The following is a 55,691-nucleotide window of genomic DNA, read 5'->3' as shown; positions in this document are numbered from 1 at the left end:
GCGTCTCGCCGACGACGGCGTATCGCTCACGCTGACGCTGCGTCCGGACGATCGAGGCCTATACGGCGAGGCAGTAGAGCGTCGCCACGCAGCGCTAGCCGCCGCCCTGGGACGCAAACCTTTACTGGCTCTTGCTTAAATCCTCCCCCGCAGGGGGAGGATTTAAGCGAGCGAGTTTAGGCGCAAGTAAAGCGTTCGATCCGGCCCTTGGCGTCCACATAGACGTTCAGGCGATCGGCGCGGAAATCCATCGTCACCGCGGTATTCGGCGCGATCCAGCGGAGCGTGCGCGCACCCGACCGGGTCTGCATGACGTCCGCCCGAGCATCGCTAGCGCGCTTGCCCACGAGATCGCCGAGCGACGCTGGATTGCACGCCGCAGCAACCGGCGAAGCGGAAGGCGTCTCGCCGCGCATCTCGACCGGCGTGCACGCCGCCGAGGCAAGCAGTGCCGCAGCCAGAACGATCCTCATGCGGCATCCTCCGTACGGGTCATCTTCAGCTTCCCGCCGATCACTGCAAACGCCAGTCGCCCCTCGACCAGATCCAGTGCATCGCGGCCGAACTGATCGAACCGCCAGCCTTCGAGCATCGGTAGCCCGGTCCGCACACCCGCCGCCAGCGCTTCGAGTTCATCGGTGCGCGCTAGCAATTTCGACGCGACATCAATGTCTCGCGACCGAATCTTCAGCAGCAGCTTGAGCAGATCCGCCACCAGCGAACCCTCCTTGCCAAGCCCGGGCTTGCGATCGTCGCGCGGCGGCAATTCGTCGTCGCCAAGCGGTTGTGCTCCCTCGATCGCCGCCATCAAGCGACCACCGATGTCGTTACCAGCCCAGGTCGCCGAAAGCCCACGCACCCGCGCCAAGTCCGCCTGCTTCTTCGGCGGATGCCCGGCCATGTCGCCTAGCGTCTCGTCCTTGACGATCCGCCCGCGCGGCAGATCCTTCGCCTGCGCCTCCAGTTCACGCCACCGCGCCAGCGCCTTCAGCCGCCCCAGCACATCAGGCTTACGCCCCGAGATCCGCACCCGCTTCCACGCCAGATCAGGATCGTTCGCATAATTGGCGGTGTCGCCAAGCCGCTCCATCTCCTGATCGAGCCACACGCCGCGCCCGGTCTTGCGCAACCGCTCCAGCATCTTCGGGAAGATCTTCGAAAGATGCGTAACGTCGCCGATCGCATATTCGATCTGCCGCGCATCCAGAGGACGGCGCGCCCAGTCGGTGAACCGCGCACCCTTGTCGACCGCGATCCCGAGCCAGCTGTCGACCAGGTTCGAATAGCCGATCTGCTCGCCCTGGCCGAGCGCCATCGCCGCGACCTGTGTGTCGAACAGCGGGAAGGGGGTCTTGCCGGTGAGGTTGTAGACGATTTCGATGTCCTGCCCGCCGGCATGAACGACCTTCAGCACGTCGTGATTCTCGACCAGCAGGTCGAGCAGGGGCTTGAGGTCGATCCCCGGTGCCATCGGATCGATCGCGGCGGCTTCCTTGTCGTCGGCGATCTGGATCAGGCAAAGCTCAGGATAATAGGTGCTCTCGCGCATGAATTCGGTGTCGACGCACACATAGTCGGCGTCGGCCATGCGCGCGCACAGATTGGCGAGCGTGGCACTGTCGGAGATAAGCGGGTGGATATGCATGAGGTTTCCATAGCGAGGGTCGCCGAGGTTGACAAAGGCGGGTGATGAAGGGAAGCGCGGACCACCTGTTTATCGTCCGAGAAGACCCATCATGCACGCCTATCGCACCCACAACTGCGCCGCCCTCCGCCCCGAACAGGTCGGCGAAGAGGTCCGCGTCTCCGGCTGGGTTCACAAGAAGCGCGATCACGGCGACCTCGTCTTCATCGATCTGCGCGATCACTACGGCATCACGCAGATCGTCACCGACGTCAGCGGCCCGGTCTTCAAGGTCATCGAAGGTCTCAAGAGCGAGAGCGTCGTCACGATCACCGGCAAGGTGACCGCACGTGCGCCGGAGGCCGTGAACCCGAACCTGCCGACCGGCGGGATCGAGATCCGCGCGACCGCCGCGACCGTCCAGTCGATGGCCGGCGAGCTGCCGATGCCGGTCGCGGGCGAGGCCGAGTATCCCGAGGACATCCGCCTGCGCTATCGCTATCTCGACCTGCGTCGCGAGCGGCTGCACGCGAACATCATGCTCCGCAGCCAGGTGATCACGTCGCTGCGCAACCGCATGAACTCGCAGGGGTTCACCGAATTCCAGACGCCGATCCTGACCGCATCGTCGCCCGAAGGCGCGCGCGATTACCTGGTGCCGAGCCGCGTCCATCCGGGCAAGTTCTACGCGCTCCCGCAGGCGCCGCAAATGTTCAAGCAGCTGCTGATGGTCGCGGGCTTCGACCGCTATTTCCAGATCGCACCGTGCTTCCGCGACGAGGACGCACGCGCCGATCGTTCGCCCGGCGAATTCTACCAGCTCGATTTCGAGATGAGTTTCGTCACGCAGGACGACGTGTTCAATGCGATCGAGCCCGTGCTGCACGGCGTGTTCGAGGAGTTCGCCGACTGGCAGGGCAAGGGTCGTCAGGTCTCTGCCTTGCCGTTCAAGCGCATCCCCTACCGCGAATCGATGTTGAAGTACGGCAGTGACAAGCCCGACCTGCGTAACCCGATCCTAATCCACGACGTCGGCCATCATTTCGTCGATTCGGGCTTCGGCCTGTTTGCCGGCATCGTCGCCGGCGGTGACGTGGTTCGCGCGATCCCGGCGCCGAACACCGCCGATAAGAGCCGCAAATTCTTCACCGACATGAACGACTGGGCGCGCGCCGAGGGGCATGCCGGTCTCGGCTACATCACGCAGAAGAACGGTGAGCTCGGCGGCCCGATCGCCAAGAACCACGGCGAGGAAGCCACGCGGAAGCTGATCGCCGAGATGGGCCTTGGCCCGAACGACGGTATCTTCTTCGCCGCCGGCAAGGAGCTGCCCGCGTCGAAGCTCGCTGGCGCAGCGCGGGCGCGGATCGGTGCAGACCTCGGCCTGATCGACGAGAACCGGTTCGAGTTCTGCTGGATCGTCGACTTCCCGATGTTCGAATATGACGAGGACGCGAAGAAGGTCGATTTCAGCCACAACCCGTTCTCGATGCCGCAGGGCGAGATGGACGCGCTCGAGACCAAGGACCCCCTCGATATCCTCGCATATCAGTACGATATCGTCTGCAACGGCGTCGAGCTGTCGTCGGGCGCGATCCGGAACCATCGGCCGGAGATCATGTACAAGGCGTTCGAGATCGCCGGTTATACGCAGGCCGACGTCGACACGAACTTCGCCGGCATGATCAACGCGTTCAAGGTCGGCGCACCGCCGCATGGCGGCTCGGCACCGGGTATCGACCGGATGGTGATGCTGCTCGCGGGCGAGCCGAACATCCGCGAGGTCGTGCTGTTCCCGATGAACCAGAAGGCCGAGGACCTGATGATGGGCGCGCCGAGCCCGGTCAGCGCCAAGCAGCTGAAGGAACTCAACATCCGCCTGACGGTCGATGGTCCGAAGGACGCGACGAAAATGGTCTCGCCGAACGGAGGGTGACTTCTCCCTTTCCCTCGCCCCTACGGGGAGAGGGAAGGAGGAGCCGCTTGGCGACGGGAGGGTGAGGGGAGGTTGGTGCGCGCCAACTTCCCCTCACCCTCCCACCCGCAAACGCGGCCGGGCCCCTCCCTCTCCCCGGAGGGGCGAGGGAAAGACGTTATACACTCTACCGCTTTCCCCACCCAGTTAACCATGCAAATACCCTGCGCGATAAGGGGTTGGCATGCGCGACGATCAGATGACACCGGCGCCAAGCCTCGTCCGCAGCCTCGGCGTCACGGGCGTCCTGTTCCTCACCCTCTCAGTCGCGACCCCGGCATCGTCGGTGTTCGTCATCGTCCCCGGCATGCTCCAGGTCGCCGGCACCGGCGCAGTCTGGGCAACGCTGATCGCCGGTTTCGTCTGCGTCGCGACCGCGTTCGTCTATGCCGAACTCTCCTCCGCCTGGCCGGTCGCAGGCGGTGAGTATGTCGCGGTCGCGCATACGCTCGGGCCGATGGCGGGGTTCGTCATGCTCGGCGTCAACGTCTTCAACAACCTGCTCTTCCCGCCGGTCGCAGGGCTGGGCGTCAGCGCGGTGCTCGGCACGTTCGTCCCCGGCCTGCCGCAGATCCCCATCGCGATCGCCGTGGTCGCAGGGTCGACGTTGGTCGCGATCCTCCAGATCAAGGTGAACGCCTGGCTCACCGGGCTCTTCCTGCTGGTCGAGATGCTGGCGATCGTCGCGGTCGTCTGGCTCGGGTTCGCCGATATCGTCCGCCCGATCGGCGACCTGCTCCTCCACCCGGTAATGCCGCAAGGAGCCAATCTCGTCCCCGCATCCGCCGCCTCGATCGGCCTCGCCACCTCGATCGCGATCTTCGCGCTCAACGGCTACGGTGCCGCGGTCTACTTCGGCGAGGAGATGCTCGACGCCCCCCGGCTGATCGCGCGCGCGATCATGGCGTCGCTCGCGCTGACGCTGCTGTTCGAAGGCATCCCGATCGTCGCCGTCCTCGTCGGCGCACCGGACCTTCACGCCACGCTCACCGCCAACGACCCGTTCGGCCTTCTCGTCACCCTCCGCAGCGGCACCACGACGGCGAACTGGATCTCGATCGGCGTCGTCGTCGCGATCGTCAACGCGGTGATCGCCTGCATCCTCGCCTGCGCGCGCTTCTTCTACGGCACCGCGCGCGACGGGAGCTGGGGGCGTCCGCTCGATCGGTGGATGACGCAGGTCCACCCGAAATTCGGCTCCCCCTGGGTCGGCACGCTGCTGGTCGGCGGCTTCGGGATCGTCGCGTGCTTCCTGCCGCTCCAGTTGCTGCTGGTGCTCAGCGGCACCGGCCTCGTCGCGATCTACGCGGGCATCTGCGTCGCGGCGATGGTCGGCAGGCGCACCGGCAAGACCGCTCACGCACCCTACCAGATGCCGCTCTACCCACTCGCTCCGGTCGTAACACTGCTCGCGCTCGGCTATGTATGCTGGACGAGCTGGCTCGATCTCGAGGAGGGGCGCCCCGGCCTGATCATGACGGCCGCGCAGATCCTGCTGTCGATCGCCTATTATTGGTTCGTCCTGCGTCGTCGCGGCGCCTGGAACGTTCAGATCCCGACCCTTGCGACGGAGCGTGATGCATGACGATACACCTGGCCGACCACGAAGCCGGCGACGAGTACGATGGCAAGTACAAGCATGACCTCGCCGCGCTGCAAAAGCGGCTCGAGCACATCCAGGTCGCGCACATCGTCGCGGGCAAGAGCGCGATCTTGATGTTCGAGGGTTGGGACGCGGCGGGGAAGGGCGGCATCATCCAGCGTCTCTCCGCCGAATGGGACCCGCGCAACTACAAGGTCTGGCCGATCTCGGCGCCGACCACGGACGAGAAGGCGCACCATTTCCTCTGGCGGTTCTGGAACCGACTACCGGCCGATGGCAACATCGCGATCTTCGACCGTAGCTGGTACGGTCGCGTCCTGGTCGAGCGCGTCGAGCAGTTCGCCAGCGAGACCGAATGGCGCCACGGCTATGACGAGATCAACGCGTTCGAGGCGCAGCAGGTCGAGAGCGGTACTACCCTCATCAAGCTGTTCATCCACACCACGCAGAAGGAGCAGGATCGGCGATTGAAGGCGCGGCTCGACGATCCGTGGAAGCACTGGAAGACCGGGCTCGACGATTTCCACAACCGGTCGCGCCGCGAGGAGTATCTGGAGGCGATGGCCGAGATGTTCGCGCGCACTGATACCGCGACCGCGCCCTGGACGGTGATCGACGGAAACGACAAGAAGGCGGCCCGAATCGCCGCGCTGACGCTAATCGCGGACCGCCTCGAAGCGGGGGTTTCGATGGTGCCGCCACCGCTCGACCCGAAGGTCAAGCGCGTGGCGGAGAAGGCGTTAGGCCTTCGCTGACGCGTTAGGCTTTCGCGGATTTGGCCTCTGGTGCATCGGCCTGGATGAACTCGTCGTCCGCGTTGAGCAGCAGCATCTGGCCCTTGTCGATGCCGAAATAGGCACCGCGGAGCGCCAGCGTGCCGGCGGCCTCGGCCCTTCTGACGAACGGGAAGGTGCGCAGATTGGCGATCGAGGTTCGAACGGACTCGAGTTCCATCTCACGGCCCGCCTGGTCGCTGTCGCCATACTTGGCGATGACCTTCTCGCGCGCGCCGTCGAGCAAGCTCACCCAGTCAGACACGAAGCCGCCAGCGCCATGGTCCGCGTCGGCAAAGGCCTGCGTCAGCGCGGCCTTGCAGCCGCCGCACTTCTCATGGCCCATCACGACGATCTCTTCGACCTTCAGCTGCGTAACGGCGAACTCGATGGCCGCCGACACGCCGTGATGGCCGCCACCGGTCTCGTAGGGCGGGACCAGATTGGCGACGTTGCGGACGACGAACACCTCGCCGGGCAGCGTATCGAAAATCTGCGCGGGTTCGACGCGGCTGTCGGAGCAGGCGATGATCATCACCTTGGGGCTCTGGCCGTCCTTCAGTTCCTTCCAGCGCTCGCGCTGCGCTTCCCAGGGGCCGTCCTTGAAGCGGTGATAGCCTTCGATCATTTCCGGAAAGTGAGTTGGCACGGTTAGCCTTCCATATCAGTTTGCGATGCAACATGACAAACCTGTCATGTTGGAACTGGTTCCATGATTTTATCCGGTTCGTCCGATGGTTCCAACCCGCCGACATGGCCCGCCACCATTGTCTCAGCGGCAGGGCGGGGCTATCTGGCGTGCATGAACGACATGACCCCGATGGTTGCACCGGTCCGTGCGCGCAAGCCCGACTGGATCCGCGTCAAGGCGCCGACCTCCGCTGGCTTCGCGAAAACGCGTGAGCTCATGCGGTCCAAAAGCCTCACGACGGTGTGCGAAGAGGCGGCGTGCCCGAATATCGGCGAATGCTGGTCGAAGAAGCATGCGACGGTCATGATCCTCGGCGACACCTGCACGCGGGCGTGCGCGTTCTGCAACGTCAAGACCGGCATGCCGCGCGCAGTGGATCGCATGGAGCCGCAGAACGTCGCCGACGCGGCCGCGCAGATGGGGCTCAACCACATCGTCATCACCTCGGTCGATCGTGATGACCTCCCCGATGGCGGTGCGTCGCAGTTCGTGAAGGTGATCCAGGCGATCCGTGCGTCGAACCCGACGACGACGATCGAGATCCTCACGCCCGATTTCCGCAACAAGGCGCAAGCGGCGATCGAGTCGATCGTCGAGGCGCGTCCCGATGTCTACAATCATAATCTCGAGACGGTGCCGCGGCTGTATCCGACGATCCGCCCGGGTGCGCGCTACTATGCATCGCTGCGGCTGCTGGAAAGCGTGAAGCGCCACGACCCGTCGATCTTCACCAAGTCCGGCGTGATGCTCGGGCTCGGCGAGGAGCGTTTGGAGATCCATCAGGTGATGGACGACATGCGCTGCGCCGACGTCGATTTCCTGACGATGGGCCAGTATCTCCAGCCCACGCCGCGCCATGCTAAGGTCGCCGAGTTCGTGCCGCCTAAGGCGTTCGACGCCTATGCCTCGATCGCCCGCGCGAAGGGCTTCCTGCTGGTCGCATCGTCGCCGCTGACGCGGTCGAGCTATCACGCGGGTGACGACTTCGAGCGGTTGCGCGCGAACCGTGACATCAAGCTGGGCGTCGCGCGCATCTGATGCCGAAGCATTCGGAAACGCGCCATTTGCCCTACACGCCTGAGCAGATGTTCGACTTGGTCGCCGATGTCGGTCGCTATGCCGAATTCCTGCCCTGGGTCAGCGCGATGCGGGTGCGCTCGAACAGCGATACGGAGACGCTCGCCGACATGATCGTCGGCTTCAAAGGCCTGCGCGAGACGTTCACGTCGCGCGTGCAGAAGCTCCGGCCGAGCGAACTCAACGTCGATTATGTCGATGGCCCGCTCAAGTATCTGCGCAACGAGTGGCATTTCCGTCCCGAGCCGCAGGGCTGCGCAGTCGACTTCACCGTCGACTTCGCGTTCAAGAACCGGATGTTCGAGATGATCGCCGGGCAGGTGTTCGGCGCTGCACTGCGGAAGATGATCGGCGCGTTCGAAACGCGTGCTGCTGAACTCTACGGTGCGGAAGCGTCCGGCAACAAGAGTTCGAGTGCGCACAACGCGGCCTGAAGTCGGATACCGCCGCGACCGAGATCGCCAAAGTCCTTGCGGTCGGCGTGAACGTCGGACGGGTCGCGACCCTTCTCGGCGCGACCGAACACGACGGTGCCGACTGGCTTCTTGAGCGATCCGCCACCGGGGCCCGCCACGCCGGTTATCGCCACAGCGATGTCGGCACCGGATTGCTTGAGCGCGGCCTGCGCCATGCTCCAGGCGACCGCGATCGAGACCGCGCCGAACGTTTCGAGCACGTCGGAACTGATCTTCAGCACGCCGAGCTTAGCGGCGTTAGAATAGGTAACGAAGCCGACCTCGAACACGTCTGACGAGCCGGGGATCTCGGTCAGTGCAGCCGCGACCAGCCCGCCGGTGCAGCTCTCGGCGACCGCGACCCTGCGGCCGATCTCGCGGTTCTGCTCGACCACTTTGCGCGCGGCGTCGACCAGTTCGGCGGGAAGGATCGTATCCATCAGCGAGTCTCCACCGGGCAGAGCAGCATCGCCACCGCGGCAATATCACCGCTGCGCGACTTCTGGGATTTGAGGTACCGCAACGTCTCGACGACGATGCCCGCGGTGTTACGCGGTGGCAAGGGCTGGAGCAGCGTCACCATCCGGTCGATCGTCCCGCAATCGCGCGTCGCGATCCGCCCGACGATCTGCGGCACCAGCAACGTCGTCAGCAGCGGGCGTGCAAACTCCGAATCGAGCAGCGCGTCAACGGCGGGATCGCTGAGCTTGACGATCGCCGCGCGCGCCGCGGGCCAAGCCCGGTCGGACTCGACCTGATACCGGTCGATCAGCGCACTCGACTGCGACCGGATCAGACTGGCAGCAGGAAGCTGGGCCGCGCAAACGCGCCCGGTTTCGCGGAGGATGTCAGGCATCGCGACGAGCGTCAGTGATTCGGCCTCGGGCCCGGTGATGCAGCGCTGTTGCGCTACCGCCGGGCTGGCAAGGAGCGCGATCGCGGCAAACGCGGCAGCGATCTTCAAAGCGGTGATCCGGGCAACCGAATGGTCGCAACGGCCTGCGCAGCAATGCCTTCGCCGCGCCCGGTGAAGCCAAGTCGTTCGGTCGTGGTCGCCTTGACGCTGACCCGGTCGAGCGTGAGCCCGAGCAGGTCGGCGATCCGTGCGGTCATCGATGCACGATGCGGGCCGATCTTCGGCGCCTCGCACATGATCGTCAGGTCGACGAAATCGATCCGGCCACGCTTGTCGGCGATCAGCTTGGCGGCGTGCTGGAGGAACTGCGCGGAGTCGGCGCCCTTCCACTGCGGGTCGCTCGGCGGGAAATGCGTGCCGATATCGCCCGCCGCTATCGTCCCGAGCAACGCGTCGGTCAGCGCGTGGAGCGCGACGTCGGCGTCGCTATGCCCCGACAGGCCCTTGTCGTGCGGGATCAGGATGCCACCGAGCCAGAGCTCCTCGCCGGTTTCGAGGCGGTGGACGTCGAACCCCATCGCGGTGCGGGTTTCGTAGGCGACGCGCGCTTCGGCGGCCGCGAAATCTTCTGGGTGCGTGACTTTCTCGAGCATCGCCGAGCCCTGCACCAACGCGACGCCGACGCCAAGCCGTCGCACCATCTGCGCGTCGTCGGTCGCCTCTTCGTCCACCGGCCAAACGGCATGCGCGGCGCGCAGTGCCTCCACGGCGAACGCCTGGGGAGTCTGCACTCGGTTGAGGTCCGCGCGTGGCACGATGTCGCCGAGCAGGACGCTGCCACGGGCAAGCGTATCGGTCACCGGCAGCACCGGAACGGCCGCGTCGCGTGTCTTCAAGGCGGCAACGAGCGAATCGATGACCGCATGCGACAGGAAGGGGCGGGCGGCGTCGTGGATCAATACGTGCGTCGCATCGCCGACCGCCGCTAGGCCGTTGGTAACCGACTCGCGCCGCGTCGCACCGCCAACCACGATCGCCGCGTCCCCCAACGCTGCGATCACGGAGGCCTGCTGGCCCTCGGCGACGACGACAATCGTCTCGGCGATCGCCGGATGCGTCGCGAACGCCCCATAGGAATAGCCGATCATCGGCCGACCGGCGATCGGCGCGAACTGCTTGGGAACCGATCCACCCGCGCGCGCGCCAGTTCCGGCGGCGACGATGATCGCGACGATACGCTGTGCTGATGCCATGCCTGCCACCTAGCGCGTCGTCCGTGCGCTCGCCAGCCTTGCCTGAATTGGCGGGGTAGGGTAGGGGGATGCCTCTTTTTCAGGCACATCCATGCGCAACCTTGCCCCTATCCAGATCGGTCCCGTCCGGATCGAAAGCCCCGTCGTGCTCGCGCCGATGACCGGCGTCACCGACATGCCGTTCCGCACGCTGGTGCGACGCTATGGCTCGGGCCTCAACGTCACCGAGATGGTCGCCAGCCAGGCGGCGATCCGCGAGACGCGCCAGTCGTTGCAGAAGGCGGCATGGGATCGGCTCGAGGAGCCGGTATCGATGCAGCTGATCGGCTGCACACCTTACGAGATGGGCGAGGCCGCCAAGCTCAGCCAGGATCGCGGCGCGGCGATCATTGACATCAACATGGGCTGCCCCGTGCGGAAAGTCGTCAACGGCGATGCGGGCTCGGCGCTGATGCGCGACACCAAGCTCGCCAGCGCGATCATCGAGGCGACGGTCAAGGCCGTCGACGTGCCCGTGACGCTGAAGATGCGGATGGGCTGGTGCCATGACAGCCTCAACGCGCCCGATCTCGCCCGCATCGCGGAAGACCTCGGCATCAAGCTGATCACCGTCCACGGCCGCACGCGCAACCAGATGTACAAGGGCAGCGCCGACTGGGGCTTCGTCCGCAAGGTCAAGGACGCGGTCAGCGTGCCGGTGATCGTCAACGGCGACATCTGCACCATCGAGGACGCCGAAGCGGCGATGGACCAGTCGGGCGCGGACGGCCTGATGATCGGCCGCGGCAGCTACGGTCGCCCGTGGGTGCTCGGCCAGGTGATGGAGTGGTTCGCCACCGGCCGCCGCATCGAAGACCCGTCGATCACCGAGCAATATGACGCGATCGCAGGCCATTACGAGGCGATGCTCGAGCATTACGGGATCGAGACCGGCGTCAACATGGCGCGGAAACATATCGGCTGGTACACCAAGGGGCTGCCCGGTTCGGCCGAGTTCCGCAACAAGGTGAACCAGGTGCCGGACCCGAAACAGGTTAAGGCGATGCTGGCCGAGTTCTACGCTCCCTGGCGCGAACTTGCAGCGGCCTGATACGCAATTGCGGGGGCGGCCAGGCTTTGCGGAGCTGTTCGCCGCGCTCCCGGTCGCGGTCGTCGTCGTCGATCCCGACCACCGTGTCGCGCACGCCAATGCGCTCGCCGAGCAATTGCTGAACCTCTCCGAGCGGTTGATGATCGGCCAACCGCTCGATGCGATCATCCCGCCGCCCGACGATCCGCGTAACCGCGACGGTCACGGCCTGGCGGTCTACGACACCGAGATATCGACCGCACGCGGCGTGAAGATCCGCGTCGATTTCGCCGAGACGCAGATCGCCGACTATCCCGGCTGGCGAGCTATCACGCTCCACGCCGCGGCGACGTCTCGGCGACTGGGGCATTCAGCAGATCGTGCTGCCGGGGCGAGAGCGGCGGTCGGTGCGGCCGCGATGCTCGCCCACGAGATCAAGAACCCGCTATCGGGCATCCGCGGTGCCGCGCAGTTGCTCGGCGCGGGCGAACTCACCACGCTGATCGTCACCGAGGTCGACCGCATCGCCGCGTTGATCGACCGCATGCAGGACTTCAGCGACACGCGACCGCTGCCGCTCGCCAGCGAGAACATCTATCCGCTGCTCGGCCACGCACGCCGGCTCGCGCTAGCAGGGTTTGCGCGCGGCATCGCGATCGAGGAACGCTTCGATCCCTCGCTTCCGCCGGCGCAGATCAACCGCGACGCCCTGCTTCAGATCGTCATAAACCTGCTCAAGAACGCGCGCGAAGCCGTTAGAAACGAACGCGAACCGCGGCTGGTGATGACGACCGCTTACCGTCACGGCATCACCGTCAGCGCCGCGCCGGGCAAGCCGCGCGTGCCGCTGCCAATCGAGATCTGCATCTTCGATAACGGCCCGGGCGCGCCCGCCGACATCGCCGATCACCTGTTCGATCCGTTCGTGTCGGGTCGTCGCGAAGGGCAGGGGCTTGGTCTCGCGCTCGTCGACAAGCTCACCCGAGACATGGGCGGCATCGTCCAATACGCCCGGGAAGGTACGCCGGAAATGACTGTCCTCCGCCTGTTGCTCCCCAGAGCGGCATCATGAGCACCGTCCTGGTCGTCGATGACGACGCCGCGATCCGCACCGTCGTCGCGCAGGCCCTCCGTCGCGCAGGCCACGACGTCACCGTCGCCGACAGCCTGGCGCAACTCGAACGCGCGCTCGCCGCGTCTCTGCCCGATGTCCTCATCACCGACGTCATCCTCCCCGACGGCGACGGCATCGATCACGTCCGCAGCGTCGCCGCGCGCTTCCCGCTGCTGCCGATCATTGTCCTCTCCGCACAGAACACGCTGACCACCGCGGTCCGCGCGGCCGAGGTCGGCGCGTACGAATACCTCCCCAAGCCGTTCGACCTCGACGTCCTGACCAGCGCCGTGACGGGCGCGCTCGCTCGCGGCGGTATGGTGTCGGAGGACGCGCTCCACGACGAGGACCGCGCGCTCCCGCTCATCGGTCGCTCGGCAGCGATGCAGGACGTGTACCGGATCATCGCGCGCGTCGTCTCGAACGACCTGACCGTGCTGATCTCGGGCGAATCAGGCACCGGTAAGGAACTCGTGGCACGCGCGATCCATGATCTGGGCCCCCGTAGCGCAGCCCCGTTCGTCGCGATCAACATGGCGGCGATCCCGCGCGAACTCATCGAGGCCGAACTGTTCGGACACGAACGCGGCGCCTTCACCGGCGCGGCGACGCGCAATGCTGGTCGGTTCGAACAGGCGTCGGGCGGCACGTTGTTCCTCGACGAGATCGGCGACATGCCGATGGAGGCGCAGACCCGCCTGCTCCGCGTGCTTCAGTCGGGCGAGTTCACCAGCGTCGGCGGTGCTCGGACGATCCGCGTCGACGTCCGCATCGTCGCCGCGACCAATCGCGACTTGTCCGCGCAGGTCGCGACCGGCCAGTTCCGCGAAGACCTGTTCTACCGCCTCAACGTCGTGCCGATCGCGCTGCCCGCGCTACGCGAACGCCGCCAGGATATTGCCTTGCTCGCGCGCCACTTCCTCGATCACGCCGCGATCCAGGGATTGCCGCGTCGTCAGCTTGCCACCGACGCGATCACCGCGCTCGGTGCGCATGCCTGGCCCGGCAACGTTCGCGAGCTCGAGAACCTCATGCGCCGGCTCGCGGTTCTCGTGCGCGACGAGGTGATCGACGCCGAGGCGATCCGGACCATGCTCGGCACGCAGGTCGATGCGAGCGAGGCGCCCGATATCGACATCGCGCAGGCGGTCCGCGCGATGATCGAGCGGATCGCACGCCAGGATCCCGCTGCGCTTGACGATGGCACCCTGTACGACCGCGTGATCGGTGAAGTCGAACGGCCGCTGATCGAGGTGATGCTCGCGCGCCACGGCCAGAATCAGCTCCGCGCGGCCCGCGCGCTGGGGATCAATCGGAACACGCTCCGCAAGCGGCTCGACACGCTGGGGATCGATCTCGGCGGTGAATCGGTCGCCTGATTGCACCGAAACGGCAATCTTCCAGTCATTATGTGGTTTAAAGGCAACGGTTGACGTTGTATCGGGGCATCGATGATCGCTTCCGCGGCGCTACCTATGGATGAAGACGGGCTTCCGACCCGGTTTGCCGTGACGCCCGCGATCGAGGGGCTGGTCGTGGCCGTGGCGGTCGCGATCGGCGTCGCGAGCTACTTCACGATCACCGGGACGGACGCGCCGCAGCGTCTCCTCGCGCCACCACTCGTCGCGTTGCTGCTGGTCGCGAATCTCGTCCCCGGCATCGCGCTCCTGATGTTACTGGGACGCCGTGTCGCGATGCGCCGCGCCGCGCGGTCGCCCGTCGGCGGCGGGGGGCGTCTCCACGTCCGGCTCGTCGCCCTGTTCTCGATCGTCGCCGCGGTGCCAATGCTACTCGTCACGATCTTCGCGTCGCTGCTGTTCCAGTACGGCGTGCAATTCTGGTATTCCGATCAGGCACGCGGGATGCTCGAGAACGCGACCGGCCTCGCCCAGTCGTCCTACGCCCGCCAGCTCAACCGCTGGCAGGAAGCGACCGTGACGATGGCGAGCGACATGTCCGCCTATCTCCGCGAGCGCTCGCTCCAAAGCCCCGACTTCTCCGGCTGGTTCCTCCAGCAGGTCTATTATCGGAGTCTCTCGGAAGCCGCGTTGTTCAAGCTGTCGCCGCAGCGCGGAATCCAGACGCTGGCGATCGTTAATCCGTACGAGATCGACTTCACGCGTCGGGTCACCCCCTCGGCGATCGCCGAACTGCGATCGGGCAAGAGCGCGGTCGTCGCGGTCACCGGCGATCGCATCCAGACGATCACGATGCTGCCCGGGTCCGACGAGCTGTTCCTCTATGCGGGCCGCGTCGAAGATACGAAATCGCTGTCCGAGCAGACCACGCGCGCGAACGAGGTCCTGACGAGTTATCGATCGTTGCTCGCACGGGCCCGCAGCTTGCAATTGCGGTTCAACGCCGCGCTGCTGCTGATTTCGCTGCTGATCGTCGGCGTGGCGGTCTGGATCGCGCTGGCGGTGGCGGATCGCCTGGTGCGACCGGTCGGCGAGCTAGTCGATGCGGCGCGGCGAGTCGCCGAGGGCGATTTGACCGCACGCGTGCCGGACCCGCGCAGTCGCGACGAAGTCGGCACGCTGGCCAACGCCTTCAACCAGATGACGGGGCGGCTGGAAGAACAGAATACCGAACTCGTCACCGCAAACGGTCAGTTGGAGAACCGCCGCGCGTTGATCGAGGCAGTGATGGCGGGCGTCTCCGCCGGCGTCGTCGCGACGAGCCGCGACCGGACGATCACCATCGCGAACGATTCCGCCACAGGGTTGCTGGCGACGGTCGTCGGTACGGACAGTCTGGTCGGCCGCCGACTGGTCGATGTCGCACCGGAACTCGATGCGATGCTCGACAGCGGCGACCGCGAGGCGATCGTCGAAGTCGGCCCGGCGGGCGACATGCGGACGCTTGCCGTGCGGATCGCGCGACCGACCACCGGCCCGATCCTCACGTTCGACGACATCACGCAACAGCTGCTAGACCAGCGTCGCGCGGCATGGTCCGATGTGGCGCGACGGATCGCGCACGAGATCAAGAACCCGCTGACGCCGATACAGCTTGCCGCCGAGCGCCTCCAGCGTCGCTACGGTGCCAAGGCCGAGATGCAGGACGGCACGTTCTCGCGACTGACCGATACGATCATCCGCCAGGTCGGCGATCTCCGCCGGATGGTCGACGAGTTTTCGTCGTTCGCGCGCATGCCCAAGCCCGTGTTCCGCGAGGAATCCCTGGTCGATGCCGCGCGCCAGGCTCTGTTTCTGCATGAGGTGGCGCATCCCGCGATCGGCTTCCACCTGGTCAACGACGACCCGGGCCTGGCGCTGGTCTGCGACCGCCGTCAGATCGGTCAGGCGCTCACCAACATCGTCAAGAACGCGGTGGAAGCCGTTGAAGCGCGTGGCGAATCCGGTGGCTCTGTGACGATGTCGCTCAGCCAGGATCCGGGCCGCAGCGTCAGCATCGCGGTGGCGGATACCGGCATCGGCCTGCCGCCGGATCGCGACCGGATCATGGAACCCTATGTGACGACGCGGGCCCGGGGGACGGGGCTCGGGCTTGCCATCGTCAAGAAGATCATCGAGGAGCATTGTGGTACGATCGGCTTTTCCGATCAGCCCGGTGGCGGTACAATCGTCACCATGACCTTCGACGCCAAGGCGCTGGACGCGCTCGACCAAGGGGCATCGGCACCCGAGTTGGCAGGGGAGGGCCAGCTCGCCACGATGACCCGCAACCGGATATGATTTGATGGCGCTCGATATTCTCGTCGTGGACGACGAACGTGACATTCGCGAACTCGTGGCAGGGGTCCTCGAGGACGAAGGCTATGAAACGCGCGACGCTGGCGACAGCGACTCCGCGCTGGAGGCGATCGCCGCGCGTCGTCCGTCGCTCGTGCTGCTCGACGTATGGCTGCAAGGCTCGCGGCTAGACGGGCTCGAACTGCTCGACGAGATCAAGCGTCGCGACCCGTCGATCCCGGTCCTCGTCATCTCGGGTCACGGCAATCTAGACACCGCTGTCGCCGCCATCCGCCGCGGCGCCTCCGACTTCATCGAAAAACCGTTCGAGGCGGAACGCCTGCTCATTATGGTCGCGCGCGCGACCGAGACCGAACGCCTCCGCCGCGAAGTGGCATCGCTGCGTGCGACGGTCGGCCGCGAGACTGATCTGACCGGCAATTCGGGCTCGATCAACGGGGTTCGCGCGACGTTGAAGCGGGTCGCATCGACCGGTAGCCGTGTGCTGATCATGGGGGCGGCCGGCGTCGGCAAGGAAGTCGCGGCGCGGCTGCTACATGGCTGGAGTCTGCGCACCGACGCGCCGTTCATCATCGTCAGCGCTGCGCGAATGACGCCGGAGCGGATGGACGAGGAACTGTTCGGCGTCGAGGAAGCGGGCGATCTGGTCCGTCCAGGGCTGTTCGAGCAGGCGCATGGCGGCACGCTGTTCCTCGATGAGATCGCCGACATGCCGATTGCGACCCAGGCGCGTATCTTGCGGGCGCTCACCGATCAGGCTTTCACGCGGGTCGGCGGCACGCGGGTGGTGAAGGTCGACGTCCGCGTCGTATCGGCCACGGCGCGCGACCTCGTGTTCGAGATCGCCGAGGGGCGTTTCCGCGAAGACCTCTATTACCGGCTGAACGTCGTGCCCGTTACGATACCACCGCTGTCCGATCGCCGCGAAGATATCCCGGCGCTCGTCCAGCATTTCATCGCGCATTACGCCTCCGAGCGCCGCGTTCCGACGCCGGAAATCGCGCCGGACGCGATGGTCGCGTTGCAGTCGTACGACTGGCCCGGCAACGTCCGCCAGCTTCGCAACGTCGTCGAGCGCACGATCATCCTCGCGCCGGGCGATCGGATCGGCCGGATCGATCTCGACCTGCTGCCTGCGGAAGTGCTCGGCGATCAGGGGGATATCGGGTCGGCGGGATCGACCGCGATCATGGGCTCGCCGCTGCGGGAAGCGCGCGAGACGTTCGAGCGCGAATATCTGCGCGTCCAGATCCGGCGGTTTTCGGGCAACATCTCGCGCACGGCGAGCTTCATCGGCATGGAGCGATCGGCCTTGCACCGGAAACTGAAACTGCTCGGGATCACCGAAACACGCGACGAATAGAGCTCCGTAATTTCGCCGCCCTCTGGAACTATGGCCGCATCGATCATAGATCACACAAGGCGCCCGGTAACCGGGTGCATCTCCGACGCTGGGAAACAGCGCCTCGCGGGCAAAGTCCCGCCAAAAACAAAGGGTTATCCCATTGGCCGAAAAACCAGGCTCGCTTCAGGATCTGTTTCTGAACGCACTCCGGCGCTCCAAGACGCCGGTCACCATGTTCCTCGTCAAGGGCGTGAAGCTCCAGGGCATCGTCACGTGGTTCGATAATTTTTCCGTGCTGCTCCGCCGCGACGGCCAGTCGCAGCTGATCTACAAGCATGCGATCTCGACGATCATGCCAGCTGGCCCCATGGACGTGTCGGCAATCGTCGACGCGGTGGGGGAAAACCAGAAGAAGCACCCGTTGTTGCAAGATATCTTCCTCAACGCCGTGCGGAAATCCGAAGACAGCGTGACGATGTTCCTGATCAACGGCGTCATGCTGCAGGGCCAGATCGCCGGGTTCGACCTGTTCTGCATGCTGCTCCAGCGCGAGGGCATGGCGCAGCTCGTGTACAAGCATGCGGTGTCGACGATCCAGCCGGCGCGCCCGCTGAACCTCGCCGAAGAGCCGACCGACACGGATGACGAAGATGACGCGGACGGTGACGATTGAGTAGCGGGTTCGAACGCGATCGGGACGAGTTCACCCGCGGTACGCGGGCGATCGTCGTGCTACCCGACCAGGGTAACGCGTCGCGTGATGTCGATGCGCGTCTGGAGGAGACCGCCGGGCTTGCCGGGGCGATCGGCGTCGAGGTCGTCGAGCGGATCGCCTATCGTGTGCGCCAGCCTAAACCTGCGACGCTGATCGGTAGCGGGCAGGTCGAACTGCTCGCCACGCAGGTGCGCATGGAGGAGGCGGGGCTCGTCGTGTTCGATGCGAGCCTTACTCCGATCCAGCAGCGCAATCTGGAAAAAGCGCTCGAAACCAAGGTCATCGACCGGACCGGACTGATCCTCGAGATCTTCGGCGAGCGCGCGGCGACCGCCGAAGGCCGGTTGCAGGTCGAACTCGCGCATCTCGATTATCAGGCAGGGCGTCTGGTCCGCAGTTGGACGCATCTCGAGCGCCAGCGGGGTGGCTTCGGCTTCCTCGGTGGGCCAGGCGAGACGCAGATCGAAGCGGATCGTCGCCTGATCCGCGACCGCATGGCCCGGCTCAAGCGCGAGCTGGAGCAGGTCAGTCGCACGCGTGGCCTGCACCGCGAACGCCGTCAGCGCGCGCCCTGGCCGGTGATTGCACTGGTGGGCTATACCAATGCTGGCAAGTCGACGCTGTTCAACAGGCTGACCGGCGCCGATGTCATGGCGGAGGACCTGTTGTTCGCAACGCTCGACCCGACGCTACGGCAAATCCAGCTTCCGGGCATCGACAAGGCGATCCTGTCCGACACGGTAGGCTTCGTGTCCGATCTGCCGACCCAATTGGTCGCGGCGTTCAAGGCGACGCTGGAAGAGGTGGTGTCTGCGGACCTGCTCGTGCACATTCGCGATATTGCGCATCCGGACACCGAGGCGCAGCGCACCGACGTCGAGACCGTGCTCGCGGAGATCGGCGTCGATGAAAACACGCCGCGCTTCGAAGTATGGAACAAGCTCGATCTTCTCGATGCCGATACGCACGACGAGATCGCCGGGCAGGCAGCGCATCGTGACGACGTCGTGGCGATCTCCGCGCTGAGCGGGGAAGGGGTCCAGCATCTCATCGAGCAGGTGGCGGCGAAGCTCACCGGCGCCCACCGACGCTACAGCATCACGATCGAGGCTAGCGACGGAGCGGGGGCGGCGTGGCTCCATGCGCACGGCGAAGTGCTGGGCAGCGTCAGCGACGAGCTCGATACGACCTACGATGTCCGGCTGTCGGAGACCGACTACGACCGGTTCAGCCGCCGCGATGCTTGACCGCCTGCCATAGCGTTTCCTTCTGATCGAGTGTCATGGCGGCGAACGCGTCGCCGCCATCGACCTCTATTGCCCGGAAACGTGCTTCGAACTTGGCGTTGCCGGCCCTGAGCGCAGCTTCGGGATCGACACCGAGATGCCGTGCCCAGTTGGTCACGGCAAACAGCAGGTCGCCGACTTCCTCTTCTACCGTGTCTGAGCCGGCCTCGCGAACCTCTTCTATTTCCTCGACAACCTTGGCAAGAGGCCCAGCCGCATCCGGCCAGTCAAACCCGACACGAGCGGCACGCTTCTGCAATTTTTCGGCGCGAGCCAGGGCGGGCAGGCCGATCGCGACGCCGGCGAGAGCGCTGTGATCGGACTTCTCCGCGCGCTCGGCGGCCTTGATCGTTTCCCAACCTGGCGAGGAGGTTGCGTCGCCGAATATGTGAGGGTGACGACGCTCCATCTTGTCGCCGATAGCGGCGACGACATCGGCCAAGGTAAACGCGCCGGACTCCTCGGCGATACGGCTGTGGAACACCACCTGGAGCAAGAGGTCGCCGAGTTCGTCTTTGAGGTCCGCCGGGTCATCGCGCGCGATCGCGTCCGCGACCTCATAGGCTTCCTCGATCGTGTAAGGCGCGATGGTCGACCACGTCTGAACGCGATCCCATTCGCAACCTTCGACCGGATGACGCAGTCGCGCCATGATAGAAACGAGCCGTTCGATCATCAGGGACTCCCATTGTCAGCATATGATCGATCGCAAACGTTGGATCGATAATATACATTATGTAAAATCTACTGGTTCATTGGCGTAAGAACGAGCGTGGCATTCTCGACCCGCCACGATCCCAGCCTGGACAGGAAGTTCATGCCGATCACGTCGGTCTCGCCGAACGCCGGCGACGTGACGATGCCGAGGTTGGTTGCGGTGACAGTGCCGATCGTCACGCTTTTGGCGGTCGCGGTGCGCGCCGATACCTTACCGTTGGCAGTCTCGATGATCGCTGGAAACGGGCTTTCCTCGCTATCCAGGCCGACGGCCTTGGCCGTAGCGGACGACAAGGCAGTCGTCGTCGCGCCGCTATCGATCAGCATCCGGCGGCGGATACCGTCGATATCGACATCCGCCCAGAAATGCCCGTCGTCCGCCATGTGAATCCGGGTTTCGGTTCCGCTCACCTGCTGATCGGAAACATGGATTTCAAGCCAGACAGCCGATCCCGTTGGGTCGCGATCAGCAGGCCAATCGCGAAGATCACGACCCAGGCCAGCGCCATCTTCAGCACCGGCTTCAAAGGCAATCGGCGCGCGACCAAGGCCGACAGCGGCAGGATCAGCATGACTGCGTACAGCGCGAACTGGGCTGCGCGGTCGTCGGTCATGCGGTCAGGATCAGCCCGTCATAGCCAGGCTCGACGCCGGTCGGCAGTTCATGACGCAACGTCGCATAATCCATCGTGTTGTCCATATGGATCAATGCGGTCCGCTTCGGCGTCAGGCGCTCCATCCAACCAAGCACGGCGGGAAGTTCCATGTGGGTCGGATGTGGTCGCCGACGGAGCGCGTCGACCACCCAGATGTCCAGATCCTGATACAGGCTGGCCATGTCGTCGGTCATCAGGTTGAAATCGGTCGCGTATCCGATCGAGACTCCGGCTGCCTCGAACCGCAGGCCGGCGGCATGGATACTACCGTGCGGCTGGTCGGTCACCGAAATATCGATCCCACCGATCGTCAACCGATCAGGCAGGACTTCGGCGGAGATCGTCGGCGGATAGCCGGGGCGACCGTGAAAGGCGTAGGTAAAGCGCGCGTCTAGCGCTGCCAGCGTGAACGGCCGGGCGTAGCCGCGAACGGGCTCTCCGGCTGCGTGGAAAAGTTGGCGGAGATCGTCGATGCCGTGGCAATGATCGGCATGGTCGTGCGTCCAGATCACCGCGTCGACACGGTCGATATCCGCGGCCAGCAACTGCTCCCGCATGTCGGGACTTGTGTCGATCAGGATCCGCGTACCGTCATGCTCGACGATAGCGGACGCACGGCTGCGCCGGTTGCGCGGCTCGGTCGGATCGCATTCGCCCCAGTCGTTGCCGATCCTCGGCACGCCGGAGGATGTGCCGGAGCCAAGGATCGTGATCTTCATGCCGCCGCCCCTGACACCCGCGTCTTGCCGAACAGCGTGTGGAAGTTCTCGGCCGTACGGCGCGACAGTTCCTCGACATTTTCGCCGCGAAGGTTGGCAAGAAAAGCCGCGGTATCGGCCACGAACCCAGGTTCGCCAGTCTTGCCCCGATGCGGCACCGGCGCGAGGAACGGCGCGTCGGTCTCGATCAGCAGTCGTTCGATCGGCAGGCGTGCGGCGGTCTCCTGAAGGTCCCGCGCGTTCTTGAACGTCACGATCCCCGAGATCGAGATATAAAGCCCCATATCCAGCGCCTTGTCGGCGAAAGCTCCACTCGCGGTGAAGCAGTGGATGACGCCGGGATAGGCCCCCTTCCCCATCTCCTCGGCCATGATCGCCGCAGTATCGTCCTCGGCGTCGCGGGTGTGGACGACGATCGGCAGGCCAGTCTCTCGCGACGCGGCGATGTGCGCGCGGAAGCTCGCCTGCTGGCGGGCACGGTCCGAGGTATCGCGGAAATAGTCCAGGCCGCTTTCGCCGAGACCGACCACGCGTGGATGCCATGCGCGCTCGATCAGCTTGGCGGCGTCCACGTCGGGATACACGTCAGCCTCGTTCGGATGGATGCCGATTGTCGCCCAGACGTCAGGCTCGCGCTCTGCGGTGGCGACGATATCGTCCCATTCGCTCTCTCGCGTCGAGATATTGAGCATCGCCGTGACGCCGCGCGCCCTAGCCCGTGCGAGCACCGCCTTTTGGTCCTCGACGAGGCCCTTGTAGTTCAGGTGGCAATGGCTGTCGGCGAGCATCAGGCCTCCGCAGGCAGTTCGAGACGCGGGAATACGGGCGCCGGCGGTGCGATCCGGAAGTCGGAAGCGGCCACACGATCATACCAGCCGTCGTCGTCGATCGCCGCATGGTCGCGCTCGGTCGCGCCGATCTGCTCGAGCACTTTCCCAGCGGAGTCCGGTACTACCGGCAGGATCGCGATCGCGAGCATGCGGATCGCCCGGACCAGCGTACGGAGAACCGCGTTCATCCGCTCGGGATCGGTCTTGCGCAGCGCCCAGGGTGCCTGCGCGTCGATATACTGGTTGCACGCGAACACACCGCGCATCCACGCCTCGATGCCCTGCGACAGCGCGAGGTCGGTGAAGGCGGACTTGAACCCGGCACAGGCGACGACGACCTCCTCGATCAGTATCCCGTCGGCATCCTGGACCGTACCAGCCGTGGGAAATTCGCCGCCCAAGTTCTTGGCGATGAACGACAATGTCCGCTGCGCAAGGTTGCCGAAACTGTTCGCCAGCTCGGCGTTGACTCGGGTCACGATCGCCTCGGGCGAATAGCTGCCGTCCTGGCCGAAGCTTACGTCGCGAAGGAAGAAATAGCGCAACGCATCGACGCCGAAGGCATCCGCGAGCGCCATCGGATCGACGACGTTGCCGACCGACTTCGACATCTTCTCGCCGCGGGTCAGCAGGAAGCCGTGGCCAAACACGCTCTTCGGCAGGGGAATGCCCGCCGACAGCAGGAACGCCGGCCAGTAGACCGCATGGAATCGGACGATGTCCTTGCCGATCAGATGGATATCCGCCGGCCAGTATTTCGCCTTGTCGCCGGTCATGTCGGGATAGCCGATCCCGGTCAGGTAATTGGTAAGCGCATCGACCCACACGTACATGACGTGGCCGGGGCTGCCAGGTACCGGCACGCCCCAGTCGAAGCTGGTCCGCGAGACCGACAAATCCTTCAGACCACCCTCGACAAAGCGCATCACTTCGTTGCGACGGCTTTCGGGGCGGATGAAATCGGGGTTGGCGGCAAATAGATCGAGCAAAGGCTGCTGATATTTCGACAGGCGGAAGAACCAAGTCTCTTCCGCAGTCCATTCGACTGGCGTGCCTTGCGGCGAGCGGCGATCGTCGCCCTCCCCGGTCAGCTCTGACTCGTCGTAAAACGCTTCGTCGCGGACCGAATACCAGCCTTCGTAGCGGTCGAGATACAGATCGCCTGCGTCCGCCATCGCCTGCCAGATCGCGGCGCTCGCGGCGTAATGATCCTCGTCGACGGTGCGGATAAAGCGATCATACGAGATGCCAAGACGATCCGCCATCTCATGGAAATACGACGACATTTCGTTGGCGAGTTCGCGCACGGGCATATCGCGGTCACGCGCGGCCTGGACCATCTTGAGACCGTGTTCGTCGGTGCCGGTCTGGAACAGGACGTCACGCCCCGCCTGGCGCTGAAAGCGCGCGATCGCATCGGCCGCGATCATCTCGTACGCATGGCCGATATGCGGACGGCCATTGGGATAGTGGATCGCGGTGGTAATGTAGAAAGGGTCAGCCATGCCGCGCTCCTAGAGCATCGCCCCGATCAGGTGAAGCCTGCGCGGCCCGATCAATGGCGCAACGTCGCGACGATCCCCGCCATCTCGAACACGGTGGCCTGCGCATCGAGCGACAGGCCGATCGCCGCCCCTGCCAGTTCGCGCGCTGCGGCGTGCGCGTCGAGCGCGGATCGCAGCGCGGGTCCCGACCGGGTCCGTGCGGCGTCGGCGATGAATGCGGGCGCACGATCGAGGAACGCCTCGTAGCGGGGTTGCGCGGCCTTGAGCCCCAGAGCCTTGGCCAGCTTCAGCCGGCGTCCATTGTCGCGGTCGCCGTCTTGCGCGATCGCTTCGATGGCATCGTCGATCGCGGCGATGTCGAGCCCGGCGTAACGTAACGCGCGACCGGGCGCGCCGTCGCTGGCCCGAACCAGCGCCGCGACCTCGCTCTCGTCCGCGTCGGGCTGCAATGTCCGGATCGCGGTCGCAACCTCGCCGTCCGAGAGCGCCTCGAACCGGAGTAGCCGGCACCGCGAGCGGATCGTGGGGAGCAACCGGCCCGGCGCATGACTGACGAGCAGGAAGATCGTCCCCGCTGGCGGTTCCTCGAGGTTCTTGAGCAACGCATTCGCCCCGCCCCGCTCCAGATCGTCGATCGCATCGATCACGACCACGCGGCGCGGGCTCATCGACGGCGTGGTCGCGAACAACGGTTGCAGCGTGCGGACCTGCGCGATCGTGATGCTGCGGGCGAGATCCTGGTCGGGCTTCTCGGGATCCTTCGGCAGGCGCGCCAGCACGCGGAAGTCGGGGTGCGACCCGGCCTCCATGAGCGACCGCGTCCTGTTTCCCTCGGGAACCGCAAGGTCGGTCGAGCCGCCATACGGGTCGGCCGCATCCGCCAGCATCCGCATGGCTGCGGCGCGTGCGAAACTCGCCTTGCCGACGCCCTGCGGTCCGGCGATCAGCCATGCGTGATGCAGCGAACCCCCGCGCATCGCCGCCATGAAGGCAGCTTGCGCGGCGGTATTGCCGATGATTGGCGTCATGCCGGCAACGCCGTCGGCGCCGGGGTCATCAGCCGAAGAAGCCGGTCAGCCCTGCCCATGCGCGACCAAAGAAGCCCGCGACCGCGACGTCCTTCTCGGCGACCAGCGGCATCGTCTGCTGGAGACCGTCGGACGTCGTGACGACGAGATCGGCAATATGCTGGCCAGCCTTGATCGGCGCCTTGATCGGACCTTCATAGACCACTTTGGCGGTCATGGTCGGCGATGTGCCAGCGGGCAGCGTCACCGTCAGCGCCTTGGGAGCAACGAGGCCGACCGACGATGCATCGCCGAGCTGGACCGCGGCGGTCTCGATCTTCTTACCCTTCGCGACGATCGGCTTCGACTGCCACGCGCGGAAGCCCCATTCCATGAAGCGGACAGACTCTTCCGCACGCTGGCCGGCGCTCGTCAGGCCGGCGACGACCATCACGAGGCGGCGGCCGTTCTGAATCGCGGACCCCGTGAAGCCGTAACCGGCTTCCTCGGTGTGGCCGGTCTTGAGGCCATCGGCGCCAGCGACGCGACCGAGGATCGGGTCGCGGTTCGCCTGGGTGATGGCGCTACCGCCCATCGTCTTGCCCCAGGTGAAATCGCGCTTGGAATAGAATTGCTTGTAGAGATCGGGATAGTTGGTGATCGTCGCCGCAGCGAGCTTGGCGAGATCGTGCGCGGTGACATAGGTGACGCCGTTGTCGGGCCAGCCGTTCGCGGTGCCGAAATGGCTGTCCTTGAGGCCTAGCTCGGCGGCCTTGCGGTTCATCCGCTCGGTGAACGCCTGCTCCGACCCGGAAATACCCTCGGCGAGCACGATGCACGCGTCGTTGCCCGACAGCGTGACGATCCCGTACAGCAGATTGGCGACGCTGACGTTCTCACCTGACGACAAGAACATCGTCGAACCCGCGGACGGACCATGCCATTTAGCCCACGTCTCGGGGCGCACGGGCATCATCTGGTCGAGCTTCAGCTCGCCCTTCTTGACCATATCGAACGCTACGTAGACGGTCATCATCTTGGCAAGCGACGCTGGCGGCATGCGGCGATTGGCGTCCCGCTCGAACAGCACCGCACCCGACGAGAGGTCCTCCATATAGGCGATCGGCGCGGCCGTCTGGAACTGCGGCGCGGCGGCAATGGACGGGTGCGCCAGCGCGAGGGCGGCGAGCGGTGCGACGATCAGCTTCTTCATGGGGTATTCCGTGAGCAAAAGGGGCGATCCGTGGGCAGGATGTGATGCAGGTCATAGCCGCGCCCGGCGACCGCGTCACGTATCCGTTGCGCGCAAATTCCTAGCGCTCGACCGCGTCGGCGAGCAGCCCGACGGACAACGCGTAGAAATTCGAGCAGTTGTAATCGAGGATCACGCGGTAGTTGCTGGTGAGCAGATACGCGGTCGCCCCCTGCCCGTCCGGCTCGAGCAACGTTGCCATCACGCTGTCGGCGGGCAGACTGCGGCCTTGCGGCGAGATCCCGAGCGCGCGCCATTCGGCGATCGTCCGCCAGCCGCTGTGCCGCTCGAACACGCGCGGGCAACGCGGCGATATCAAGCGGTTGCGGACTTCCGACCGGTCGAACCCGGCCGGTACGTTCACGGCGACACCCCAGGGCTGGCCTGCACGCCACCCGGCGTCGACGAAGTAATTGCCGATCGACGCCAGCGTATCCGCCGGGCTGTTCCAGATGTCCGCGCGTCCATCGCCATCGCCGTCGCGGGCGAGGCGCAGGTAGATCGATGGGAGGAACTGCGGGTTGCCGGTCGCCCCTGCCCAGCTCCCCTTGAGTTGATCGCGCGTCACGCCACGGTCGAGCATCTTGAGCCCGGCGATGAACTCGCCTGCGAACAGCGACCGGCGCCGCCCCTCATAGGCGAGGCTGGCGAGCGAGCGCAGCAGATCGAAATCGCCGGTATAGCTGCCGTAATTCGTCTCATGCCCCCAGATCGCGACCATGATCGATTCGGGCACCCCCGTCGTCTGTTCGATCCGCTGCAACCGCGAGCGTTGTGCGAGATAATTCTGGCGACCGCGCGCGATCCGCGCCGCATCGACATGCTGGATCCGGTAGGGCGCAAACGCGGGCACCGCGCTGGGGTTCGCGGCGCCCGGCTGCTGGCGATCGAGGTCGATCACCCGCTGGTTGAGCGTCAGCGTGGGAAACACTGCGGCGGCGGTCCGCGCGCTCACGCCGTCAGCCAGCGCCTGCTGGCGAAGCGTTGTCATATACGCCTGGAACCCGGCATCGTCCTGCGCCAGCGCGGGGCTACTACCCGCCATCATGGCGATAACGCCGATGAAAATCCTGCGCATCCGCGCCGCTGCTGTCGATGAGCCACCCATTGGCCGGCTGTGCCACAGCGAGATCGTGATCGGAACCTCGTATCGTCGCGCGATCGACACGTTCAGCCTCGCGCACCCGGATGCCCCGACTGCGTAATCCCTGCGCGATCCGCCACCGGCGTGTCACACAAAGATCATAACGCGCTTGCGCATCCCGCCGACTACGCCTAACCGCAGCGCCGTCGGGGAGTGGCGCAGGCTGGTAGCGCACCTGGTTTGGGACCAGGGGGTCGCAGGTTCGAATCCTGTCTCCCCGACCATCGTTTTCGGAGCATCCTGTACCGAGACGCTTTCGGCCGTGGCCGAAACGAGCAAGCCCCGTCACAGGCTCCAGAACCAGCGATCTTAGCCTGTCGCTGCTTTTTCAGACGCGCGAAACCGCCGATTGCATTTGCGATGTCGTCGCGCGATGACACGCGCACCATCGGCCAATTCCGACGGCAGGCGTGTCTTTCAGGGGCGGTGTATGGCATTGAAAACCTTGGCGTTCGCTGCTTTCGTGCTTCTCGCCCCCGCCCCTGCATCCGCCGCATGTCAGATCGGCAAGATGCTGGAACTGCCGGTGACGATGGCAGGCCGTCGGCCGATGGTAACCGCACAATTCGGCGGACGCGATGCGCGGATGATCCTCGACAGTGGTGCGTTCTACAGCATGATCGCGCGTGCGACCGCCACGGAGTTCGGGCTGAAGGTCGATTCGCTCCCCGGCAATTTCCGGTTGAAGGGCATCAACGGCGACGCATCCGCTGGATATGCCATGGTCCAGAACCTTACATTGGGTGGCGTGACGGTCCCCAGGACCTCGTTTGTCGTCGGTGGCACCGACACCGGAACCGCGGGTTTGCTCGGCCAGAACATCCTCGGTTTGCGCGATGTCGAATACGACCTGCCCCACGGGATGGTCCGGCTGATGGTAGCGAAGGATTGCGGCAAGGCGAACCTGGCCTATTGGTCCGGCGACAGGCCGGTATCGACGGTGAAGCTCAGCGGGTCGGAGACCGGTCCGTTCAAGCCGCACACCATCGGCACCGTCCTCGTCAACGGCCACGCCCTCCGCGCGGTGTTCGATACCGGGGCGCCATCTTCGGTCATGACTTTGGCGGCGGCGAAGCGCCTGGGCGTGACGCCGAGCTCGCCGGATGTCGTTGCCGATGGCATGAGCAGCGGGATCGGATCACGCCAGCTGCGCTCGTGGTACGCGCCGTTCGACACGATCGATATCGGTGGCGAAGTCATCAGAAAACCAAAGATCCGCATCGCCGAACTGACCTTGGTCGATGCCGACATGCTGATCGGCGCCGACTTCTTCCTGACGCACCGGATCTTCGTCTCGAATGCGACCCGGACGATGTTCTTCACCTATGAAGGCGGACCCGTGTTCGGCCTGTCGCCGTCGGGCGCGCGCAGCGCCGATGGCAAGGCGATCGATCTGGCCGACAAGGGGGCCGACCCGACCGATGCCGCCGGTTACAGTCGGCGCGGCGCGGTCCTCGCGTCGAACCGAAAGCTTACCGAGGCGCTCGCCGACTTCGACAAGGCGGTCGCGATGGCACCGAACGAAGCCCGATATTATCAACAACGTGCGATGGCCCGTCTCGCCAATCGGCAGATGCTGCCAGCCTTGTCGGACCTCGATCGTGCCATCGCGCTCGCGCCGGGTGATGGAGACGCGCGTATTGCCCGTGCCGGGCTGCGGTTGAGTGGTGGCGATCGCGATGGCGCGACCGCGGATATCAAGGCGGCGGATGCGTCGCTCGCTCCCTCCTCCGATCGTCGGTTGGCACTCGGGGGACTGTATGACCGAATCGAGATGCCGGCGGCCGCCCTGGTAAATTACGATCAATGGCTTCGAGCACATCCCGAGGACGCCGCGCGATCGACGGCGTTGAACGGGCGGTGTTGGGCGCGTGGCCAGCTTAATCGCGAGCTCGACAAGGCGCTGTCGGACTGCAACGCCGCACTCAGGCTGATTCCCGCAAATGCGGCATATCTTGACAGCCGGGGGCTCGTTCGACTGCGTCGCGGCGAGTTCGACGCCGCGCTCGCGGACTATGACGCCGCGTTGACGATCAATCCCCGCAACGCCTGGTCGCTCTATTCGCGCGGTGTGGCCGCCGCAAAGGCCGGCCGGCTGGGCGAGGCCGCAAGCAACAAGGCCGCGGCGCTGGCTATCGCCCCCCATGTGGCAGATCGCGCAAAAAGGATCGCTCTCGAATAAGCGCCTCGAAGGTTCAACCCTTCGTCGTTTTGCGCCTCTGCAAGCCGAGCGTCCCCACCCGCGTGCGCACCGCGCTGACCGTCCGGCCGAAGGACTCGGCGATCTCGGCGACGTCGACACCCGACTTATATTGTTGAACAAGCTGCCGATCGGCTTCTGGAAGCCAGCATTCATGTCCCATGACGATCCTCCTCAGGCTCCTAGCTACGGACGCGCATGTGCGTTGGATGCGGTGGTCTCACTTTCGGCCAGCCCTGCGGGATGGGAGGCTCGCAAACCATTTACTCGGACCCACGAAGTGCGGATAAGCTGGTCGCATGGAAAACACTGCATCGCCGCTCGACCTGTTCACGCGTCTAGAGATCGCCATCGTGGAGCGTAACGAAGCCGCTGAGGCTTTCGACGTCTTCAAGCAGGACGCCGCGATGGCGCACGCGCCCGATCCGGGTGCCGCGCCAACGGTGTCGAGCGACGATGCGGCCGAGATGGCGGCGCAGGAAGCCGCCACGTTCACGGCCGAAACCGATGCCTTGTTGCACGGCGCGTCGGATGCGGACTTGCTCGACGCGTATCGGCAGTCGGGTGGCGACATCGGCAACCCCGTTGCCGAGGCGGTGTTGGGCGAGATCAGGCGCCGCGATCTCTCGATCTGAGCGCGTTCGCGTCCAGCCGAAGGCGGTGACATCGATTGCGATCGGTCATCGACGTTCGCGATGGCAGACGACGGCTTGCGCTGTCGCCCGAGGGCAGGCAGTAGACGCGTGAATCCAAGGAGTTCCAGCATGGCAAACAGTCTCGAAATCGACCAGTCGAGCGTCGTCGACAACGACGTCGAGAAGCAGATCGAATTTACCGGCGAGTTCGACGGCGACGAATATGAGTTCGCGGTGAAATACGCGGTTCTTAAGGAGCTCAGCGGCGACGAGCCCGAGGACGACGGCATCGAGCTGTTCAACCGCTTCAACGACGACATCATCGACGCCTGCCTTGCCGCCATCGAGCGCAAGCCGTCGGCGACCACCGTCGTCGTCGACGAGAACGACCTCGAATAAGCCGGCAGCCGCGACGTAGCGGCTTACCGGGTGATCGTAGCGCTGTCTGCGTTGCGACCGATACGAAAACGGCCTGCTCACCGCTAAGGGTGGCAGGCCTTTTTCGTGTCAGCCCTGGGCCGCATCCGCGAGCCCAGGCCGATCACGGCGATCAGGCGGCCATGAACATCTCGGGCGGCAGTGCCATCAGCGACTCTGCCCCACCCTCGATCTTCCGCCGCAGCGCGCCCGCATCCGGCAGGATCCGCTCGGCGTAGAACCGCGCCGTCACCAGCTTGGCGTCGAGGAACGCGGCCTCCCCCTCGCCCGCCGCCTTCAGCTTGGTTGCAGCGACCGCCATACGTAGCCACATCGTGCCGACCGCGACGATCCCCATCAGGTGCATGTAGCTGACCGCACCCGCGCCGACGTTCTCGGGGTTCTTCATGCCGTTCGCCATGAACCACATCGTCGCCGCCTGAAGCTGGCCGTTCGCCTTCTCCAGCGCCTCGGCAAACGTCGCCGTCGCCGGATCGTTCTTCGCCACGGCGACGTCGTCCGCAACCAGCTTGAAGAACGCCTGGATCCCGCGTCCGCCATTTTGCGCGAGCTTGCGCCCGACCAGGTCCATCGCCTGCACGCCGTTGGTGCCCTCGTAGATCATCGCGATCCGGGCATCGCGGACATACTGCTCCATGCCCCATTCGGCGATGTAGCCGTGACCGCCATAAACCTGCTGCGCGTTGGTCGCGATCGCATAGCCCATGTCGGTGCCGTAGCCCTTGATGACCGGGGTCAGCAGGCTGATGATGTCGCCGGCCAGCTGACGCTCTTCCTCGGTCTCGGCATGATGCTCGAGATCGGCCTGAAGCGCGGTCCACAGGATCAGCGCGCGCAGGCCCTCGGTCAGCGACTTGCCCTCCATCAGCATACGGCGGATGTCGGGATGGACGAACAGCGTGTCCGCCTTCTCCTGCGGCTCCTTAGGGCCCGTCAGCGCGCGACCCTGGCGACGGTCCTGCGCGTAATGGACGGCATTCTGGTAGGCGACTTCCGCCACGCCAAGCCCCTGGAGGCCGACGCCGAGACGCGCAGCGTTCATCATGATGAACATCGCGGCGAGGCCCTTCATCTCCTCGCCGACGAGCCAGCCGGTCGCCGAATCATAGTTCATCACGCAGGTCGAGTTCGCGTGGATGCCCATCTTGTGCTCGATCGACCCGCAGGTGACGCCATTGCGCGCGCCGAGCGAACCGTCTTCCTCGACGATGAACTTCGGCACGACGAACAGCGAGATGCCCTTCGAACTGTCCGGCGCGCCCGGCGTCTTGGCCAGCACGAGGTGGATGATGTTCTCGGTCAGGTCGTGCTCACCGCTCGAGATGAAGATCTTGGTGCCGGTGATCGCGTACGATCCATCTGCCTGCGGCTCGGCCTTGGTGCGGATCAGGCCGAGATCGGTGCCGCACTGCGGCTCGGTCAGGTTCATGGTGCCGCCCCATTCGCCCGACACCATCTTCGGCACGTACATCGCCTTCTGCGCGTCCGAGCCCTTGGCGATCAGCGCGGCGATCGCGCCGTGCGTCAGGCCGGGATACATCGCGAACGCCATGTTCGACGAGATCATGTATTCCTGGAACGCGGTCGACACGACGTGCGGCATCCCCTGCCCACCATATTCCGGCTGGTTGCCGAGCGTCGCCCAGCCGCTCTCGACATACTGCTTGTATGCTTCCTTAAAGCCGTCCGGGGTCGTCACCGAGCCGTCCTCATGCCGCGTGCAACCCTGCTGGTCGCCCGACAGGTTGAGCGGAAACAGCACCTCGGCGACGAACTTGCCGCCCTCTTCGAGCACCGCGTCGACGACGTCGGGCGAGGCTGCATCGAAGCCGGGGAGGTTATTGTAGCGATCGAGGCCGACGACATGCTCGAGGACGAAACGCGTGTCGCGGACGGGGGGCGTATACTGGGGCATGGTTTATCCTTGATTGTCCTGGGCGCGGCTCACTTCGAGGAGGGCCACGAAACTGGTGAGTTCGTCGATGGCGAGATCGATGTCGCGTTTCTGCGCGGTCAGCAGCGCGATCCGCGCCTGGCTGCGCTCGATCACGACCTGGCGCTGCGCGCGGCGGCCATCGCCGAGATCGTAGAGGTCGATCATCTCGCGGATCTCGCCGAGGCTGAACCCGACGCGCTTGCCGCGCAGGATCCAGGCTAGGCGCGCGCGGTCGCGGTGTGAATAGATGCGCTGGGTCCCGCGACGCTCGGGCGCGATCAGGCCCTCGTCCTCGTAAAACCGCAGCGCCCGCGCGGTGACGTCGAACTCGGCGGAGAGATCGGAGATCGTGAAGCTTTCGCGATCATGCCGCGGCTCGATCACCGCGTAGGATTGCGGGGTCGCCTGTAATCGAGGGAATGCTTGTATCGCCATCCCCGGAGAAATAACTCTCGTTTACGTCAACGTCAATTGCCGCAAAGCAACTTTCCCTTCGTCGACCGTAGCGTTGCGGCTTCCGATCGCGATTCGCTGAGCCGGTCGACGGTCAGTGCCGCGAGCGAGGCGCGGCCAGTGCAGAGGGACTCGCAGGCCTCGGGGACTTCGGCGGGAAACACGATGCGATCACCGTCGAAGCGCGCGTCGAACTTGCAGGCACCGAACGCGAGCTTGAGCGCATCGCCTGCGCGCTCCACGGTTCCCGACGCAGCGCACGCTTGGTCCTCGCCATAGTCGACGCTGACGCCGATCCGGGCGGTTTTTGCGGTGCCGACCACGCAGACGCGGTCCGTGTCGCGTGCCCATGATCCTTGCAGTGGCGCATTCGGGTCGGGCACGATCCCCGCCGTCTCGGCCGCAGCTTCGAGCCGAGCCCCCGCGCTGTCCGCCACAGCAGTCGTCGGCTCGCGTCCACACCCGCCGAGAACGAGCGCGAGCAGCAGCACGCGTTTCATTCGGCCGGCACCAGCTTGCCTCCCTCGATCCGCCGGAAGAAGCAGGTGCGCTCGCCCGTATGGCACGCCGGCCCCGTCGCATCGACGATCACCCATACCGCATCCTGATCGCAATCGATCCGAAGCTCGGCGACGCGCAGCACGTTCCCCGACGTCTCGCCCTTCTTCCAGAGCTTTTCGCGGCTCCGCGACCAGAAATGCGCCTCGCCGGTCGCCTGCGTCTCCGCCAGCGCCTCTGCGTTCATGTGCGCGACCATCAACACGTCGCCCGATACGCGATCGGTGACGACCGCGGTCAGGAGCCCGGCGGAATCGAATTTCGGATCGAGCGTCAGGCCCGTGTCGCGGCTGTGTGTCATGCTCCGGATATACCCGAAACCCGCACCGATGCGACCAGCAGCGCGCAATGTTATTACAAACAGGCGACAAGCCGGCGATCCGCTCGTATAGGGCAGCTTCCGCACGACGTGAGAACCGGCATGCTGACGACAAACCCTTATGATGACGACAAACTCCGCGAAGAATGCGGGGTGTTCGGCGTTTCGGCCACCGATGGCGCGGCCGCACTCGTGGCGCTGGGGCTGCATGCGTTGCAGCACCGCGGGCAGGAAGCCGCCGGTATAACCACCTTCGACGGCGCGCATTTCCATACGCACCGTGCGATGGGCCATGTCGCCGGAAACTTCGACCGCGACGACGTGATCCGGTCGCTGCCGGGCACCGTCGCCTGCGGTCATGTCCGCTATTCGACGACCGGCGAGACCGCGCTGCGCAACGTCCAGCCGCTCTATGCCGAGCTGTCGACCGGTGGCTTCGCGATCGCGCATAACGGTAACATCTCGAACGCGATGCGGCTGCGGCGCGAACTCGTCCGCCGCGGCTCGATCTTCCAGTCGACCAGCGATACCGAGACGATCATCCACCTCGTCGCGACCTCGAACTACCGCACGCTGCTCGATCGTTTCATCGATGCGCTGAAGCAGATCGAAGGTGCGTACTCGCTGATCGTGATGACGCCGGAGGGCATGATCGCCTGCCGCGATCCGCTCGGCATCCGCCCCCTCGTGATGGGCAAGCTCGGCGACGCGGTGATCTTCGCGTCCGAGACGGTCGCGCTCGACGTCGTCGGTGCCACCTTCGTCCGTGCGATCGAGCCGGGCGAATTGGTGATCGTCCAGGGCTCGGAAATCCGCTCGATCCGCCCGTTCGCACCGATGGCGGCGCGGCCGTGCATCTTCGAATGGGTGTATTTCTCGCGCCCCGATTCGATCGTCGACGATCACTCGATCTATTCGGTCCGGAAGGCGATCGGCGCGCAGCTTGCGATCGAATCGCCGGTCGATGCCGATCTCGTCATCCCGGTCCCCGATTCGGGCACGCCGGCAGCGATCGGCTATGCGCAGCAGTCGGGCATCCCGTTCGAGCTCGGCATCATCCGCTCGCATTATGTCGGCCGCACGTTCATCTCGCCGGGCGACAAGGTCCGCCACCTGGGCGTGAAGCTCAAGCACAACGCCAACCGCGCGCTGATCAAGGGCAAGCGGGTCATCCTCGTCGACGATTCGATCGTTCGCGGCACGACCTCGCTCAAGATCGTCGAGATGATGCGCGAGGCCGGTGCCGCCCAAGTCCATATGCGGATCGCCAGCCCGCCGACGCGGCATTCGTGCTTCTACGGCGTCGACACGCCCGAGCGCGAGAAGCTGCTCGCGGCCAAGCTCGATCTTGGCGGCATGACCGGCTTCATTCACGCCGACAGCCTCAACTTCATCTCGATCGACGGGCTCTACAAGGCTCTCGGCGAGGCGAAACGCGCGGATGTCCGCCCGAAATATTGCGATGCGTGCTTTACCGGCGATTACCCGACGACGCTAACCGACCATGACGAAGGTTCGGAAGTCGACCAGTTCGCGATGCTCGCCGAACGCGTCATCTAATACGTGCGGAGCTGATATGACGGACAAGCCTCTCGAAGGCCGGCTGGCGCTGGTCACTGGTGCCAGCCGCGGCATCGGCGCCGCGACCGCGATCGCGCTGGCGGCGAAGGGCGCGCATGTCGTCCTGACCGCGCGCACGCCCGGTGGTCTCGAAGAGGTCGAGGCGACGATCCACGCGGCCGGCGGCTCGGCGACGATTGCGCCTCTCGACTTGGCCGAGAGCGAAGCCATCGCGCGCTTGGCGACCGCGATCGGTGACCGCTGGGATGCACTCGATATTTTGGTGCTTAACGCTGGCATGCTGGGCTCGCTGTCGTCGGTCCCGGCGATCGATCCGAAGGAAATGGCGCAAGTTCTGACGCTCAACGTCAGCGCGCAGGCGGCCATGATCGCCGCGTTCGACACGATGCTGAAGAAGGCCAAGTCGGCCAGAGTGATCGGCGTGACCTCCAGCGTCGGCCGCAAGCCTCGCGCGTATTGGGGCCTCTACGGCGCTTCAAAGGCGGCATTCGAGACGCTGCTCGGTGCGTATGGCGACGAGATGGCCGAGATCAGCGCAATCCGCACTGCGATCGTCGATCCCGGCGCGACGCGGACGAAGATGCGCGCGCGCGCTTATCCGGGCGAAGATCCGAACTCGGTCAAGGAACCGACTGTCGTGGCCGACCGCATCGTCGCGCTGGCAGTCGACGGCTTCGAGGCAGGCCACTTCGAGCGGGTAGCCTAACCGTTCTCCTGCGCAAGCAGGAGCCCAGGATCACAACCGCCACCGCCTGTTACCCTGGATTCCTGCGTTCGCAGGAAAACACTACCGCTTCACCAGCGTAACCTGCGCGACGTCGATCCCGCCGCCGAGAAACCCGCCCTCGCAATACATCAGATAGTAGCGCCACAACGCCACGAACCGCGCGTCGAACCGCGCCGGCAACCGCCCTTCTGCGACGGCGGCATCGAACGCGACCCGCCACCGCCGCAATGTCTCGGCATAATGCAGCCCGAACCCACGCCGATCCTCCCACGCCAGCCCCCGCGCCTCGGCCAGCGCGCGAAACCGCGGCTCGGACAACAGCATCCCGCCCGGAAACACGTAGCGCTGGATGAAGTCCACACTCCGCGAATAAGAATCGAAGATCGCATCGTCGATCGAGATATACTGCAACGCCGCACGCCCGCCCGGCTTCAACGCGCGCGCGATCGCGTCGAGATACACCGGCCAATATTCCTCGCCGACCGCCTCGACCATCTCGATGCTTGCCACCGCATCATAGGTGCCGGTGACGTCGCGGTAATCGGTCAGCGCCACCTGCACCCCCTCAAGCCCCGCCGCCGCGATCCGATCGTCGACCTGGCGCTTCTGCTCGACTGACAGCGTCAGCGCACGCACGCCAACCCCCGCGCGCGCCGCCATTTCCGCGAACGACCCCCAGCCGCAACCGATCTCGAGAATCGTATCGCCCGCCCGCGCGCCGGTCCGGTTGAGGATCGCACGCAGCTTGGTCGCCTGCGCCGCGTCATGTGGTTCGGCGTCGTCGAACGGCTCGGCAAAGATCGCGCTCGAATAGGTCAGGCTCCGGTCGAGCCACGTCTCGTAGAAGTCGTTGCCGAGGTCGTAATGCGCGGCGATGTTCTTGCGCGATCCGGTGAGGTCGTTCCGCCGCATCCGGTGCCATGCGCGCGCGGCCAGCCGCACCACGCCGCCCGACCGTGCCGAACTCCCGAGCGAGCGACGGTTGCGCATGAACAGGTCGAACAGCGGCACCGGATCGGGGCTTGACCAGTCGCCTGCCGCCCAGCCTTCGTACCAGCCGACCGACCCCGCGGTAGCCAGACGGACCAGCGCGCGCCAGCGGCGCAAGGTCACGACGGGCAAAGGCCCCGGAGCCCGTCCGCCGATCAGCCGCCGCGTGCCGTCGGGCAAGTGCGCGTCTATGCCGCCGCTCTCCAGCCCCGCGTCGATCCGGTCGAGCAGACGGTGAAACATTGGCGCGACGAAGCGCGCGACCGTGGAACCTTGCGCGGTGGGCACATCATCGAAAGCGGGGACGGCAGTCATCGCGGCGCTCCATGCAACAGGGGCCGCGGCTAGGAAAGAGGCGTCGGCGCGGAAACGGCTGGAACGCGATCCGAGACCACAACTCGCTCCCCTCCCTGAAAGGGAGGGGCCGGGGGTGGGTAGGCCGGCTCGAGCCAATGACGGTCAACCAAGCGGAACCCGACCCACCCCCAACCCCTCCCTTCCAGGGAGGGGGGCAGATGCGACCCTAGCGTGCGTGCCGCCCAGCTTCGAGCGCGCGCTGGCGGCCTTCGCGGTGGCCGACGATCTTCGCCGGATACGCCTTCGGCCGGCAGCCGGACTCGTCCGGATCATGGATCGCTTCGCCGGTCACTTTCGCCAGTTCCGGCACCCATTCGCGAATATAGTCCCCCGCATCGAACTTCTCCGACTGCGACAACGGTGCCATGATCCGTCCGAACATGTTCGAATCCACGCCTGTCCCCGCCACCCACTGCCAGTTCACCGAATTATTCCCGTAATCCGCATCGACCAGGCAATCCCAGAACCAGCGCTCCCCCTCGCGCCAGTCGATCAGCAGATGCTTCACCAGGAAGCTCGCCGTGATCATCCGGACGCGGTTGTGCATCCAGCCGGTCGTCCAGAGCTGGCGCATCCCGGCATCGACGATTGGATAGCCGGTCTTGCCCTCCTGCCACGCCTGCAGGTCCACCTCGGCCTCCTTGCCCGACCGCCAGGGGAGCTTGTCGAACTTGGGCCGCCCGTTCGTGTCGCCGTAATCCGGCATCGTCAGCACGACGCCATCGGTAAAATCGCGCCACGCCAGTTCCTTGCGGAACGTCGTCGCGTCGCCGTGTCCATCGACCGCATGCCACACTGCACTCGGCGAAATCTCGCCGAAATGGAGATGCGGTGATAGGCGCGAGGTGCCCTCGATCGACGGCATGTTGCGATCGACGTCATACGCCTCGACGATCGGCGCCATCGCCTTCGCGTTCTTCAACGCCTGCGCCTCGCCCGGCGTCCAGTCGCTGAACCCGGTCGACCAGTCCGGCTTGGTCGGCAGCAGATCCCACTCCGCCAGCGTATCGCTCTTCGGCCATTTCGACGGCGCGGGGATCGTCCGCGGCGCAGGCTCCGGGTCGCCCGGCGGCATCATCTGGTTCAGCGCCTTCCAAAACGAGGAATACACCTTGAACTGCCCGCCCGACCCCGTCTTCACATCCTCGACGCGGGCAAGATGGTTGCCATCATGCAGGCACAGCCGATCGCCCAGCGCCGCCTCGGCCTTCCGCCACCAAGGCTCGTAATGCCGGATCGCATGCACCTGCTCGGCGCCGGTCTCCTCCATCAGCGCCGTCAGCACCTCGACCGCATCGCCGCGTCGCAGGACCAGCTTCGATCCCTTGTCCACCAACGACTTGCCGAAAGCATCGAGCGTGTGGTGCAGCCACCACCGCTGCGCGCCGCCCATTGTCCATTTCCCCGGCGCGTCATCGTCGAGCACATAGACCGGGATCACCGGCCCGGCATGCGCGGCGGCGATCAGCGCGGGGTGATCGTGAAGGCGGAAGTCCTGGCGCAGCCAGAGAAGAACAGGTGTCGTCATCGCCTCCCCAACGCAGCAACGCCCGATCCAGCATCACGCCGCTGCGAAAGTTTTCCCCAGCGTCATGATCGCCGCCACGTGCCGCTCGGCGATCGCGAGCGCATCCTCGCCATATCCGCCACCGACCGTGCTCGCGAGTGGCACATCCCTCGCAATCGCAAGGCTCGCGATCAACCGCTCCCGCCGTTCTAAGCCGTCCAAGGTCAGCGCCAACCGCCCGAGCCGATCGCCCTCGAACGGATCCACGCCCGCTTGGTACAGGATCAACTCCGGCCGAAACTCGTCGAGCAAAGGTACCAGCGTCGCCTCCAGCGTCGCCAGATACGGCTCGTCGCCGACCTTGTCCGGCAACGGCACGTCGACCGTCGAACGCGCCTTCCGCACCGGAAAGTTCTTCTCCGCATGGATCGAATAGGTCGCGATCTCCGGCCGCCCCGCCAGCAGCGCCGCAGTCCCGTCGCCCTGATGCACGTCGCAATCGACGACGAGAACACGCGCCACGCGGCCCTCGTCGATCAGCCGCGCCGCTGCCACCGCCAGATCGTTGAACACGCAGAACCCTGCGCCGGTATTCGCCAGCGCATGATGGCTCCCGCCCGCCGTGTTCGCCGCAAACCCGTGCTCCAACGCAAGGCACGCCGCGAGCCACGTCCCATGCGGGACGATCGCCGCGCGCGCCGCCACCGCCGCAGTCACCGGGAAGCCGATCCGCCGCTCCTTCTCCTTCGGCACGTCCGCGCGGAGAACTTCGGCAACGTAATCCTCGTCATGCACCGCCTCCAACCACGCGGTCGGCGTCGTCTCGGCGCGGTGCCACGCCACCGCATCGCCCTTTTCGAGCAGCAGGTCGCGGATCAGCCCGTTCTTGTTCCAGCGATAGGTCGAGCGCGCCGGCGCTGGCGTGACATAGTCGGGATGGTGGACGACATGGATCATGCTCCGTAGGTAGGAGCGCGCTGCCCGACCCCCAAGTTGCCCGAGCCCCAAGCATCTGCGTTGCGGAGACTATTTTTGACCGACGTTTCGACCCTGCCCTACCGTCCTTGCGCCGGCATCATGCTCATGAACGCGGACGGCAAGATCTTCGTCGGCCAGCGCAACGATTCGCCGCTGGAGGCATGGCAGATGCCACAGGGCGGGATCGACCCCGGCGAGGACGCCGAAGCCGCCGCACTGCGCGAGCTCGGCGAGGAAACCGGCGTGATGCCAGACAAGGTCGAACTGATCGCCGAAGCGCCCGGCGAGTTCGTCTACGACCTTCCCCCCGAGTTGCTCGGCAAAGTCTGGAAAGGCAAATGGCGCGGCCAGACGCAGCGCTGGTTCCTGTACCGCTTCCTCGGCACCGACGCCGACGTGAACATCGCCACCGATCACGAGGAGTTCCGTGCGTGGCGCTGGAGCGATCCCGCCGACCTGCCGCGGCTGATCGTGCCGTTCAAGAAGGCGCTCTACGAACAGGTACTCGCCGCCTTCGCGCCACATCTCGGCGCATAATAGCTTCTCCGCGCAGTTCCCAATCGGTTGCGCGGCCGTTACGGAAACCGGCGTGCGTCGCTTACTCTGCCTCATCCTCGCCCCGCTGTTGCTCGCCAACGCGCCCGATCCGCAATCGGTCATGATTCCCGAGACGATCCGCGCGATGCTCGATGCCGCGCTGGAGGCGGGCAACGAGGCCGACGTCGCGACGATCGCGAAATATGCACGCGCCGCCGATCCGCTGAGCGGCGACGCGGTGCTCGCGGTCGCGGAAAAGTGGAAGGCCGATCGCGCCGAACAGCGTACCCAGGTGATCCGTCAGGCCAGCTTTCTCGACCTGTGGAGCGGCAAGGCGGAGGTCGGCGGCTATCTGACGACGGGCAATTCGAACACGGCGGGCGGCACCGCAGTGATCGATCTCGCCCGCGAAGGCCTGCGCTGGCGTCAGAAATTCCACGCCCAGGCCGACTATCAGGAAAATCTCAACATCACGACGCGCGAGCACTACCTCGCCTCGTACGAGCCCAACTACAAGATCGACGAACGCGCCTATATCTACGGCGTCGCGCAATATGAAGGCGACCGGTTCCTCGGCTATTTCAATCGGTATTCGACGTCGGTCGGTGCCGGTTACAGCGTGATCAAGACCGCCGGGACCAAGCTCGATCTCGAGCTCGGGCCAGCATATCGATACACCGAATTCACCGACAATACCGAGCAGAGCAGCATCGCCGCGCGCGGAACCGCGAACTTCAGCATCCGTATCCTCTCCGGGCTGTCGGTCAGCCAGGTCGCGTCCGCCTATGTCCAGCGCTACAACAGCACGCTGAGCGGTACCACCGCGCTGACCGCCAAGCTGATCGGTCCGCTCTCCGCTGCGCTGTCGTACAATGTCCAATATGAAAGCGAGCCCCCGATCGGCTCGGTCTCGACCGACACCACCAGCCGCGCCTCACTGGTCTACAGCTTCTGACGCTGTTCCCACGCACGTCCGGCCCGGCTAGGGTCGCATGATGAGGGGACTTTCAACTATCGAGCGCGACGCCGTGGACGCGGCGCGCGCGGCACCGATGCTCGCGCAGGTCGAGGCCTGGGCGGCGGTGAACAGCGGCACGCGCAATCTGGCGGGGCTGGCGACGATGGCGGGCCTGCTCGGCGACGCCTTTGCGCGATTGCCGGGCGAGGTCACGCTGGTCGAGCCGACCCCGGTTGACAGCGTCGGATCGGACGGCGTCGTGTCCTCGCTCCAGCACGGCAAGCATCTGCATCTGGTGGTCAGGCCTGACGCACCGGTGCGGATGCTGTTCACCGGGCACATGGATACGGTCTATTCGGTCGATCACGCGTTCCAGTCGCTTCGCTGGCTGGACGATGGCAGTCTCAACGGTCCCGGCGTCGCCGACATGAAGGGTGGCCTCGCGGTGATGCTCGCCGCGCTCGCCGCGGTCGAGGCGAGCCCGGCAGCAGCGCGGATCGGCTATGACGTGGTGATCAACTCGGACGAGGAGACCGGCTCCTTCTCCTCCGCCGCGCTGCTCGCCAGCGCCGCGCAGGGCAAGGTGGCCGCGCTCACCTACGAACCCGCGCTGGCCGACGGCACGCTGGCGGGCGCGCGGGGCGGTACGGGCAATTTCTCGATCGTCGTCCGCGGCCGCAGCGCGCACGCGGGCCGCAACCCAGACGATGGCCGCAACGCGATCGTCGCCGCCGCCGATATCGCGGTGCGGCTGGCGAAGGTCCGCGGCCCGCGTCTGGCGGTCAATCCGGCACGGATCGAGGGCGGCGGGCCGAACAACGTCGTCCCCGACCTCGCCATCCTCCGCATCAACTTCCGCCCCGCGACGCTCGACGAGATCGCGCGCGCGCAATCGCACATCGAGTCCGCCGTCGCGATGGTCGCCGCCGAGCACGACGTCCGGATCGAGGTTCATGGCGGTTTCAACCGTCCGCCCAAACCGATCGACGCGGGCGCCGCGCGGCTGTTCGACCTTGTAAAGGGCACCGGCAAGGATCTGGGCCTCGACATCGCGTGGAAGGCAACCGGCGGCGTCTGCGACGGCAACAACATCGCGGCCGCCGGCGTGCCGGTCGTCGACACAATGGGTGTCCGCGGCGGCGCCATCCATTCGGTGGACGAGTTCATGATCCCCGACAGTCTGGCCGAGCGCGCGGCGCTGTCGGCCGTCACCATAATGCGTATCGCGGAGGGCCGTTTGTGAGTTTCAGGATCCGGGCCGCGGTCGACGACGATCTCCAGCATCTCTACGAAATGGCCAAGCTCACGGGCGGCGGGTTCACCAACCTGCCCCCCGATCGGCGCGCGCTGACCGCCAAGCTCGAACGCAGCCACGCCGCGTTCGCGCGCACCGACGGCCCGGTCCAGGACGAACTGTTCGTGCTGGTGCTCGAGAATGTCGCGACGAAGGAAGTCCGCGGCACCTGCCAGATCTTCACGCAGGTCGGCCAGAGCTATCCGTTCTACAGCTACCGGATCGGCCAGCTCACGCAGCACAGTCGAGAGTTGAACCGCACGTTCCGCGCCGACATGCTGACGCTCGCCACTGACCTGGAGGGTGCAAGCGAAGTGGGCGGGCTGTTCCTCCATCCGGGCGAACGCGCCGGTGGCCTCGGCCTGTTGCTCGCCCGCAGCCGCTACCTCTTCATCAAGATGCACCGCGCGCGCTTCGCCGACCGCATCCTCGCCGAACTACGTGGGGTGATCGACGAAGCGGGCGGCTCGCCGTTCTGGGACGGTCTGGCAGGGCGGTTCTTCGGCATGAATTTCCAGGACGCGGATCAGTTCAACGCGATCAACGGCCACCAGTTCATCGCCGACCTGATGCCCAAGCACCCGATCTACACCGCGATGCTCACCGAAAGCGCGCGCGCCGCGATCGGCCTGCCCCACCCTTCAGGTCGTGCGGCGATGCGGATGCTCGAGAACGAAGGCTTCGCGTTCGAAAACTATGTCGACATCTTCGACGGTGGCCCGACGATGACCGCGCGCACCGACCGGGTCCGCACCATCGCCGAAGCGCGTCAGAGCCGGATTGCCGCGATAGATGGCGGCGGTGGCGAGCAGGACCTGGTCGCCACCGGGCACCTCGCGGATTTCCGTGCAGCCTTCGGCGATGTCCGCGATGCTGACGACGGGATCGTCGTGGCTCGAGACTGCGCCGACGTGCTAGCGGTCGGCGAAGGCGATACGGTCCTGCACGTCAGCCGTATCTGACCCGCGACGACCTAGATCCGTCGGGTTAACTTACAGTTAACCATCTGGGTACATTCGGGATCGGCAGAATTTCGCCACTGGCACGGCTCTTGCTAGTTTCGCGACATGTGGACCAAATTCGCCCGTCTGTTCGTCGTCAAGACCAAGTTCGAGGCGTTCCTCGTCATCTACGGGCTGGGGCTCGGCGCGGTCGAGCGCGGGATGCATTACCTCCAGCAATACCCGGGCTATGGCGGCTGGCTGTTGTTCGCAGCCTGCCCCATCGCGGTCTTCATGGCCGGCGGGCGGTTGATCGACTCCGTGGACCCGTCGCGCGATCGCTAGCCGCGCTGCTGGGATAGGTGCAGATAGCGCGTCGAGAAATCGGCGAGCTCGCGCAACGCATCCCAGCGCGGAAAGCTGATCCGGCGTCGGTTTCGCGAGATCAGTCCATCGGATTCGAGCGACTTTATCGTCCGGTTTACATGCACCGCGGTCAAACCCAGCGCATCGCCCAGCTGCTCCTGGCTCATCGGCAATTCATAGCCCTCGGGCCCCGTCAGCCCCTGCATATCGAGGCGGATCGCAAACTCGCAAAGGAAGTGTGCGAGCCGTGACCGTGCATCGCGGCGGCCCACGTTCAGGATCCATTCGCGAAAGATCGACGCCTCGACCAGCGTGTTGATGAAGATCGCATTGCCGATCGACGCGCGCGACCGCGCCAGCTCGCGCAGCGCGGTCCGCGGGATCGTCGCGACATCCGCACGGGTCAGCGTCTGGACGTTGTGATCCGCGACATCGAGAAAGAGGTGCTGGAAATCGAGCGCTTCGCCCGGAATGTGCATCGACACGATCTGTCGCATGCCCGACCCCGTGAGTTTCTGGCGATAGGCGAACCCCGTCAACAACACCGCGCATTGCGCCGGTGCATCGCCCTCGCGCACCAGATACGACGAGGCCTCGTAGGTCCGGCAGGTGTAGGGAAGCGCGAGCAGCGCCGACCGATCGGCGGCATCGAGGACAGCGTGCGTCTCGAGTTTGCGGACCAACAGCGACAGCGGTCCGGAGGTTGAACTCATAAACGTATTCCCGCAAAAATCGGGGCGGGAGCACAAGCCTCTCTCGGTCGTCAGAGCCCATGCGTCGGCTGACGATAACCGATAATAACATAGAAGGACGCCCGCTATTCACACATATCTTACGAAAGATAAATATTACCAAAATAAATATCGCGCGCAGCTGTGTGGATAATCTCTGTGATTAGACTGAATTATATCCTAAATTCATTGTTACGATAATCGCGCGATCATGGAATTTAAGGGCGATATATCGCAACGTGCGCCTCTTATTTCGGCTCCATTTTTGGCGAGGCCATTACGATTTCGATCAGATTATTTAGCCTGAAAAATCGTGGATTATCGATGAAATGATTGCGCGGGAGAAACGCCCTTCCACCGCTGGACCAGTCCCGCGAATACCATATCGACGGAGTCGACCTGCGCAGCGAGGCGCTGATGCAGCCGGCCGGCTTCGTCGCGGAACCGCCGGGCAAGGGCATTATCGGGGACGATGCCCATCCCCACCTCGTTCGACACGAACACCGCCCGGCCCCGCATGCTGCCGATCACCGCCAGCAAGTCGACCGTTCGCGCCTCGATATCGTGGTCGCCGAGCAGAAGGTTCGTCATCCAGAGCGTCAGACAATCGACCAAGATGACGCTGCCCGCGCCATCAGCGTCCACCAGCGCCTCGGAGAGCGCGATCGGCGCCTCCACGGTCCGCCAGCGCGCGTCGCGGTCCGCGCGGTGACGGACGATACGATCGACCATCTCGTCGTCAAAGGCTTGCGCCGTCGCGACATAGGCCAGATCACCGCCCTGTGCGGCGGCCTGTTCGGCCATCGCCTGCGCATGGCGACTCTTGCCCGATCGCGCGCCCCCCAGAACCAACAGGCTTTTGCCGAACGACGCGTCCACTGAATACATTTCACACCCCTTCGCGCTTGCGGCGCGTCAGCGGAATGACGATGACGCCGGGAAGATCAAGCGAAAGCCCGTCTGATCGTGTGAAAGATGGTATGTCGGCACTGCGCGTTCATGGAGGAAGGGTCGACATTGCCGCGCGGCTTTATCCCGACGCGCCGCGGCCGTGGCTGGATCTTTCGACCGGGATCAATCCCCGACCCTGGGTGCCCCCTTCCGGGATAGAGGTCGATACGCACGCGCTGCCTTCGCCCGATGCGCTGCTCGACCTCGAGGCGGTGGCGGCGGAGGTGTTCGGCACCACCCCTGACCGCGTCGTCGCGCTGCCGGGCAGCGAGATCGGGCTGCGGTCGCTGGACGCGCTCGACCTCCCCTCCCCGTTCCGGGTCGTCGTCCCGAGCTACGGCACGCACGCTGAGGCTTTCGCGAATGCCCAGTGTATCGACCGCGCGGCGATCGACAGCGTCACGACCGGGACCGTGTTGCTCGCGAACCCCAACAATCCCAATGGCCGGCGCGATGTGCCCGAGCGTCTCGTTGGTCTCGCCCGACGCGGCGCGTGGCTGGTCGTCGACGAGGCGTTTGCCGATGTCGTGCCCGAGACCAGCATCGTGCCGCATCTCGCCGCCGACGACCGCGCGGTCGTGTTCCGCTCGTTCGGCAAGTTTTTCGGACTTGCCGGCCTCCGCCTGGGCTTCATGATCGCGCCGGTGGATCTCGCGACTGCGATGCGGCGCAGGTTGGGAAGCTGGCCCGTATCCGCGCAGGCGATCGCCTATGGATGCGCGGCCTATCGTGATACCGCCTGGCAAACCCAGGCGCGCCAATCGATTGGCGCGCGCGCCGATCGCCTCGATGCCCTGCTGCATCGCCACGACATCGCCACCGCCGGCGAATGCCCGATGTTTCGCCTGGTCGAACACGATGCGGCCGACGCGATATTCGAGCGCCTCGCGCACGCGGGCATCCTAACCCGCCGCTTCGATTATGCGCCGCGGTGGCTGAGACTGGGCGTGCCGGGCGACGATACCGCATTCGCCCGCCTCGATGCAGCCCTCGCGCATGGCTGAACCCGTCGCCCTGGTCGCGCTGGTGCTGGACATCGCGATCGGCTGGCCAGCGGCGCTTTACGCGCGGATCGGCCACCCCGTCGGCGGCTTCGCCCGCCTCATCGGATACACGGAGAAAAACTGGAATAGGACGGCCTGGTCGTTCGCGAAACGGCGCATTGCCGGCGTTCTGGCGCTTGTTCTGCTACTCAGCGTGACGATTGCCACCGCCCTGGCGCTCGTCGCGCTTGCCCGCTTTGCGCTTGGTCCGCTCGCATGGCTCGGGCTAGGCCTGCTGGCGGCGCCCGGGTTGGCGGTTCGCAGCCTGTACGATCATGTCGTGCCGTGTGCGACGGCGCTCGAAGCCGGCGACCTCCCCGCCGCACGATCCCGCGTCGGGATGATCGTCGGGCGCGACGTCGCATCGCTCGACGAGAGTGGCGTCGCGAGCGCCGGGATCGAGAGCTTGGCGGAAAGCCTATGCGATGGGGTCGTCGCACCGCTGTTCTGGCTGCTCGTGGCGGGCGTACCCGGGCTGTGGGCCTACAAGGCGATCAACACGGCGGACAGCCTGATCGGTCACCGCGAGGACCGCTGGCGCGCGTTCGGCTGGGCAGCCGCGCGCACCGACGATCTGGCCAACCTTATCCCGGCGAGGCTCAGCGGGATTCTGCTGTGCCTCGTCGGCGGTGGGTGGCGGACGATGCTGCGCGACGCGGGCAATCACGCCTCCCCGAATGCCGGCTGGCCCGAAGCGGCGATGGCCGGTGCGCTCGATCTGCGGCTCGCCGGGCCGATCGCCTACGACGGGGTGAGCGTCGCCAAGCCGTATATCGGCGATGGCCGCGCCGACGGCACCGTAGCCGAACTCCGCGCCGCGCTCGGCATCTATCGCCGGGTGTGCGTGCTGCTGCTCGTCGTTGTGGGAGGGATTGCATGGGCGCTCTGATGCTCCAGGGAACCGGCTCGGATGTCGGCAAGTCGGTGCTCGTCGCGGGACTGTGTCGCGCGTTCGCCAATCGCGGGCTCTCGGTCCGCCCGTTCAAGCCGCAGAACATGTCGAACAATGCCGCCGTCACCGCCGATGGTGGCGAGATCGGCCGCGCGCAGGCCACCCAGGCGATCGCGTGTCGCGTCGCGCCCAGCGTCGATATGAACCCGGTGCTGCTCAAGCCGCAGGGCGACCGCACCTCGCAATTGATCGTCCGCGGGCAGGTCCGCGGCACGCTCGCCGCTGCGCGCTGGCGCGAGGGGCGCGAAGGACTGCTGGTCGACGTGCTCGACAGCTTCGAGCGACTGTCGGCCGGCTGCGATCTCGTCGTCGTCGAAGGCGCGGGCAGCCCCGCGGAGATCAACTTGCGCGCCAACGACATCGCCAACATGGGGTTCGCGCGGGCGGCCGACGTCCCCGTGGTGCTGGTCGGCGACATCGACCGCGGCGGCGTGATCGCAGCGATCGTCGGCACGCGCGCGGTGATCGATCCAGACGATGCGGCGATGATCCACGGCTTCCTGATCAACAAGTTCCGCGGCGACCCTGCGCTGTTCGACGACGGCTATCGCGCAATCGAGGCACGCAGCGGATGGCGCGGGTACGGTGTCGTGCCGTGGCTGACCGACGCGGTACGGTTGCCGAGCGAGGATGCGGTAATCCTCGAACGCCCGGTCGCCAGCACCCAGCGTAAGGTCACGATCGCCTGCCCGATCACGCCACGGATCGCCAATTTCGACGACCTCGACCCGCTCCGGCTCGAACCCGGCGTCGCGCTGGTGATGGTGCCGCCGGGCTCGCCGATCCCCGACGTCGACATGGTAGTGCTCGCCGGGTCGAAGGCGACGATCCCCGATCTCGCCTTCGTCCGCGCGCAAGGCTGGGACATCGATATCCGCGCGCATCATCGCCGCGGCAAGCCGGTGCTCGGGCTGTGCGGGGGCTACCAGATGCTAGGTCAGAGCATCGCCGATCCGGACGGGATCGAAGGGCCGGCCGTGCGCGTCGACGGGCTGGGACTGCTCGACGTCGACACAATCCTCACCGGCCGCAAGACGCTCGACCGGGTCCGCGGGCGGTCGCAGGGTGCGGCGTTCGAGGGCTACGAGATGCACATGGGTGCGACGACCGGGCCGGCCACCGCGCGCCCGGTCGGCCACCGCGCCGATGGCAGTCCCGAAGGTGCGACGAGCGCGGACGGACTGGTGGCGGGCAGCTATGTCCACGGCCTGCTGGCGCTCGCGGAGCAACGCGCGGCGTGGCTGTCGCGGCTCGGCGTTACGGCCAGCGGGCCCGATCACGGCGCGTCGATTGATGCCGCACTCAATGCGATTGCCGCGACGCTCGAACGTTATGTCGATCTCGACGCGCTGCTGGCGCTAAGCGAGCGCGCCGGCCACCGCGAGCGCGACTAGCAGCCCGGTCTCGACGATCTCGATCCCGGCGCCGTGCGCATCGCCTGTCACACCGCCGAGCGCCCGCCGCAGCCAGGTCGCGACGACGAGCACGAGCAGCGGCAAGGCGACAAGCGCCGGCACCGCGACAGCGGCAAGCGCGAGCAGCAGCCCCCACCCCAGAAGGTCACGCCCACGCACCGCACCGGCAACCGCTGCGCCGAGACCGCCGGGACGCAGCGGCGGCAACAGTCGCGCCCAGACAAGCGGTCCCATCCTCGCGGCGAACGGCATGAAGATCAACGCCCAGCTCGCTCCCACCGCGTGCAGCAGCACCAGCTTGGCGAGCATCTGACCGGCAATCGTGACGACGCCGAAGCTGCCGATATGCGGATCGGCCATGACCGCGAGCAACCGCGTCCGATCGCCGTGCGCCGCGCCCAGCCCATCGGCGAGGTCGGCGAGCCCGTCGAGATGCAGCGCGCCGGTGATGGCGATCCAGGTCAGCAGCGCGGCACAGGCGCCCGTCCACGGATCGACGAGTGCACCGAGCCAGCCGGCCGCGGTGACGAGCGCGCCGATCGCGAGGCCAACGATCGGGTAAAAGCGGATCGCCGTCGCGAAATCCTCAGCGCCGACGTCGACGCGCGGCATCGGCAAGCGTGTCAGGAACCCGAACGCGACGATCAGCCGCTTCACGTCGCCAGCCCGACGATCTGCACAGTCCGTGGCTGGCCCGGCCAAATGCGTAGCGAGACAAGCGCGGCATAGGGCAGATCGAACGCCCAGACCTGCCGCCGATCGAACCCGCACAAGTCCGCGAGTGCCGCCCGGATCGCGCCGCCATGCGTCACGACCAGCGTCGAGACCGCCGGCATTTCCGCGAGTGCGCGCGCGACACGGTCCTGCAACGCGGACCAGCGCTCGCCATCGGGCGGCGGCGACGCGTCGGGATCGTCATAGAACGCGGACAACGCTGCGGAGTCGATTGCCGCGGGAGCTAGCCCGTCCCAGACGCCGAAATCGAGTTCCCGCCATCTTGGGTCAACCTTGACGGGAACACCTCGTGGGCCTCCGATCGCCTCCGCACAAGCGCGCGCGCGGATCAGGTCGGACGCCTCGATCCGGTCCACCGCGAGGCCGTCCGCCCGCGCGACGCAGGCGGCGATCCCCGCTTCGGTTGCCGGGTCGTCGGTCCGCCCGAGCAACCGCCCCGGCACCGCAGGCGCGCCATGCCGCATCAGATACAGCATGTGCGCGCTCACGCCGCCGAAACGCCCGCCTCGGCGAACGTCGCCATATCGGCATGCACCGCCAGCGCCGCCCGGACGAGCAACGTCGCGGTCGCCGCACCGCTGGCTTCGCCCAGCCGCATCCCGAGCGACAGGAGCGGCTCGAGCCGCAATAGCTCCAGCAGACGCCGATGCCCCGGTTCGGCCGAGAGATGCCCGGCCAGGCAATGCGCGAGGATGTCGGGACAGGCCGCCGCCAACGGCGCGACCGCCGCACAGCAGATGAACCCGTCGAGCATCACCGGTACGCCCGCCAGTCGCGCCGCCACTACCGCGCCCGCAATCGCTGCCAGTTCACGCCCGCCGAGCCTGCGCAAGATCTCGAACGGCGTGGTAAGAGCATCCCGGTGCAACGCGATTCCCGCCTCGACGACCGCGATCTTGCGTCCAATACCCTCGCCATCGACCCCCGTGCCCGGCCCGACCCAGTCGACCGCAGACCCGCCGAAGCTCGCCAGACACAACGCCGCAGCGGCGGTAGAATTGCCGATGCCCATCTCGCCGAGCACGACTAGGTCCGGCGCATCTGCGACCGCCACCGCGCCCGCGTTGATCGCGGCAAGGCACTCGTCCTCGGACATCGCCGCGGCTTGCGTGAAATCCACAGTCGGCCGGTCGAGGTCGAGCGACGCGATCTTGAGATCGAGGCCGGCCGCGCGCGATAGTGCGTTGATCGCCGCACCGCCATGCTCGAAATTGGCCACCATCTGCGCGGTGACGGAAGCCGGAAACGCGCTGACGCCGCGCGCGACGACGCCGTGGTTGCCCGCGAACACGACCGCGCTGCCGCGATCGAGCCGGGGCAGCGGATTACCCTGCCAGCCGGCCATGAACACCGCGATATTCTCCAGCCGACCGAGCGAGCCCGGTGGCTTGGTCAGTTCCCCCTGCCGCGCGATCGCCGCGGATCGCGCCGCGGCGTCCGCCTGCGGCAAGCCGCGTAACGCCGCCAGAAACGCAGCGGGCGTCGCGAACGCGGTCATTCGACGACGAACCCGGCGGGCGGCGTGCGGGTGATGAAGTGACCCTTCACGCCTTGCGGCCATTGCTTGAACGGCACCTGCCCGAACGCGCTCTCGCCGTAGAGCTTTGCATAATCGAGGATTGCGCGGGCGGCGTCTTCGGTCGGCTCGAACCGGCCGAGCACATAGCCGACCTTGGCCGGCGCGCGCAGATGGATCGTGCAGAACTCCTGGCAGGCGAACAGGCACGGCATCTCCTGCACCGCGACGTCGGCATAAGCGGGATCGCTCGCCTGCACCGCCTTCAATGCGTTGACGAGCCGCGCGCCGCCACGCACGCCTTCACCGTCATCGCGGGCGTCGGTGGAATGGCGACACGTATTGCACGCGACCACCGCGACGCCGTCGTCGACCGGCTTCAGCATGTCCGTTCCCGGACGATCTCGGAACGTTGTGAACTTGGCATAGGAACCCCTTCGGACAGTCGGTCCCGCACCGCGCGAGAGGCCGAAGGCGCACGCCTCCAGCCTTCGCGCGACGCGAAGCGATGTCGTCGCTCGGGGTGTTACCCGTCCGTTCGGCGCACCCTGGCCGGACGAAAGACGACCGCGACGGGCAGGTCTCCTGGCTCGCGGGTCAACGCCGTCCGCGCCGCCTTCTCGGGACCATCCCAATGGCATGAGGCACGATGGCTCGCCGCGTACAGTTGCAGGGGCAGCCGGGTGTTTCCCGTTCCCATTTTCATCCCCCTCCGCGCGAGCATCGAGGGAACCTGTCGCGGGGGCAGCGATAGGCGGGAGGAAGACACGGCGCAAGACACGGCTACGTCGGTTGGAAGTCCGCCAGCCATCCCCACGCGCTCCCGTCATCCTGACGAAAGTCAGGATCCAGGGTATCGGGCGGTGGCCCTCGTGGCTCTGGGTCCTGACTTTCGTCAGGATGACGGACGGTCCTCGTAACGGGCCGCAGAGTAGGAAGCCGCCTAGAACTCCACGCCCGCCTGCGCCTTCACCCCAGACCGGAACGGATGCTTCACCTGCGTCATCTCGGTCACTAGGTCCGCCATCTCGATCAGCGCATCCGGCGCATTCCGCCCGGTCACCACGACATGCGTCATCTCTGGCTTGCCCGCCAACACCGCGAGAACCTCGTCGACCGGCAGATACTCATACCGCAGCACTATGTTGAGCTCGTCCGCCACCACCATCGCGTAGGTCGGATCCGCGATCATCCGCTTGACCTCGTCCCAAGCCTCGCGCGCCACCGAGATATCGCGCGCGCGGTCCTGCGTGTCCCAGGTAAACCCCTCCCCCATCGGCTTGAACTCGCACAATGCGGGGAACGCATCGAAGATCGCCTTCTCGCCGGTCGCCATCGCGCCCTTGACGAACTGCACCACGCCGACCTTGCGCCCATGCCCGATCATCCGCACCGCCATGCCGAACGCCGCGGTCGACTTGCCCTTGCCCTTGCCGGTGTGGACGATGATCAGGCCCTTCTCGATCGTCTTGCTCGCGACGATCCGGTCGTGGACCTCCTTGCGCTTGGCGCTCTTGGCATTCTGTTCGTCGTCGGTCCGCATGATCAAGTCCTCTCGTCCTCCCGATGGCGGATCGCGCCGCGCGGCGCTAGAGCGACCGACATGCTCCGCATTACCGACCTCAAGCTCCCGCTCAACCACGCTGACGAAGCGCTCCCCGCCGCGATCCGCGATCGCCTGCGCGTCACCCCGCGCGACCTGATCCGCTACACCGTGGCGCGTCGCGCGCACGATGCCCGCGACAAGATGGACATCCAGCTCGTCTATTCGGTCGACGTCACGCTGAAGAACGAGGACACCGTCCTCACGCGCTTCCGCAAGGATCGCCACGTCCAGCGCACCCCCGACACGGGGTACCGCTTCGTCACCAAGGGCGGCGCGAGTTACACCGGCCCCCGCCCCGTCGTCGTCGGCGCAGGCCCGTGCGGATTGTTCGCCGGCCTGATCCTCGCGCAGATGGGGTTCCGCCCGATCATTCTCGACCGCGGCAAGGTCGTCCGCGAACGCACCAAGGACACCTGGGGTCTCTGGCGCAAAAGCGTCCTCAACCCCGAATCCAACGTTCAGTTCGGCGAGGGCGGCGCCGGCACCTTCTCCGACGGCAAGCTCTGGAGCCAGATCAAGGACCCGCGTCATCTCGGCCGGAAAGTCCTGACCGAGTTCGTCAAAGCCGGCGCCCCGCCGGAAATCCTCACCGAAGCGCACCCGCACATCGGCACCTTCCGCCTCGTCACGATGGTCGAGAGCATGCGCGAGACGATCGAGGCACTCGGTGGCGAATACCGCTTCTCGACCCGCGTCGACGGTCTCGACATCGTCGAGGAAGCCGGCACGCGCCAACTCCGCGGTCTCCATCTCAGTACCGGCGACTATCTCGAAGCCAACCACGTCGTCTTCGCGGTCGGCCACAGCGCGCGCGACACGTTCGAGATGCTCCATACCACGGGTGTCCACGTCGAGGCGAAGCCGTTCTCGATCGGCGTCCGCATCGAGCATCCGCAGTCGTGGATCGACGAAGCGCGGTTCGGCCCCTGCGCCGGCCACCCGGATCTCGGCGCGGCGGCGTACAGCCTGTCGCATCACTGCAAGAACGGCCGTACCGTGTACAGCTTCTGCATGTGCCCGGGCGGCACTGTCGTCGCCGCGACTTCCGAGGAAGGCCGCGTAGCGACCAACGGCATGAGCCAATATTCGCGCAACGAACGCAACGCGAACTCGGGCATCGTCATCGGCATCGACCCCGAGCGCGACTATCCCGGCCACCCGCTCGCCGGAATCGAGCTGCAGCGCCATTGGGAATCGCGGGCGTATGTCGCGGGTGGCTCGAACTACAAGGCGCCTGCGCAACGCATCGGCGATCTGCTCGCGGGCCGCGCGTCGACCGCCCTCGGCTCGGTGATCCCGTCGTACAAGCCGGGCGTCCACATGACCGACCTGTCCGAGTGCCTGCCCGACTTCGCGATTACCGCGCTACGCGAGGCGCTGCCCGCATTCGGCCGCGAGATCCCCGGCTACGATCACCCCGACGCAGTGCTCACGGGCGTCGAGACCCGCACCTCGTCGCCGGTCAGGATCACACGCGGCGACGATTTCGTCAGCCTGAATACGGCAGGATTGTTCCCGGCGGGCGAAGGCGCCGGCTATGCGGGGGGCATCCTCTCGGCGGCGGTCGACGGCATCAAGGTCGCGGAGGCGGTCGCGCTCAGCCTCACTGCCTGACGCCCGAAACGAGCGCCCGAATACCACCCCGGCGAAGGCCGGGGCCCAATCGGGGGACGTCGATGACAGAGGACGATCCTCAGTTACCGCGGCCGTTCCAGTTGGGCCCCGGCCTTCGCCGGGGTGGTGGACGTGCTCGCCCGGATAGGCGCAGAACCAGCCCGGAATGGCGGCGAAGTCACTTCACCTGACGAGGCCCCGTCTCAATCAGCCAGGCCTTCGGCAACCCGGTCGGCTTGGCCACGCCGTCGAGCCGTCGCGCGCTGACCAGCGCCACGCGCTTCAGGATCATCTGGTCCTTGAACGCATCCATTCCGCCGCCGGTCGGCTTGGCGAGAATCCGCTTCACCACGTCCATCCCGGCGATGACGTGCCCGAACGCCGCATACCCGGGATATCCCGCACGCGCGTCCATCGCCGGCGCCGGGCCGACGGTTATGAAGAAATTACCCCCTGCCGAAGCCGGGTTCATCCCACGCGCCATGGAGATCGTCGCATCGCCGTGCTTGATCCCGGTCATCGCCGTCGTCTCGAGCGGGAACGGCGGCAGTATCCGCCGCGCATCGGTGCGGATACCCGCCTGGATGAACCCCGTTTTCGGCGCCGACTTCTGCCGGCTTGCGCGGTAGAAGTCGGTCCCGTCGAAGCGCCCGTCGTCGACATATTCGAGGAAATTCTGCGTCGTCTTGGGCGCATGACGCGCGTCGAGCCCCAGCAGGATCGGACCCTCCGACGTGACGAGGCGGACCCGCACGATCCCCGGCTTGGCGACCGATGGGCCGCGCGACGCAGGCTGCGCCCCGACCGCGGTCGTGAGGCTCAACACCCCCGCCAACCCGATGATAAAACGGCGCATGTCGAGTATTCCTATAGCGGCTGATCGAGGCCCGCTAACCGCCAAGCGATGCCGACGCAATATCGGCCGGCTTGAAGCACCCTGCCCGACGACGACGCGCTCTTGAAATTACCCT

At 65.9% G+C, this 55,691-nt stretch carries 58 protein-coding genes, 1 tRNA gene and 1 riboswitch (1 of these 60 cut by a window edge); of the genes, 29 read left to right on the top strand and 30 right to left on the bottom strand.

The genetic code is table 11. The features are described 5' to 3' along the window. Positions 1–139 carry the final stretch of a Ppx/GppA family phosphatase gene (locus C8J47_RS07330; protein WP_121885094.1) on the top strand. The gene continues 1,373 nt to the left of window position 1, outside the view, so only the last 139 of its 1,512 coding nucleotides appear in the window; the start codon falls outside the window, past its left edge; it ends in the stop codon at positions 137–139. A 37-nt stretch (positions 140–176) separates the two neighbouring features. On the opposite strand, the gene C8J47_RS07325 is transcribed toward C8J47_RS07330, so the two are convergent. Together C8J47_RS07325 and rnd are read right to left on the bottom strand one after the other, a co-directional pair. Then, positions 177–473 (bottom strand): I78 family peptidase inhibitor, encoded by a 297-nt coding sequence (locus C8J47_RS07325; RefSeq protein WP_121885093.1) that lies wholly within the window; start codon positions 471–473, stop codon positions 177–179. Further along, entirely contained in the window at positions 470–1,645 is a 1,176-nt protein-coding gene (gene rnd / locus C8J47_RS07320; RefSeq protein ID WP_056048878.1) for a ribonuclease D, read from the bottom strand. The genes C8J47_RS07325 and rnd overlap by 4 nt, the downstream gene beginning before the upstream one ends. Positions 1,646–1,736: 91 nt before the next feature. On the opposite strand from rnd, the gene aspS reads away from it, so the two are divergent. The 3 genes from aspS (at position 1,737) to C8J47_RS07305 (ending at position 5,957) form a co-directional block, all read left to right on the top strand. Then, positions 1,737–3,560: an aspartate--tRNA ligase gene (aspS, locus tag C8J47_RS07315; RefSeq protein WP_183129043.1), complete on the top strand. Its 1,824-nt coding sequence runs from the start codon at positions 1,737–1,739 to the stop codon at positions 3,558–3,560. Positions 3,561–3,783: 223 nt separating this feature from the next. Further along, positions 3,784–5,184, top strand: coding sequence for an APC family permease (locus C8J47_RS07310; RefSeq protein WP_121885092.1), 1,401 nt, complete (start codon positions 3,784–3,786; stop codon positions 5,182–5,184). Next, on the top strand, positions 5,181–5,957 hold the full coding sequence (locus tag C8J47_RS07305) for a polyphosphate kinase 2 family protein (protein WP_121885091.1): 777 nt from the start codon (positions 5,181–5,183) through the stop codon (positions 5,955–5,957). Before C8J47_RS07310 ends, C8J47_RS07305 begins: the two co-directional genes overlap by 4 nt. Before the next feature lie 4 nt (positions 5,958–5,961). On the opposite strand, the gene C8J47_RS07300 is transcribed toward C8J47_RS07305, so the two are convergent. After that, on the bottom strand, positions 5,962–6,603 hold the full coding sequence (locus C8J47_RS07300) for a carbonic anhydrase (protein WP_121885090.1): 642 nt from the start codon (positions 6,601–6,603) through the stop codon (positions 5,962–5,964). Positions 6,604–6,777: 174 nt separating this feature from the next. Here C8J47_RS07300 and lipA point away from each other — a divergent pair, with 174 nt between their 5' ends. Together lipA and C8J47_RS07290 are read left to right on the top strand one after the other, a co-directional pair. Further along, positions 6,778–7,704, top strand: a complete 927-nt coding sequence (gene lipA, locus C8J47_RS07295) for a lipoyl synthase (protein ID WP_121885089.1) — start codon at positions 6,778–6,780, stop codon at positions 7,702–7,704. Continuing rightward, entirely contained in the window at positions 7,704–8,177 is a 474-nt protein-coding gene (locus C8J47_RS07290) for a type II toxin-antitoxin system RatA family toxin (RefSeq protein WP_121885088.1), read from the top strand. The genes lipA and C8J47_RS07290 overlap by 1 nt, the downstream gene beginning before the upstream one ends. Here C8J47_RS07290 and C8J47_RS07285 read toward each other — a convergent pair. Genes C8J47_RS07285 through C8J47_RS07275 form a run of 3 tightly spaced genes read right to left on the bottom strand, consistent with a single transcriptional unit; the run spans position 8,123 to position 10,307 of the window. Beyond that, a complete protein-coding gene (locus tag C8J47_RS07285; RefSeq protein ID WP_121885087.1) occupies positions 8,123–8,638 on the bottom strand; it encodes a CinA family protein in 516 nt (171 codons plus the stop codon). The genes C8J47_RS07290 and C8J47_RS07285 overlap by 55 nt on opposite strands. After that, on the bottom strand, positions 8,638–9,162 hold the full coding sequence (locus tag C8J47_RS07280) for a hypothetical protein (RefSeq protein ID WP_121885086.1): 525 nt from the start codon (positions 9,160–9,162) through the stop codon (positions 8,638–8,640). Before C8J47_RS07280 ends, C8J47_RS07285 begins: the two co-directional genes overlap by 1 nt. Then, a complete protein-coding gene (locus C8J47_RS07275; RefSeq protein WP_121885085.1) occupies positions 9,159–10,307 on the bottom strand; it encodes a bifunctional 2-C-methyl-D-erythritol 4-phosphate cytidylyltransferase/2-C-methyl-D-erythritol 2,4-cyclodiphosphate synthase in 1,149 nt (382 codons plus the stop codon). Before C8J47_RS07275 ends, C8J47_RS07280 begins: the two co-directional genes overlap by 4 nt. A gap of 91 nt (positions 10,308–10,398) precedes the next feature. Here C8J47_RS07275 and dusB point away from each other — a divergent pair, with 91 nt between their 5' ends. The 7 genes from dusB (at position 10,399) to hflX (ending at position 19,513) form a co-directional block, all read left to right on the top strand. Further along, the gene (dusB, locus tag C8J47_RS07270; RefSeq protein WP_121885084.1) at positions 10,399–11,397 is read left to right on the top strand and encodes a tRNA dihydrouridine synthase DusB; all 999 of its coding nucleotides are present in this window, start codon (positions 10,399–10,401) and stop codon (positions 11,395–11,397) included. A gap of 7 nt (positions 11,398–11,404) precedes the next feature. Beyond that, entirely contained in the window at positions 11,405–12,448 is a 1,044-nt protein-coding gene (locus C8J47_RS07265) for a nitrogen regulation protein NR(II) (protein WP_121885388.1), read from the top strand. After that, positions 12,445–13,869 (top strand): nitrogen regulation protein NR(I), encoded by a 1,425-nt coding sequence (ntrC, locus tag C8J47_RS07260; protein ID WP_121885083.1) that lies wholly within the window; start codon positions 12,445–12,447, stop codon positions 13,867–13,869. The genes C8J47_RS07265 and ntrC overlap by 4 nt, the downstream gene beginning before the upstream one ends. A 72-nt stretch (positions 13,870–13,941) precedes the next feature. Beyond that, positions 13,942–16,188, top strand: a complete 2,247-nt coding sequence (locus tag C8J47_RS07255) for an ATP-binding protein (protein WP_259467422.1) — start codon at positions 13,942–13,944, stop codon at positions 16,186–16,188. Positions 16,189–16,192: 4 nt separating this feature from the next. Then, on the top strand, positions 16,193–17,569 hold the full coding sequence (locus C8J47_RS07250) for a sigma-54 dependent transcriptional regulator (protein WP_056048911.1): 1,377 nt from the start codon (positions 16,193–16,195) through the stop codon (positions 17,567–17,569). Positions 17,570–17,657: 88 nt separating this feature from the next. Next, the gene (gene hfq / locus C8J47_RS07245; RefSeq protein ID WP_121885081.1) at positions 17,658–18,224 is read left to right on the top strand and encodes an RNA chaperone Hfq; all 567 of its coding nucleotides are present in this window, start codon (positions 17,658–17,660) and stop codon (positions 18,222–18,224) included. Continuing rightward, positions 18,221–19,513, top strand: a complete 1,293-nt coding sequence (gene hflX, locus C8J47_RS07240; RefSeq protein ID WP_121885080.1) for a GTPase HflX — start codon at positions 18,221–18,223, stop codon at positions 19,511–19,513. Before hfq ends, hflX begins: the two co-directional genes overlap by 4 nt. On the opposite strand, the gene mazG is transcribed toward hflX, so the two are convergent. From mazG to C8J47_RS07200, 9 genes are all read right to left on the bottom strand, one after another. Further along, positions 19,494–20,228, bottom strand: a complete 735-nt coding sequence (gene mazG, locus C8J47_RS07235; RefSeq protein ID WP_121885079.1) for a nucleoside triphosphate pyrophosphohydrolase — start codon at positions 20,226–20,228, stop codon at positions 19,494–19,496. The genes hflX and mazG overlap by 20 nt on opposite strands. Positions 20,229–20,296: 68 nt before the next feature. Then, a complete protein-coding gene (locus tag C8J47_RS07230; protein ID WP_259467421.1) occupies positions 20,297–20,680 on the bottom strand; it encodes a TIGR02281 family clan AA aspartic protease in 384 nt (127 codons plus the stop codon). Then, complete coding sequence (locus C8J47_RS19485; protein WP_259467420.1) at positions 20,677–20,883, bottom strand: hypothetical protein; 207 nt, start codon at positions 20,881–20,883, stop codon at positions 20,677–20,679. The genes C8J47_RS07230 and C8J47_RS19485 overlap by 4 nt, the downstream gene beginning before the upstream one ends. Further along, positions 20,880–21,644, bottom strand: coding sequence for an MBL fold metallo-hydrolase (locus tag C8J47_RS07225; protein ID WP_121885078.1), 765 nt, complete (start codon positions 21,642–21,644; stop codon positions 20,880–20,882). Before C8J47_RS07225 ends, C8J47_RS19485 begins: the two co-directional genes overlap by 4 nt. Next, complete coding sequence (locus tag C8J47_RS07220) at positions 21,641–22,432, bottom strand: TatD family hydrolase (protein ID WP_121885077.1); 792 nt, start codon at positions 22,430–22,432, stop codon at positions 21,641–21,643. The genes C8J47_RS07225 and C8J47_RS07220 overlap by 4 nt, the downstream gene beginning before the upstream one ends. Further along, positions 22,432–23,979 (bottom strand): methionine--tRNA ligase, encoded by a 1,548-nt coding sequence (gene metG / locus C8J47_RS07215; RefSeq protein WP_121885076.1) that lies wholly within the window; start codon positions 23,977–23,979, stop codon positions 22,432–22,434. The genes C8J47_RS07220 and metG overlap by 1 nt, the downstream gene beginning before the upstream one ends. Positions 23,980–24,029: 50 nt before the next feature. Further along, entirely contained in the window at positions 24,030–25,007 is a 978-nt protein-coding gene (locus tag C8J47_RS07210) for an AAA family ATPase (RefSeq protein WP_121885075.1), read from the bottom strand. A 28-nt stretch (positions 25,008–25,035) separates the two neighbouring features. Next, positions 25,036–26,199, bottom strand: coding sequence for a D-alanyl-D-alanine carboxypeptidase family protein (locus tag C8J47_RS07205; protein ID WP_121885074.1), 1,164 nt, complete (start codon positions 26,197–26,199; stop codon positions 25,036–25,038). 100 nt (positions 26,200–26,299) lie between these two features. Further along, positions 26,300–27,316 (bottom strand): lytic transglycosylase domain-containing protein, encoded by a 1,017-nt coding sequence (locus C8J47_RS07200; RefSeq protein ID WP_259467419.1) that lies wholly within the window; start codon positions 27,314–27,316, stop codon positions 26,300–26,302. Here C8J47_RS07200 and C8J47_RS19160 point away from each other — a divergent pair. The 5 genes from C8J47_RS19160 to C8J47_RS07180 all read left to right on the top strand — a co-directional run bounded on the left by C8J47_RS19160 (position 27,300) and on the right by C8J47_RS07180 (position 30,616). After that, the gene (locus tag C8J47_RS19160) at positions 27,300–27,443 is read left to right on the top strand and encodes a hypothetical protein (protein ID WP_183129042.1); all 144 of its coding nucleotides are present in this window, start codon (positions 27,300–27,302) and stop codon (positions 27,441–27,443) included. The genes C8J47_RS07200 and C8J47_RS19160 overlap by 17 nt on opposite strands. 86 nt (positions 27,444–27,529) lie before the next feature. Continuing rightward, positions 27,530–27,606 (top strand) — tRNA-Pro (locus C8J47_RS07195). A 206-nt stretch (positions 27,607–27,812) separates the two neighbouring features. Next, positions 27,813–29,564, top strand: coding sequence for an aspartyl protease family protein (locus tag C8J47_RS07190; protein ID WP_121885072.1), 1,752 nt, complete (start codon positions 27,813–27,815; stop codon positions 29,562–29,564). Positions 29,565–29,881: 317 nt separating this feature from the next. After that, entirely contained in the window at positions 29,882–30,217 is a 336-nt protein-coding gene (locus C8J47_RS07185) for a hypothetical protein (RefSeq protein ID WP_121885071.1), read from the top strand. A gap of 129 nt (positions 30,218–30,346) precedes the next feature. Beyond that, entirely contained in the window at positions 30,347–30,616 is a 270-nt protein-coding gene (locus tag C8J47_RS07180) for a DUF1488 family protein (protein ID WP_056049042.1), read from the top strand. 151 nt (positions 30,617–30,767) lie between these two features. Here the strand turns inward: C8J47_RS07180 and C8J47_RS07175 are convergent, their stop codons facing one another. From C8J47_RS07175 to hisI, 4 genes are read right to left on the bottom strand one after another with little or no spacing between them, the layout of a single operon-like run. Continuing rightward, positions 30,768–32,570 (bottom strand): acyl-CoA dehydrogenase C-terminal domain-containing protein, encoded by a 1,803-nt coding sequence (locus C8J47_RS07175; RefSeq protein WP_121885070.1) that lies wholly within the window; start codon positions 32,568–32,570, stop codon positions 30,768–30,770. Between the two features lie 3 nt (positions 32,571–32,573). Beyond that, positions 32,574–33,026 (bottom strand): MerR family DNA-binding transcriptional regulator, encoded by a 453-nt coding sequence (locus C8J47_RS07170; protein ID WP_121885069.1) that lies wholly within the window; start codon positions 33,024–33,026, stop codon positions 32,574–32,576. A gap of 32 nt (positions 33,027–33,058) precedes the next feature. Continuing rightward, positions 33,059–33,544, bottom strand: coding sequence for a hypothetical protein (locus C8J47_RS07165; protein ID WP_121885068.1), 486 nt, complete (start codon positions 33,542–33,544; stop codon positions 33,059–33,061). Beyond that, positions 33,541–33,903: a phosphoribosyl-AMP cyclohydrolase gene (gene hisI / locus C8J47_RS07160; RefSeq protein WP_121885387.1), complete on the bottom strand. Its 363-nt coding sequence runs from the start codon at positions 33,901–33,903 to the stop codon at positions 33,541–33,543. The genes C8J47_RS07165 and hisI overlap by 4 nt, the downstream gene beginning before the upstream one ends. A gap of 120 nt (positions 33,904–34,023) precedes the next feature. On the opposite strand from hisI, the gene purF reads away from it, so the two are divergent. Both purF and C8J47_RS07150 read left to right on the top strand, forming a co-directional pair. Further along, on the top strand, positions 34,024–35,481 hold the full coding sequence (gene purF / locus C8J47_RS07155; RefSeq protein WP_121885067.1) for an amidophosphoribosyltransferase: 1,458 nt from the start codon (positions 34,024–34,026) through the stop codon (positions 35,479–35,481). A 16-nt stretch (positions 35,482–35,497) separates the two neighbouring features. Continuing rightward, the gene (locus tag C8J47_RS07150; protein ID WP_121885066.1) at positions 35,498–36,208 is read left to right on the top strand and encodes an SDR family NAD(P)-dependent oxidoreductase; all 711 of its coding nucleotides are present in this window, start codon (positions 35,498–35,500) and stop codon (positions 36,206–36,208) included. A gap of 81 nt (positions 36,209–36,289) precedes the next feature. Here C8J47_RS07150 and C8J47_RS07145 read toward each other — a convergent pair whose 3' ends face one another. From C8J47_RS07145 to C8J47_RS07130, 3 genes are all read right to left on the bottom strand, one after another. Continuing rightward, the gene (locus C8J47_RS07145; protein WP_259467457.1) at positions 36,290–37,462 is read right to left on the bottom strand and encodes a cyclopropane-fatty-acyl-phospholipid synthase family protein; all 1,173 of its coding nucleotides are present in this window, start codon (positions 37,460–37,462) and stop codon (positions 36,290–36,292) included. A gap of 280 nt (positions 37,463–37,742) precedes the next feature. Then, the gene (locus C8J47_RS07135) at positions 37,743–39,104 is read right to left on the bottom strand and encodes a deoxyribodipyrimidine photo-lyase (protein ID WP_121885064.1); all 1,362 of its coding nucleotides are present in this window, start codon (positions 39,102–39,104) and stop codon (positions 37,743–37,745) included. 33 nt (positions 39,105–39,137) lie between these two features. After that, complete coding sequence (locus tag C8J47_RS07130) at positions 39,138–40,040, bottom strand: histone deacetylase (RefSeq protein WP_121885063.1); 903 nt, start codon at positions 40,038–40,040, stop codon at positions 39,138–39,140. A gap of 75 nt (positions 40,041–40,115) precedes the next feature. Here C8J47_RS07130 and C8J47_RS07125 point away from each other — a divergent pair, with 75 nt between their 5' ends. The 5 genes from C8J47_RS07125 (at position 40,116) to C8J47_RS07105 (ending at position 44,136) form a co-directional block, all read left to right on the top strand. Next, positions 40,116–40,598, top strand: coding sequence for an RNA pyrophosphohydrolase (locus C8J47_RS07125; RefSeq protein WP_121885062.1), 483 nt, complete (start codon positions 40,116–40,118; stop codon positions 40,596–40,598). Positions 40,599–40,650: 52 nt separating this feature from the next. Continuing rightward, positions 40,651–41,553, top strand: a complete 903-nt coding sequence (locus C8J47_RS07120) for a YdiY family protein (protein ID WP_056049075.1) — start codon at positions 40,651–40,653, stop codon at positions 41,551–41,553. Positions 41,554–41,593: 40 nt separating this feature from the next. Further along, positions 41,594–42,799: a hydrolase gene (locus C8J47_RS07115; RefSeq protein WP_121885386.1), complete on the top strand. Its 1,206-nt coding sequence runs from the start codon at positions 41,594–41,596 to the stop codon at positions 42,797–42,799. Next, on the top strand, positions 42,796–43,812 hold the full coding sequence (locus C8J47_RS07110) for an arginine N-succinyltransferase (RefSeq protein ID WP_121885061.1): 1,017 nt from the start codon (positions 42,796–42,798) through the stop codon (positions 43,810–43,812). Before C8J47_RS07115 ends, C8J47_RS07110 begins: the two co-directional genes overlap by 4 nt. Before the next feature lie 105 nt (positions 43,813–43,917). After that, on the top strand, positions 43,918–44,136 hold the full coding sequence (locus C8J47_RS07105) for a hypothetical protein (RefSeq protein WP_056049081.1): 219 nt from the start codon (positions 43,918–43,920) through the stop codon (positions 44,134–44,136). On the opposite strand, the gene C8J47_RS07100 is transcribed toward C8J47_RS07105, so the two are convergent. Both C8J47_RS07100 and cobU read right to left on the bottom strand, forming a co-directional pair. Further along, on the bottom strand, positions 44,133–44,870 hold the full coding sequence (locus C8J47_RS07100; RefSeq protein ID WP_121885060.1) for a Crp/Fnr family transcriptional regulator: 738 nt from the start codon (positions 44,868–44,870) through the stop codon (positions 44,133–44,135). The genes C8J47_RS07105 and C8J47_RS07100 overlap by 4 nt on opposite strands. A 336-nt stretch (positions 44,871–45,206) precedes the next feature. After that, positions 45,207–45,776: a bifunctional adenosylcobinamide kinase/adenosylcobinamide-phosphate guanylyltransferase gene (gene cobU, locus C8J47_RS07095; protein ID WP_121885059.1), complete on the bottom strand. Its 570-nt coding sequence runs from the start codon at positions 45,774–45,776 to the stop codon at positions 45,207–45,209. Positions 45,777–45,979: 203 nt separating this feature from the next. On the opposite strand from cobU, the gene C8J47_RS07090 reads away from it, so the two are divergent. Genes C8J47_RS07090 through C8J47_RS07080 form a run of 3 tightly spaced genes read left to right on the top strand, consistent with a single transcriptional unit; the run spans position 45,980 to position 49,228 of the window. Then, a complete protein-coding gene (locus tag C8J47_RS07090) occupies positions 45,980–46,843 on the top strand; it encodes an aminotransferase class I/II-fold pyridoxal phosphate-dependent enzyme (protein ID WP_310886120.1) in 864 nt (287 codons plus the stop codon). Next, positions 46,836–47,771, top strand: a complete 936-nt coding sequence (gene cbiB / locus C8J47_RS07085) for an adenosylcobinamide-phosphate synthase CbiB (RefSeq protein WP_121885057.1) — start codon at positions 46,836–46,838, stop codon at positions 47,769–47,771. The genes C8J47_RS07090 and cbiB overlap by 8 nt, the downstream gene beginning before the upstream one ends. Then, positions 47,759–49,228: a cobyric acid synthase gene (locus C8J47_RS07080; protein WP_121885056.1), complete on the top strand. Its 1,470-nt coding sequence runs from the start codon at positions 47,759–47,761 to the stop codon at positions 49,226–49,228. The genes cbiB and C8J47_RS07080 overlap by 13 nt, the downstream gene beginning before the upstream one ends. On the opposite strand, the gene cobS is transcribed toward C8J47_RS07080, so the two are convergent. From cobS to cobO, 5 genes are all read right to left on the bottom strand, one after another. Next, positions 49,193–49,906: an adenosylcobinamide-GDP ribazoletransferase gene (cobS, locus tag C8J47_RS07075; RefSeq protein WP_121885055.1), complete on the bottom strand. Its 714-nt coding sequence runs from the start codon at positions 49,904–49,906 to the stop codon at positions 49,193–49,195. The two genes, C8J47_RS07080 and cobS, sit on opposite strands and share 36 nt — an antisense overlap. Further along, the gene (locus C8J47_RS07070; protein ID WP_121885054.1) at positions 49,903–50,472 is read right to left on the bottom strand and encodes a histidine phosphatase family protein; all 570 of its coding nucleotides are present in this window, start codon (positions 50,470–50,472) and stop codon (positions 49,903–49,905) included. The genes cobS and C8J47_RS07070 overlap by 4 nt, the downstream gene beginning before the upstream one ends. Further along, complete coding sequence (cobT, locus tag C8J47_RS07065) at positions 50,469–51,482, bottom strand: nicotinate-nucleotide--dimethylbenzimidazole phosphoribosyltransferase (protein WP_121885053.1); 1,014 nt, start codon at positions 51,480–51,482, stop codon at positions 50,469–50,471. Before cobT ends, C8J47_RS07070 begins: the two co-directional genes overlap by 4 nt. After that, the gene (locus tag C8J47_RS07060) at positions 51,479–51,886 is read right to left on the bottom strand and encodes a DUF1636 domain-containing protein (protein ID WP_056049106.1); all 408 of its coding nucleotides are present in this window, start codon (positions 51,884–51,886) and stop codon (positions 51,479–51,481) included. Before C8J47_RS07060 ends, cobT begins: the two co-directional genes overlap by 4 nt. 171 nt (positions 51,887–52,057) lie before the next feature. Next, a riboswitch (cobalamin riboswitch) is annotated at positions 52,058–52,252 on the bottom strand. A 191-nt stretch (positions 52,253–52,443) separates the two neighbouring features. After that, positions 52,444–53,043 carry a cob(I)yrinic acid a,c-diamide adenosyltransferase gene (gene cobO, locus C8J47_RS07055; RefSeq protein WP_404969252.1) on the bottom strand — a complete coding sequence of 200 codons (600 nt, stop codon included), beginning with the start codon at positions 53,041–53,043 and terminating at the stop codon, positions 52,444–52,446. Between the two features lie 60 nt (positions 53,044–53,103). On the opposite strand from cobO, the gene C8J47_RS07050 reads away from it, so the two are divergent. Next, positions 53,104–54,720 (top strand): NAD(P)/FAD-dependent oxidoreductase, encoded by a 1,617-nt coding sequence (locus C8J47_RS07050; RefSeq protein ID WP_121885051.1) that lies wholly within the window; start codon positions 53,104–53,106, stop codon positions 54,718–54,720. Between the two features lie 178 nt (positions 54,721–54,898). Here the strand turns inward: C8J47_RS07050 and C8J47_RS07045 are convergent, their stop codons facing one another. Continuing rightward, positions 54,899–55,576, bottom strand: coding sequence for a peptidylprolyl isomerase (locus tag C8J47_RS07045; RefSeq protein WP_121885050.1), 678 nt, complete (start codon positions 55,574–55,576; stop codon positions 54,899–54,901). Positions 55,577–55,691: the final 115 nt, after the last annotated feature.

The organism is Sphingomonas sp. PP-F2F-G114-C0414, from assembly GCF_003688595.1.
Classification (GTDB): Bacteria; Pseudomonadota; Alphaproteobacteria; order Sphingomonadales; family Sphingomonadaceae; genus Sphingomonas.
The sequence above is the reverse complement of the archived record's forward strand: the minus strand, read 5'-3'. Positions and strand labels throughout refer to the sequence as shown.

Coding starts and splice junctions, on each gene's coding strand:
- C8J47_RS07325 (WP_121885093.1), bottom strand. CDS start 473: ATGAGGATCGTTCTGGCTGCGGCACTGCTTGCCTCGGCGGCGTGCACG.
- rnd (WP_056048878.1), bottom strand. CDS start 1,645: ATGCATATCCACCCGCTTATCTCCGACAGTGCCACGCTCGCCAATCTG.
- aspS (WP_183129043.1), top strand. CDS start 1,737: ATGCACGCCTATCGCACCCACAACTGCGCCGCCCTCCGCCCCGAACAG.
- C8J47_RS07310 (WP_121885092.1), top strand. CDS start 3,784: ATGCGCGACGATCAGATGACACCGGCGCCAAGCCTCGTCCGCAGCCTC.
- C8J47_RS07305 (WP_121885091.1), top strand. CDS start 5,181: ATGACGATACACCTGGCCGACCACGAAGCCGGCGACGAGTACGATGGC.
- C8J47_RS07300 (WP_121885090.1), bottom strand. CDS start 6,603: ATGATCGAAGGCTATCACCGCTTCAAGGACGGCCCCTGGGAAGCGCAG.
- lipA (WP_121885089.1), top strand. CDS start 6,778: ATGAACGACATGACCCCGATGGTTGCACCGGTCCGTGCGCGCAAGCCC.
- C8J47_RS07290 (WP_121885088.1), top strand. CDS start 7,704: ATGCCGAAGCATTCGGAAACGCGCCATTTGCCCTACACGCCTGAGCAG.
- C8J47_RS07285 (WP_121885087.1), bottom strand. CDS start 8,638: ATGGATACGATCCTTCCCGCCGAACTGGTCGACGCCGCGCGCAAAGTG.
- C8J47_RS07275 (WP_121885085.1), bottom strand. CDS start 10,307: ATGGCATCAGCACAGCGTATCGTCGCGATCATCGTCGCCGCCGGAACT.
- dusB (WP_121885084.1), top strand. CDS start 10,399: ATGCGCAACCTTGCCCCTATCCAGATCGGTCCCGTCCGGATCGAAAGC.
- ntrC (WP_121885083.1), top strand. CDS start 12,445: ATGAGCACCGTCCTGGTCGTCGATGACGACGCCGCGATCCGCACCGTC.
- C8J47_RS07255 (WP_259467422.1), top strand. CDS start 13,942: ATGATCGCTTCCGCGGCGCTACCTATGGATGAAGACGGGCTTCCGACC.
- C8J47_RS07250 (WP_056048911.1), top strand. CDS start 16,193: ATGGCGCTCGATATTCTCGTCGTGGACGACGAACGTGACATTCGCGAA.
- mazG (WP_121885079.1), bottom strand. CDS start 20,228: ATGATCGAACGGCTCGTTTCTATCATGGCGCGACTGCGTCATCCGGTC.
- C8J47_RS19485 (WP_259467420.1), bottom strand. CDS start 20,883: ATGACCGACGACCGCGCAGCCCAGTTCGCGCTGTACGCAGTCATGCTG.
- C8J47_RS07225 (WP_121885078.1), bottom strand. CDS start 21,644: ATGAAGATCACGATCCTTGGCTCCGGCACATCCTCCGGCGTGCCGAGG.
- C8J47_RS07220 (WP_121885077.1), bottom strand. CDS start 22,432: ATGCTCGCCGACAGCCATTGCCACCTGAACTACAAGGGCCTCGTCGAG.
- metG (WP_121885076.1), bottom strand. CDS start 23,979: ATGGCTGACCCTTTCTACATTACCACCGCGATCCACTATCCCAATGGC.
- C8J47_RS07210 (WP_121885075.1), bottom strand. CDS start 25,007: ATGACGCCAATCATCGGCAATACCGCCGCGCAAGCTGCCTTCATGGCG.
- C8J47_RS07205 (WP_121885074.1), bottom strand. CDS start 26,199: ATGAAGAAGCTGATCGTCGCACCGCTCGCCGCCCTCGCGCTGGCGCAC.
- C8J47_RS19160 (WP_183129042.1), top strand. CDS start 27,300: ATGAAAATCCTGCGCATCCGCGCCGCTGCTGTCGATGAGCCACCCATT.
- C8J47_RS07200 (WP_259467419.1), bottom strand. CDS start 27,316: ATGCGCAGGATTTTCATCGGCGTTATCGCCATGATGGCGGGTAGTAGC.
- C8J47_RS07190 (WP_121885072.1), top strand. CDS start 27,813: ATGGCATTGAAAACCTTGGCGTTCGCTGCTTTCGTGCTTCTCGCCCCC.
- C8J47_RS07185 (WP_121885071.1), top strand. CDS start 29,882: ATGGAAAACACTGCATCGCCGCTCGACCTGTTCACGCGTCTAGAGATC.
- C8J47_RS07180 (WP_056049042.1), top strand. CDS start 30,347: ATGGCAAACAGTCTCGAAATCGACCAGTCGAGCGTCGTCGACAACGAC.
- C8J47_RS07175 (WP_121885070.1), bottom strand. CDS start 32,570: ATGCCCCAGTATACGCCCCCCGTCCGCGACACGCGTTTCGTCCTCGAG.
- C8J47_RS07170 (WP_121885069.1), bottom strand. CDS start 33,026: ATGGCGATACAAGCATTCCCTCGATTACAGGCGACCCCGCAATCCTAC.
- C8J47_RS07165 (WP_121885068.1), bottom strand. CDS start 33,544: ATGAAACGCGTGCTGCTGCTCGCGCTCGTTCTCGGCGGGTGTGGACGC.
- hisI (WP_121885387.1), bottom strand. CDS start 33,903: ATGACACACAGCCGCGACACGGGCCTGACGCTCGATCCGAAATTCGAT.
- purF (WP_121885067.1), top strand. CDS start 34,024: ATGCTGACGACAAACCCTTATGATGACGACAAACTCCGCGAAGAATGC.
- C8J47_RS07150 (WP_121885066.1), top strand. CDS start 35,498: ATGACGGACAAGCCTCTCGAAGGCCGGCTGGCGCTGGTCACTGGTGCC.
- C8J47_RS07145 (WP_259467457.1), bottom strand. CDS start 37,462: ATGTTTCACCGTCTGCTCGACCGGATCGACGCGGGGCTGGAGAGCGGC.
- C8J47_RS07135 (WP_121885064.1), bottom strand. CDS start 39,104: ATGACGACACCTGTTCTTCTCTGGCTGCGCCAGGACTTCCGCCTTCAC.
- C8J47_RS07130 (WP_121885063.1), bottom strand. CDS start 40,040: ATGATCCATGTCGTCCACCATCCCGACTATGTCACGCCAGCGCCGGCG.
- C8J47_RS07115 (WP_121885386.1), top strand. CDS start 41,594: ATGAGGGGACTTTCAACTATCGAGCGCGACGCCGTGGACGCGGCGCGC.
- C8J47_RS07105 (WP_056049081.1), top strand. CDS start 43,918: ATGTGGACCAAATTCGCCCGTCTGTTCGTCGTCAAGACCAAGTTCGAG.
- C8J47_RS07100 (WP_121885060.1), bottom strand. CDS start 44,870: ATGAGTTCAACCTCCGGACCGCTGTCGCTGTTGGTCCGCAAACTCGAG.
- cobU (WP_121885059.1), bottom strand. CDS start 45,776: ATGTATTCAGTGGACGCGTCGTTCGGCAAAAGCCTGTTGGTTCTGGGG.
- cbiB (WP_121885057.1), top strand. CDS start 46,836: ATGGCTGAACCCGTCGCCCTGGTCGCGCTGGTGCTGGACATCGCGATC.
- C8J47_RS07080 (WP_121885056.1), top strand. CDS start 47,759: ATGGGCGCTCTGATGCTCCAGGGAACCGGCTCGGATGTCGGCAAGTCG.
- cobT (WP_121885053.1), bottom strand. CDS start 51,482: ATGACCGCGTTCGCGACGCCCGCTGCGTTTCTGGCGGCGTTACGCGGC.
- C8J47_RS07060 (WP_056049106.1), bottom strand. CDS start 51,886: ATGCTGAAGCCGGTCGACGACGGCGTCGCGGTGGTCGCGTGCAATACG.
- cobO (WP_404969252.1), bottom strand. CDS start 53,043: ATGCGGACCGACGACGAACAGAATGCCAAGAGCGCCAAGCGCAAGGAG.
- C8J47_RS07050 (WP_121885051.1), top strand. CDS start 53,104: ATGCTCCGCATTACCGACCTCAAGCTCCCGCTCAACCACGCTGACGAA.
- C8J47_RS07045 (WP_121885050.1), bottom strand. CDS start 55,576: ATGCGCCGTTTTATCATCGGGTTGGCGGGGGTGTTGAGCCTCACGACC.